Origin of the sequence: Flavobacterium rivuli WB 3.3-2 = DSM 21788, from assembly GCF_000378485.1 — a bacterium.
Taxonomy (GTDB): domain Bacteria; phylum Bacteroidota; class Bacteroidia; order Flavobacteriales; family Flavobacteriaceae; genus Flavobacterium; species Flavobacterium rivuli.
Map to the genome: position 1 here is coordinate 1 of NZ_KB899968.1, position 57,671 is coordinate 57,671.

Sequence of the window (57,671 nt, forward strand, 5' to 3'; positions counted from 1 at the left end):
CGAAAAAGGGTTACAAAAAAGAAAACAGCGCTCTGCCGATGTAGAACCTGTGTTCGCACATCTCAAACACAATAACAATTTTAAGAGGTTTACTTTAAAAGGACTTGAAAAAGTAGAATTAGAGTTCGGATTAATGGCCTTAGCACACAATCTGAGAAAGAAAATAGCGGCGTAAGCCACTTGAAAAATATCCTGACCTGAAAAATATAATAGCCTAATATAATAATGCTAAAAATGAAAAAACCGCCTCAATTGAATATTGAGACGGCTTCGTGTAGTATATTTAGTTGTATGCTATTGTTAGTTAATATCCAAAGTTCTGGGTAAACGTTCTGTTTACATCCATTACCCTTTGCGGGATAGGGAATACCCTCATGAAGGGCTGAGATGCCGGTTTAGCCGATGTAGGCCTTGCAGCATCAAACTTGCCAAAGCGTACCATTTGTGGCCTTCTCCACATTTCCCAGTACATTTCAAAACCTATTTCGCGGAAAAGGATATCCATATCTATAGATGTTATTGCAGTACCCGGTACATTGCCATAAAGCGATTCACGTGTTCTCGCTGTACGCAGCAGGTTAATATCTGCAAGGGCGGCACCGTTGTTACCTTTACGAAGGTAAGCTTCTGCCCTCATTGTATAAATACCACCTAAGCGGTAAAGTGGGATGTCTACATTACTTGCGCCATTACCTGCCTGAGGGTCAAATTCAAACTTAAAGCAACGTGTACCACGGTTAATCTGGTTTTGTGCAAATACAGCCTGTGTAGGATTGTCAAAGTTTAGTTCTGGTGTAAAGTCCATAGGTGTAGTGGCGCTTTTTTCGCATACAAGAGAAGATACTTTTACCCTTCCATCAGATGTCAATTCAAATGCACCTGTAGAGGTTAACTTAGGCCCGTATTGCTGCCCTGCCTGTATACCGCGGTTAAAATGGAACCAGGGCTGGTTAACTCCAGATATAGAGCCTGTTACAAAAGGTACGCTAACATCGGTACCATCGTTCATAAACCAGGTACCATCTGCATACTGGTATTTGCGGCTAAAACGCGGGTCGTTATGATGGCCTTCCCAGCTTGCATAAAACTCCGGCGTAAGGCAAGATGCATTAGTACCCCTGTTAGTAGGCGAACATCTTTGATTACGCTCCATAGAGTTGTAAGCAAGGTCGTTACTACCGTTATGCAGGTTGTCTATTTTTTGCGTGATAGCAAAAATAAGTTCTGTTGCACCATTGTTGTTTATAGAAAAATTATCAAAATAATTGCTTGCAAGTGTAAACCTGCCAGAATCTATAAGAAGGCTTGTGTAATAAATTACCCTGTCCATATCGCTACCGCCGCCGCTTACTGCTGCTTCGCTAAAGTTAAAGCTCGATGTAGCATTATAACGGTCTTTAAACACGGCGCGGTTAAGGTACATTGTAGAAAGTAATGCATAAGCAGCCTCTTTTGTAAACCTGCCATTGTGGGTACGTTCCAGTCCCATGTTAGCAAGGTTTGGTAAAACAGTTTCTACATCTGTAATAAGTTTGTCTATTCCGTCGGCAGACTGCAGTATCTGTATCGGAGCCCCGGTTACAAGAGGGTCGCGGTAAGGCGCCTGTCCGTAAAGATCAATTGTATGGTAGGTATAAAAAGCAAGCATACCTTTTGCCTCGGCAAGCAACAATTCTTTTTGCTCGTCGTTACCATCGGTTATCGTTTTAATAGCTACTAAAGAGCGGGTAATACCATTGGTAATACGGCTATAGTTATCTGTAATAACAGCATTATCCGGTGCCCATGTAAACTCGTGCATAGCGCGCCATTTACCACCGTCACCCCAGTCAGATCCGCGTGTAGGCAGTATACTTACATCACTTGTGTGTTCCTGCATGGCAAGCATACCACCGGCATTAGTAAAGGTATCCTCGCCTAAACGATCGTATACAGCTGCCAGTGCATTGATAGAGCTTGATGGCTGCCCTACTAAAACTTCATCAAGTACATCCTCATTAAGGGTAGTACATCCTGCTAAGACTACAGTAAGGCAGGCAGTAATTATAATTTTACTGTTAAATATTGTTTTTAATTTCATAGCGTTATATTTTAAATGTTGCACCAATTATAAAAGTTCTTGCTGTTGGGTAGCTTCCATAATCAATACCAAGAGACTGGTTACCGTTAGTAGCCTTGTTGCTGTTAATTAACGGATCGAAACCTGAATAATTAGTAATTGTAAAAAGGTTTTGTCCTGTAATGTATAGGTTTAAACTTTGCATCCAGGCAAGGCTCGGGTGTTTAAAAGTATATCCTATACGGGCACTGTTAAGCCTTATAAAATCTGATTTTTCAAGATATAATGATGAAAGCTGAGGCGCGTTCGATTGATTTGCGCCCGAGTCATAATAATCAGAAAGTGTATTCCTGTCAGAAGCAAGGTTGTTAATGTTAAGGGCATTAAGGCCTGTATTGTTTAATAAGTAACCACCAGTCTGGCCAATGATAGAGAATGAAAAATCAAAATCCTTATAGCGCATGTTGCTGTTTAGGCCATACGTAAACTTAGGTATAGCACCTTCAAATATTTTACGGTCGCTATCGTTAATCACGCCATCATTATTCTGGTCCTTGAATATTTCTTTACCATCAGCATCAAAACCTATATGTTCTTTTAGGTAAAAAGATCCTGCTGCATAACCACTTTTGTAAATATTACCTGTTACACCAGACTGTCCCGGTCCAGATATAGTACCCGATAAAATTTGCGATACAGGAAGGCCTTTAATTTCATTTTTAAGAGTAGCTCCGTTTACATCTAAATCCCAAGTAAAGTCTTCGGTATTTACAATTTTAGAGCCTAACATAAACTCAAGGCCGCTGTTAACAATTTTACCGTCCATATTTGTCCAAACATTATCTGTAGAGCTTAATACCGGAGCGGGGATGAAAAGAATAGCATCGGTAGTAGTTTTATTAAAATAATCAACACTACCATACAGTTTATCAGCCCACAGGTTAAAATCAACCCCCACATTGTATTGCGATACTACTTCCCATTTAAGGTCGGGATTAGCAGTTCGCGAGTATGTTACACCATTTACCAAACCTAATTCATCATACAGGTAATAACCGTCTGCGGCAGTTAAGGAGTAGCTCGTCTGCGTAACTTTATTTTGTACTTCCTGGTTACCAGTCTGGCCCCAGCTTGCACGAAGTTTAAGGTTATTAACGACATTTGACCCTTTAAGGAAACTCTCTTCAGAAATATTCCATCCTGCAGCTGCCGACGGGAAGTAACCGTATTTATTATTTTCGCCAAAACGTGTAGAACCGTCTGCCCTTAGCGATGCCGTTAAAAGATATTTGCCATCAAAAGCATAATTAACCCTGCCAAAGTAAGACTGCAGCTCGTTGATTTGAGCAAAGCCCGTTACACCCATTTGTACACCTTTATAGCCGGGGTTAATAGATGGTTTAATGCCTTCGCCCTTTACACCTATCTGGTCTACAATAAAGCTTGTACCGCCTGTTTCAAATTTTTGGTAAGAAAAACCTCCTAAAGCATCAAGCTTGTGTTTGCCTGTCAGGAAGTCGTACGTTAAGTAATGCTCTATTAAAGTATTTTTAGAGTCTGTATTGCCCTGTACATAACGGCCGGTCGTACTACGGTCGGTAAGGTTACGGTAAATTGTTGTATTCCTCTCTGCAACAGACCTGTCTATACCTAAATTTAATTTATATTCAAGCCCTTTCAGTATCCTGAAAGATGTTTCCATGTTGCCCAATATACGTGTTGTACGGGTTACATCTTCATAAATGCTTAACAGGTATGCCGGGTTGTAATGGGCATTCATGTTAAAGTTAGTATAGTTTCCATCTGCATCAAATACAGATCGGGTAGGGTTTGCCATAAGTGTATGGATGATCAACTGTCCGTCAGACCCACCATCATCACTTGTTGGTACACCGTCATCTTTGGTTTCACTGGCAGTAAGGTTAACTTTAACCTTTAAACGCTTATCATCTAAAAACGATTCGGATGCGTTTATCCTTCCTGTAGTACGCCTAAAATTACTGTTGTTAACAATACCCTCCTGGTCCATTTGCGCTACAGATACGTAGTAGTTACCACTATCTGTACCTTTCGAGTACGAGAATGAGTTGTTTTTTGTTACGGCATTTCTAAAAATTACATCCTGCCAGTCGGTATTGCCACCGTGGTCAAAAGCAGGATCTGATATAGCTTTACGGTACTCATCTGCGCTAAGCACATCAAGCTTGTTCATTATTTTAGAAAAGCCTAAATAAGAATCTACCGTAAAGCTCGCTTTGCCCTTAGCACCTCTTTTAGTTGTAACAATTACAACACCATTAGAGCCCCTTGCACCATATATGGCTGCCGCCGAAGCATCTTTTAATACCGATATCGACTCGATATCGCTGGTATTTAAAAAGTTTAACGGGTTTTTTGCTGCAGAGCTACCGAAGCCTACGTTTGCACCTGTAGGGCTTACACCGTCGTTAGTTAATGGCACACCATCTACCACAAATAAAGGTGTACTGCCACTACGTATAGAGCCTACCCCACGAATGTTTACATTTATACCTGCTCCGGGCTCACCACTGGTAGGCGTAACACGTACACCGGCAATTTTACCTTGCAATAATTGATCTGTAGAGATGTTTACACCCTGCCTAAACTGGCTCTCGCTAATCTGGCTAACAGCTCCTGTAACGTCTTTTTTAGCCTGTTTACCATAGCCCACTACAAGTACCTCATTAAGTTCAGAGGCATCGGGTACCATTTTTACATTTATATCGGCACCTGTAACGGTTACAACCTGTGTTTTGTAACCTATATATACAATATTAAGGGTAGCTCCGTTTGCTGCTGCAATTTCAAAGTTACCATCTATATCTGTGGCAGCGGTAATACTTGTACCGGCTACCATAACAGTTGCCCCCGGTAACGGCAGGCCGGCTTCGTCAGTAATTTTACCTTTTACGGTTTGTTGTATGGCAGTAGCTAATAAAGTTTCACGATTAATGTTTACTTTTAGCTCTCCGGGCATTATATTGCTGTATCCTGCTGTAAAAGACAGTACAGCGGGCACTATAAAACAAGCGCTTTTAAAATTTATAAAGGTATTTTTAAAATACATTGAGATTAAGTTATTGGTTAACGATGCTTAATTTGTAGCCGTAGTTGTTAGTAGCAACTGCGGTTTTTTTGTTTGTGTGTTTTAGTTTTTTGTAGTTAAGGTTTTACCATAGACATTAGTTTATTTTGATTTAGTTATGTGGTTTTGGTGTATACTTAATCTTATTGTTGGTACTGAATTTTGAGGTCTTAAAAAACAGTTAATTATTGTCTGCGAAATAAAGAAATGAAATACCAATACGGTTTTCCTCAAGGTTATCTTTAAATTAAGCGAAAGGCATAAAAAAGTAGCAAAATAGCGGTTTGTGTTACTTTAGTTTTAAAATAAGGTAACACTATAACGTTTACAAATGGCTAAAAACAGAGTGTGGTTTACATAGAATTGATACTGTAGCAATGTTTTGTTTTTTTACGGCTAACATAGCCGTAACATAATGAAGGTACTTTTGTGCTTATACTTAAAATGTTACCTATTTATACTTATGAAACCAATTGTTACAGCACTTACCCTTTTAATTTCGGGGGTATCTTTTTTTAATGCCCATGCTCAGGACGACAATCTTAAACTAAACCAGATACAGGTTATAGGGTCGCACAACAGTTATAAAAAGGCTATAGAGCCGGCTTTGTATAAAGCAATATCTGCTAAAGACACTGCTAACCAGCTTAGCGGGTTACAGTATGAGCATATTGATATTATCAAACAGCTTGATATGGGGCTTCGCAATCTTGAAATTGACATTAATGCCGATAGTAAAGGTGGTAAATATGCCCACCCTAAGGGACTTGACTTGGCTAAACCGGAGCAGCCTTATGACCCCGATGGGGTAATGAACAAACCGGGCTTTAAGGTTTTTCATGTTACCGATATTGACTTCAGGACATCAAGCTATACTTTTGAAGACCTGCTTCAAAAATTAAAAACATGGAGCGATGCACACCCCGGCCATATTCCTGTATTTATAACACTGGAGCCTAAAGATGGCGATGCAAACCGCTTTGGCACCGTGCCGGAAATGTTTACGCCTAAATTATTTGATGAGGTTGATGCTGTAATACGTAAAAACCTTGGAGCTAATAAACTTATTACGCCCGATATGGTACGTGGTAACTATAAAACCCTTGAAGAAGCTGTTTTAAAAGGAAACTGGCCTACACTTAAAGAGGCAAAAGGCAAATTCTTTTTTATACTTGATAACAGCGACAAAAAGCGCGACCTGTACATGCAGGGGCATCCGTCGTTAAAAGGGCGCGTGGTTTTTGTAAATGCAAAGCCGGGAACTCCGGAGGCAGCAGCAATGTTTCGTAATAACTCTGAAGATGCCACAATACCTGATCTTGTTAAGAAAGGATATATAATACGTACCCGTGCCGACTCTGATACTAAAGAGGCCCGTGCCAATGATTACACCCACTTTGAAGCAGCAAAAAAATCAGGAGCACAGATTATTACAACAGATTATTATATGCCCAGTAAATTTTTTAACTCGCCATACCACATCAAATTTGATGAAGGGGGCTATGTTAGGGTTAACCCCCTTATAGGCGTAGTTAAGAAAAAGTAGTTTTGTTTTTCTGGGTTATATAGTGCTGCGGTATCATGCGAATGGTGCCGCAGTTTTTTTTACAAATTTCGAAAAATAAAGTAACGCCGCATGATAGAAAACCTACTTCCCTAAATCCTTTACCTTTCCTGTTTTAAGGTCTACACTAAAATGATCAGCCGGATCACCATTTAAAAACTTATGCAGTATAGTAAAGAACAAGCCAAGATTTTTTTGCGTAATATTCTCAGGATTTACACTATGCTGTGCTGCAAAACTTTTAGCTAAAAACTCACATTGCTTAATACGTTCTTTGCTAATATCTGCAAGAGCTAATTGGTCGGCACTGCGAATGCGGTAAAAATCGGTAACCAGGTCAAGGCCGGTCCATTTTTTAAAATCGTTTGGCTTTAAGTTGCTTTTAGATAATTGCTTATTGATAGCTTTTTTATTTCCGCCTGCTAAAATCAATAAATCTTCACCCGAAGCGTTCAACATAAAATCTTTAAATGCTACAGGCCAGTCATCCGGCAGAAAGCGCAGGCGCACCAGCTCCTTTAAATGAAAATCAGTAAACTCATGGTAGCTTTTGGTATTCAATATCTCTTTGTTCCAAATGTCTTTTGCATTCTGGCTTTTTAAAAAATCATATTCCATTTCATAAAGAGGAAACAGCGCATCAAAGTTCGGTACATTATCAATGGTCACGGTTTCAACTTCCAGTACGTTATCAGGTTTAATAGTAAGCAGTTTATATGCCGGAATGTAGGCTGCTAATGATGGTGTTTGTACGTTTACCAGCGTGTTACCTATAGTGCTGGTTCGGGTACCGGTGTCGTTAATGTGCATATGCCCGCCAAAATGTATTTGTATACCGGCATCGGCAAAGGTTTGGGCAACAGCTTCAACAGGCACGCGATCCAGCTGCCACTTACCTTTTCCCATTAGGCTTTCAATTTCGGGCGAAGCATCATCGTTAAACTCTACCATAGGGTAGTGGCTAAAAGCAACGAGTGTTTTACCAAGCCTTTTAGCATCGGCGGCAACTTTTTGCACCCACGCAATAAGATGTTTTTTATTGGTAATAACATTGTTATAACCCAAATCGGCACCACGGTAGTTTTTTGGATCGGCAGCATTGCCATTGTTTTTTGGCAAGTATACATTTCCGTCTATAGCCAATAGCCAAAGCCCCTCTACAGGTTCGGTAACATAACTCACATCTGGTACAGTATACCCTGGTGCAACATCGTAAATGCGATGCTCCAGTCCTGATTGATCCACGGCTTTTTTAAAACTATAATCGTCAGGTGTGTAAGTGCTAAAAGGTGTTGCCCAGTATTTATTTTCCTTTTTTGGGAAGAACCCAAAATCATGCAGGTATTCTGTAATACCCGTGTATCCCATTTTTGCAATATCTGGCGTAACTATAACTGGCAGTTCTTTAGAAGCGTCAGGGTTATACATCCCTTCCTTACTAAAGATGGGTCGGCGTTTACCACCTTCGCCTAAAAAATCGTCCTTACCGGCTTCCTGTGCAAATGGCCCCACCGGGTCATGGTTACCGGTGGTTATAAAAAATTGTATGTTATATTTTGTGCTGTACTCGTTAAGTATGCGCTGTAAGCCGCGTAGGTGCACAGGCTGGCCATCATCGCTGTAATCGCCGGGAAGGGCTACGTAATGTATACCACGTTTTGCAATATCATCTAAGGCTGCTATAAAAGCAAAGTAGTTTTCGTTAAATATCCGGGTGCTGTGCAACTGTGCATCCATGCTGCGTAGCAGGGTGGGTTTACCATCTTTTGGGTTTATTACACCCTTGTAATCAGTGCCAGATAAAGTGCCGTATAAGTCCTGTAAATGCACATCGGCAAGAAAGGCTACCTGTATATTTTCTTTTTTAACCTGTGCCTGTAAGGTTGCAGTTATGCTTAGAACAGCAAAAAAAAATGCCCTAAAAATCATGATAAATTTTTAGGGCAAAAATCGGTAATATTATATTAACGTAATGTTACCATAGCCAAATAATATAACAATATGCTACCAGTCCAGTTTTACCAGTGCTACTGCCTGGCGTTTTAGCTGTAGCGGCACAGTTGTTTTACCACCTGCTATTTTTATTTTTTTTGTAGAAATACATTTTAGCTTACCGGCTTTCTCCATAGTGTCTATTTGCTGCTGGGTAGGTTTTTGTGGCGAACCCATTTTTTTCCATACTTCATACGAGTTGCTGTTATCCTGATCTATAAGGTAAATATTTAGTGTAACCTCTTTAATCGGAATGTTTTCAAGCATTACATTTACGGTTTCGGCCGCGCCCTGCCTGTCTTCGTCATGGTAATTCCAAACCATGACGGCTGCCGATTTAGTATCCTTGCTTGCCAGTGCCCCAATATCCGACTTTTCGCCACGCACGCTCGATTTTAAAACCGTTTCCAGCGGGTACATCCTGTCGCTTACCACAGCTACCCTTTTGCCGCCCATCATGCCAAACATCCTGAAAACGTTAAGCACCGGTTTATCTACACCATTTGTAGCAAGGTCGCGAAAGCCGTAAAACCACGGCTGGTCTTCAAACTCAAAAGACCACGACACGGCTCCTAAAAAGTTTACTTTAGTTTCATCTTCAAGTTGGTATTTACGTGCAAAGCTTGCTGCAGTATAGCTTGAATATAATGTACCATTCCTGTAAGCATTTTCAGGATTGGTGGCCATACCACAGGCTGCACAGCCCTCCGGGTCAGATTCGCCAATTATAATGGGCAAATTTTTCGTTTCGGGGTAGGAAGCCGTTATTTTAAAACCTGTCTGTATATCATTAAGTTGCGGTGCCATATCCATAAATACAGTACCGTCTTTAAGCTTAGGCCAGCCCTTGGCATGAAACAGTATGGCTTCCAGCGGAGAGCCTTTTTTACCGGTGGCATAATTAGTGCCGCTTATGCAGTGTTTTATAAAATTATTAGTCCAGTCCTGTGCTTCTTTGCCACGGGTGCCGGCAATATTAAGCCCGCCTATTTTTGCAGTAGGCAACGCCTTTTTAAGCCCGTCGGCGGCATAATCGTATAGTTTAAAGAAATCTTCCTGAGTACCTTTCCAGTAGTGCCCGTTAGGTTCGTTCCATACTTCCCAGTACCAGCTTTCCACTTCCTTTTTACCATAGCGGGCTACACAGTGCTTAACCCATTCGTATACCAGGTCGCGCCATTTGTTGTAATCTTTAGGCGGATAGGCCCATCCGGTAATAATATCGGTATACGGGTCACCGGGTTTCCAGTAGTGGCGGTACGGCTGTGGGTGCGACGATAAAGCCTCGGGCATAAACCCTATTTGTGCAAGGGGTTTCATCCCCCTGGATACATAAGTGTCAAAAATGCTGTCTACAATTTTCCAGTTATAAACAGGTTTTCCGGCAGCATCTTCGGTATACATATTGGTCGATCCCCATTTTAGGGCAGCAACACCGTCTCCGGTAACCATAAGGCTGTGGGTACGCACAAATACAGGGACTTTGCTCAATTCGGCAATTTCGGTAAGCAGTTTTTTACCGTCTTTCATATAAGTATAGTTGGGCTCGTCATAGCCAAACCATGCCCAAACGGGTTTCATGGGTGCAATTTCTTTACTAAGGTCTACCGTTATGGCAGCGTTGTTTTGAGCATTTACAGTTACTAATTGCAATAATAGCGCAATGAGTATGGCAATGTTTTTTAAAGGCTTGTGCATAGTTGTTATTGTTGGTATTAACAAAGTTGCTAAAAATAATTGTGATTATTACACTTATTTTCAGAAAATAATATTTATCTAAAAATAATAAGCTATATTTTTTGCCTATATACAAATAGGGATATTTTTATTAGCTTCAGGCTTCTGATAAATTTTTCATATATTCGTTTCATCTTACAAATAAGGGGGCATGCTAAAGAAATTTATAGATAAGGAGTCGGGCAAAAAGGTTGAAAGCACAGTAATGAACGCTATAACTATAGACTGTGTGATATTTGGGTTTGACCAGGGTAGCCTTGAAGTGTTGCTTGTGCAGCATGGTGAGGGTATACGTAAAGGCGAGTGGGGATTACCCGGTGGCTGGATAAAAGAAACAGAGAGTATAGACAATGCCGCCCACAGGCTTTTAGGCGAATTAACCGGGCTTGACGATATTTACCTGGAACAGCTTAAAGCTTTTGGCGACCCGGAACGTTTCCCATTAGGGCGCGTTATAACGATAGGTTATTATGCGCTTGTAAAAAGAGAAGATTACAATATTAAGGCAGGATCTACCGCAGCTGATGCTAAGTGGTATAAAATAGCAGATATACCTAACCTTATTTATGACCATAACGAAATATTACAATACAGCCTTGCCAACCTGCGCACGCGTATAAAAGTTACCCCTATAGGCTTTAACCTGTTGCCCGAAAAATTCACGCTTTTTGAACTGATGAAACTTTATGAAGAAATTCTTGGGGTAGAGATGGATAAATCTAATTTCAGGCGTAAAATATTACACATGAAATTGTTGCAGCAGCTTGATGAAAAACAAAAAGATGTGTCGCACCGTGCGGCAAAACTATACATTTTTGATCAGGCCATTTACGAAAAACTGACTAAAAAAGGCTTTAATTTCGAATTTTAAAGTGTTGCAAAGCATCTTATATAATGAAAAAACACCATTACTTATTTTTTCTTGCCGCCTGCATTGCAGCTTCGTGCAGCTCTAAAAAAGATGCCGGATTTACTGCTAAAATAGACAACACGCTAAAGGCATCTGCAAACCAGTATGAATATTTAGGCACCAGAAATCCTGATGGGCGTTTTCCTAAAAGCTACCATGTAAAAAATGATTCTCTCGAAACCAGCGACTCTGGCTGGTGGTGCAGTGGTTTTTATCCCGGTACCTTACTGTATCTTAATGAGGCGAATGCCAACCAGGCACTTAAAAAATTAGCAGATAAATCATTAGCCGATTTAAAAAAAGAACAGTTTAATAAAACTACGCACGATCTTGGCTTTATGATGTATTGCAGCTATGGCAATGCCGAGCGTTTGCGGCCTAATGCAGATTATAAATTAGTGCTCATGAATAGTGCAAAGTCGTTAGCTACGCGATATAACGCTGTTGCCAAATGCATACAGTCCTGGGATAGTGCGCCGTGGAACCATGCCACTAAAGACGAAATGCCTGTTATTATAGATAACATGATGAATCTTGAATTGCTTTTTTGGGCATCTAAACACAGCGGTGATAAAACATTTTACGATATAGCGGTAAACCATGCCAATACTACCATGAAAAACCATTTCAGGCCAGATTATAGTTCGTATCACGAGGTGGTCTATGATAAAAATACCGGTGCTGTTGTAAGGCAGATAACCAACCAGGGAGCAGCAGATGCATCTGCATGGGCGAGGGGACAGGCATGGGGGCTATACGGCTATGTGGTTATGTACCGAGAAACAAAAGACAGGAAATATTTAGAGCAAGCACAAAACATAGCCGGTTTTATATTAAACCATCCTAACCTTCCGGCAGATAAAATACCCTACTGGGATTTTAATGCGCCGGGCATCCCCAATGCTTTGAGGGATTCTTCGGCGGCAGCCATAATGGCCTCGGCGCTGATAGAGTTAGGATCGTATTCTGATAAGGAGCTTTCAAAAAAATATTATGCAGATGCCAATACCATGCTTACAAGCCTGATGGCTCCGGAATATTTTGCTGCGCCCAATACTAATGGTGGTTTTTTATTAAAGCACGGAGTGGGCAATATGCCTAACAAAACAGAGGTTGATACCCCGCTTAGTTATGGCGATTATTATTTTATTGAAGCCTTAATGCGTTACAAACAAGCAGGGTTGTAACTAATGTAATTTCTTCAATATTGTCGAAATAATAGATACAGCTTTGTGTACTTTCAACTTTAGTTGGCTTTCATGGTCTCCTTTGCGATTTATTTGCAACTAATGGCTTAGTGTTCTTTGTGGTAAAAATATTTGATTTACAGAAAGTTACTAAGAACACGAGGCTGTAAACAACAACGATAACTATAATTTAATCCTATATAAAAAAACGGACAGTACTTTTAAAAGTAACTGTCCGTTTTCAGGATATATAAACAAAAAATTATTCTAATACCAGTTCGGCTAACGCTTCTTTGCTAAAGCCTTTTAGTTTATCGGTTTCGCCTTTTCTTATTTTAGAAACCCAGTTAGGGTCGCTTAGTAATGGCCTGCCTACACCCACAAGGTCGAAATCGCCCCGGTCGAAACGGCGGTTAAGTTCTTCTAACGATGTTGGCTGAGAAGTTTCTCCTGCAAAAGCGCCAAAGAAATCGCCGCTAAGCCCTACAGAACCTACAGTTATAGTTGCAGCACCCGTTATTTTCTTGGCCCATCCTGCAAAGTTAAGGTCAGAGCCTTCAAACTCCGGCTCCCAAAAACGGCGTTGCGAACAATGTAAAATATCGGCACCGGCATCTACAAGCGGGTTAAGCCATGCTTCCATTTCCTGCGGATTTACGGCCAGCTTATAATCATAAGCCGATGGTTTAAATTGCGACAGCCTAATGATGATCGCGAAATCTTCGCCTACCTGCCTGCGCACTTCTTTAATTACATCTGTGCCAAAACGTGTACGTTCTGCAAGGGTTTTACCACCGTAAACATCAGTACGTTCGTTTGTGCCTTCCCAAAAAAACTGGTCAATAAGGTAGCCGTGCGCCCCGTGAATTTCCACGGTGTCAAAGCCTGCTTTTTTTGCATCTGCGGCAGCTTTGCCGTAAGCTAAAATGGCATCTTCAATATCTTTAGTGGTCATTGTGCTGCCATTAGTATTCCCCGGGCGGTTTAATCCTGACGGGCCTTCGAAAGGTACAGGTGGCACCCAACCGGAATGGTGGTTATCCATAATACCCATGTGCCATATTTGCGGACCCATTTGCCCACCGGCAGCATGAACGCCATCAATAACTTTTTTCCACCCTGCCAATGCTTTTTCACCATAAAAATGAGGAACATTACCATCATTAGAAGACGATGGGCGGTCTATAACTGTACCTTCAGATAATATTAATCCCACCTCGCCTTCGGCTCTTTTTTCATAATAAGCAGCTACTTCATCAGTAGGGATGCCGTTTGGCGAAAAAGAGCGCGTCATTGGCGCCATTACAATACGGTTTTTTATATCTAATGATTTCAGCTTAAAGGGCTGAAACAAACTATCTGTGCTCATTCTTTACTCTATTAAAATTATATATTCGATTTAATTATTTTACTAAGTTTGGCAAAAGCCTCTTCATTGCGTTTATAATACGTCCATTGTCCCACACGTGTAGATTGTACAAAACCCGCACGTTGCAGTATAGACAGATATTCGGACACTGTAGATTGTGTAAGTGCAGCCTTAGCCTGTATCTGTCCTACGCAAACACCGTTTTCATACCCGGCATGTTCCTGGTCAGGAAAGTTTTGCGCAGGTTCTTTTAACCACTCTAATATTTGCAGCCTGGTTTTGTTAGATAACGCCTTAAAAATATCAACCTGTTCCATAATGCAAAGATATATCGGGTTTTCCCGATATTTAGATATTTAACAATGTTTTTTTTAATCAATTTAAAATATTGAATCTCTATGATATAAAAAAGCCTTACAAAGCAACATTGCTTTGTAAGGCTTTACATGTTTAATGATTGTAATTTATTGAACGGGGACAAGCCTGTATACTGCCGATGCAGGTTTCTCTACCGCTACATAAATGTAACCGTCCGGCCCCACACGCACATCGCGCAGGCGGCCTATGTTTTTAAGAAGTTTTTCCTGGCTTACAATTTTATTTCCGTCGAGGTAACACAGGTTTAAATATTTAAAGCGTAATGAGCCTACAAGCAGGGCACCTTTCCACGGTTTATAAACATCGCCCGTAATAAATGCCATACCCGATGGTGCAATAGATGGTACCCAATACAGCTCCGGTGCCTGTATGCCCGGCGCAGTAGCTTTATCTGTAATAGGCTTACCATCATAATTAATGCCGTAGCTGGTTAGCGGCCAGCCATAGTTAGTGCCGGGAGTAATAATGTTTATCTCGTCGCCACCTCGGGGTCCATGCTCGTTTTCCCAAAGCGCACCGCTAAGCGGGTTAATGGCAAGCCCTTGTGGGTTTCGGTTGCCATAACAATATAGCGACGTAGCTTTACCGGCCTTGTCTTTAAAAGGATTATCTGCCGGGATAGTCCCGTCATCTTTAATGCGGTGCACCTTGCCCAGCTGGTTTTCTTCAAGGCTTTGCGGATTTTGTTTTTCATTACCACGCTCGCCTACAGATATGTATAAGTATCCTTTATCAAATACCATCCGGCCGCCATAGTGATGTCGGGTAGTGGCATAGGGCAGTGCTTCAAAAATTATCGATTGGTCTGTTAATGTATTGCCGTTAAGTTTAGCGCGCATAATAGCTGTGGTTGCCAATAGTTTTCCATTAACTTTTTTAGGTTTGGAATAGGTAAAATAAATAAGGCTGTTCTTGGCAAAGTCAGGATGTAACAAAACATCAAACAATCCGCCCTGGCCTTCGGCTAAAACCTCCGGCACTCCGCTAATTAGCTGCTTCTTTTTGTCTTTAACGCGGTATAATTCGCCATGCCTGTTGGTTATAAGCATTGCGCCATCAGGTAAAAAAGCCATTCCCCACGGCACTTCAATCCCTGTGGCAATAGTATCGAGCTTTATGGTAAGCTTATCGCTTTTAAATATGTTGCTTACAGGAGCATCGTCAAAATTATAAGCTTCTACATTTTTTATGCCTTTAAGAATATATTCAGATAATTCTTTTATTTCTTTATCGCTAAAGGTTTTGGCAAAGGCAGGCATTCCCTCATCGGCATAACCGTTTTTAATAGCCTTCATAAGGTCGGTTAATTTGTTACCGTGTTTCCACTGCCTGTCTGTAAAGGCATCCATTTTTTCGCCGTGGCATCCGCTGCAATAAGTAGCATAATTTTCGGCAGGTGTGGCAATAACATTATGCTTTATCGCTGTAACAGCAGTGTAATTTGGTCGGTTTTTAAAGGCCATAGTAGTGGCTATAGTGCCAAATAGCAATAAGGCAATACGTAGATATTTTTGCATAATAGCGGAGGTTATAGCTATCAAATCTACTTAAATTTTATGATTTATAAAATTAAGTCCCATTATTATTACAGATACTTTTTATTAAGGTGCTGCTTGGCTATTTTTATCTATATTTGGCAGCATTATTGTATAATTTACACCTACTATTTAGATATTTAAATTAATGAAATCAATTTTTACAACTTTATTGCTTGTTGTTTCTTTAGCACTTAGCGCACAACAGGACGAGTGCAAAAGTACCGTTATTACAAAAGAAGATGGTGTTGAGGTAAAATCAACCCGGGAATATCTTATGTATGAAAAGGTATTTGCGGGGACATCTCAATTTATGTTCTTTTCGTTAACTAATAGTGATGGCGTACCTATGCTTAATTTTCAGTTCCTGGCAAAAGGGAAAGATTTTCCTAAGGTATATTGCATCGATAAAGCCTCTAAAATATACCTGCAGCTGGCCAACGGAAAAATTGTAACACTTATAAGCGCAAGCGAAGACCAGTGCAGCGGACTGGTATATGATAGTAACGAACAAAACAACATAAGGATACTTACGGCAACATTTCTGTTTGCCAAAGGAACTATTGAAGATCTTGAAAAATCGCCAATATCTTTTATAAGGGTTAAATATTCTACAGAAACTGTAGATTACAATATGAAAAAGGAATTGGATAGTGAAAGTATGAAGCAAAAGTACTATCCGGAGAATTATTTCATCAATACGCTAAAATGTATAAAATAATTAGCAATGCATGAGCCTGACAGTTAATTACTTTGGTGTAAAGGTTGAAAAAAAAGAAAAAAACCTTTAAAAATACTTGCAAAGAATTAAATAAATATGCTACATTTGCAACCGCAAAAAGGGGTAACTCTTTTAGCAAAAGCAGGAGAGGTGCCGGAGTGGTAACGGAGCAGATTGCTAATCTGTCGACGTGCAAACGTCGCCAGGGTTCGAGTCCCTGTCTCTCCGCTTGTTTTCGGGGTGTAGCGTAGCCCGGTCATCGCGCCTGGTTTGGGACCAGGAGGTCGCAGGTTCGAATCCTGCCACCCCGACTAAAGAGCCTTTCAAAGGCAGCCAAAACCCCTTAAATCACATGATTTAAGGGGTTTTTCTATTTTATTCAACTCCAAAATATTCAAGTTATATCAAAGAAAATGGGACCTATTCGGCTACCCTTTTTCTTTTTTTATCTTTAGGTCCCACAAATCATTTTAATCACTTAATTATCAGTCAATCGTACTCAAATTTTAACATTTGATGCTTCCTGAAAAGTGTGCGTTTTCATCTTAAAAGCGAGCACTACTGAGACCCATTTAATGTGCAAATGATCTGAAACATTAAATTTTTGAGATATGAAAACAGCTACTATAACATTCGGAGTACTCTTTTACTTAAAGAAACAAAAAACCTCGACACAGGGCAAAGCACCTATCTGTGCCAGGGTAACTGTAAATGGTAAGCGTACTGAGATTTCAATTAAGCGTTCGATTAACGCAAATGAATGGGATGAAAGAAAAGGCATGGCTAAGGGTAGCCGTAAAGAAACTATTGAACTCAACATGTTCCTTAACCAGTTCAAGGCAAAGATCATAAATACGTATCAGCAGATGGTTCTGACTGATGTACCAATAGATGGGCCTGCAATCCGTGATAAGATTTTGGGTACGAACCACTTGGCTCCAACATTAATATCACTGATGGAATATCATAATGAGCAGCAACTACATAAACTTGCTCCAGGAACCATGAAGAACTACCATACTACCCAGCGATATGTAAAAAAATTTCTCATGGAGAAACTCTACAGAAATGATGTTGTCCTTTCACAGCTTACTTACAAGTTTATTTTGGACTTTGAAAGTTACCTTTTTAATTATGTCCCTAAAGACCATCAAAAGCCGCTGAATAATAACGGCATTATGAAGCATATTGAAAGACTGCGCAAAATGATAAATATGGCTGTCAAGTTAGATTGGCTAACCAAAGATCCTTTCGCCAGCTTTAAAAAGCATTTTGATAAAGTAGAACGGGAATCATTGAATAATCAAGAGCTTGTAGCACTGACAAACAAAGAGTTTCCTATTGAACGTCTGAGGAATGTTCGGGATATGTTCCTCTTTAGCTGCTATACTGGTCTTGCTTATATTGAACTCGCTGAACTAACCCCAAACAAGATTGTTACAGGAATAGACGGCGGGCTGTGGATATCCACAAGCAGGGCAAAAACCGATACGGGTGTGCGTGTACCGCTTCTGCCTCAAGCAATCGAATTAATAGATATATATAGAGATGATCCGAGGGTTCTGAATAACAGTACAGTTTTTCCCGTAATTTCAAACCAGCGAATGAATGGATACTTAAAGGAGATTGCTGACCTTTGCGGTATTACAAAAACACTGACCTTTCATATCGCACGACATACCTTTGCAACGACCGTTACTCTAAGTAATGGCGTACCAATTGAGAGTGTTTCAAAGATGCTGGGTCATACCAGCATTCGTACTACACAAATCTATGCTAAGGTTGTTGAGAGTAAACTGAGTGAAGATATGGGCAGGCTTTGCGCTCGATTGGGTAATGATTTATAATTAAAAATGTGTCCAATTCTCCAATTGCCCTCTGTAAAGGATAGTCGAAAGATTATTCCTCTTTTTTTGATATATTAAGGCATCCCTTTTTTCCATTTTACTAACATTATGAGAAAAAAGATCCGGCATTGTAGGTGGTCGATGAAGGATGCATCATAACTACAATATCCTAACAGCCGTAAAGTGCGCTGGCGGGCAGCCCTGAGGCTACCAATTTTTTTCTGTTCTTAATTATCGAAAAAGATTCCGATTATTTCTGAACTTGGAATAAATTTAAAATAAAACCACTTGTACCAATACAAAAAAAGGGCATCAGCCTCTTCAATTAAAAACCATTCCTAAAAAATTGTCCCAGGACAATAGTAAGTTGTGTTTTGAGCTACCTGAAATACTTTCCGCAGCTTAAAACCTCTTGCCCTTGCAGGGGTATCAAAAAACTCCAAAGTCGTTTTTTAATTAATTACTATTTACCATTCAGGATTTTTTCAATGTCCGAATATTTGTAATACATAAGACCACCAATTTTAGTAAAAGCGAGCGTGCCATTGATCCGTAAATTTTGCAAAGTACCAGCAGAAATATTCAGCAATTTTCTAACCTCATAAGATTTTATCCACTTTTTTTCCTGTAGGGATTGAGGTTGAATGAGTTGTTTTAAATCATTTAAAAGAAGATTTCTGAATTCGTTTAAATCTTCACGAGTGATAAGATCGATTACCATAATAATATAATTTTCATATTGTTATAGTGTAAAATTATATAGTTTGGAGCATTATATTCATAATGGGAGTGTGTTGGAAACGATGCCGAAAATATAAAAACAAACAGTTATGTTTTATATCGTTTATGTGAGTTTTAATCTCACATATTGCATATATAAAGTAATTTTCACAAAAAACAAAAACATATTATTATATTTTGTATCATTGTAGTGAGTTCAATTCTCTCATATTGACTATGAAACATAAAAATACTTCAACACAATCTAATGAAATTCTTTCCTATTTTAATAGCAGGAATGAAGTTTGTTTTGAATATAAAGAAGCGACAAAAGTGTTGCCTAGCTCTAAGGAAAATACGGTTAGGCGATTACTAAGCGACATGACTTCAAGAGGTTTGCTCATGCGAATAAAAGATGGCGTTTACTATATTATTCCTTATGAAGAAAATCCTGAAACCTTTATGCCTGATTGGCACCTAATAGTAAAATATTTAGTAAAAGAGGCCAAACACTATATCGGGTATTATTCTGCTTTACAAATCCACAACCTAATAACGCAACCATCATTAAAAGAACAAATCGTGGTGGCCAAACAAATCAGACCTTCAGAGATTAAAGTTAAAGACATAACATTTCAATTTATCTACCATAATGAAAGTCATTTTTTTGGTGAAAAGAAAACATGGATTGATAATTTTAATAAGGTAAGCTGTTCTGATATTGAAAAGACAATAATTGACTGTCTTTTCAAACCGGATTATGCCGGAGGCATTGTAGAGGTGGCAAGAGCAATATACAGCACAAAAGAGAAATTAAATTATAAGAAACTTTTGGAATACACCATAAAGTTCGAATCTCAGGCGGTTGTAAAAAGACTAGGATATATTTTAGAACTTTTTGAAATAAAGACAGAAATTATTCAAGAATTACAAAAAATAAAGACCGCATCTTATGTAGTCTTAGATACTGAATTACCAAAGATCGGAAAAAGAAACAGCCGTTGGAGTATTCAACAAAATTTAGATATAGAAACCATTAAATCAGCCATGTTCACATGATCAAACCGGGCGAAATACAAAAGAAAGCAAACCAAGTTGGGGTTCGTGACCAGCAAATCGAAAAAGATTACATCTTATCATGGATTCTTTGGGGTGTGGCAAATCACGAACAGCTTTCAAAAATACTAGTATTCAAAGGAGGAACGTTATTAAAGAAAGTATATTTTGAAGACTATCGTTTCTCTGAAGACTTAGACTTTACCTTATTGGATAACGAAATTTCAAACAAACAAATTTTCGAATGGTTCAAAGAAAGTTTTGAGGAAATAAAAGAAGAAGCGAATATTCCATTAGAAATAATTGATGATAACGAACACGAAGATGGTGGTACTAACTTCTACATAAGTTATGTGGGTCCACTTGGTGGAACTGGTAATAATAAAAAAGTAAAAGTAGACATTTCTAGAAGTGAAAAATTAGAATTTGAACCAACACAAAAAGAGGCAATTATAGATTATTCGGATTTAGAAGAATATACTTTATTATGTTATTCTTTAGAAGAATTATTAGTTGAAAAATTGCGTTGTACTATGCAGCGTATGCAACCAAGAGATTATTATGATATTTGGTATTTAGTAGAAGTTGAAGGAATGGATGTTGAATATTTTACGAATGAATTCCGTAATAAATGCATCAGCAAAGAACAAAATCCGGAAGACTTTCATAAAAAACTAGAACAGAAATTACCGCAATACAAAGCGCGTTGGAAAAACTCTATGAATGACCAAATCAAAGATTTACCTGATTTTGAGCAAGTGGAAAGAGAAGTGAACAGGAAGATTAAAAATTTTATGACCTAGTAAAGGATTAAACTAAAAATAACCTAAGAGCTTTTTACTATCGGTACAAAAGTTTTAATTAAACATATAAATGAAAAATTTCAAAGATAAAGCAGATTTAATCTGGAAAGTAGCTGACTTATTACGTGGCGATTATAAACAATCCGATTACGGAAAAGTAATATTACCGCTAACTGTAATAAGAAGATTAGATTGCGTTTTAGAACCAACCAAAGATAAAGTCCTAGCTTATTTGCCAAAAGTCGATTCGCTTAAAGAAAGTGCAAAAGATATTGCCTTAAATAAAGTTGCTGGATTTAATTTTCACAACAAAAGTCAATTCAATTTTGATAAGCTAATTGCCGATTCAAATAACGTTGCGGTCAATTTAAGAAACTACATCAGTGGGTTTTCAACTAGTGCACGAGAAATAATTGAGTATTTCACTTTTGATGACCAAATTGACAGAATGGATGACCCTAAAGCAGACATTTTATTTCGTGTGCTAAAGAAATTCCAAGAAATAGATTTATCCGATATGGACTCTATGGAAATGGGATATGTCTTTGAAGAACTAATCCGAAAATTTGCGGAGCAATCCAACGAAACTGCTGGAGAACACTTTACACCTCGTGAGGTTATTAAATTAATGGTAAACCTTTTATTTAATGAAGATAAAAGCATATTAACACAAGAAGGAATTGTAAAAACATTATATGATCCTGCGTGTGGAACTGGCGGAATGCTCTCAATTGCAGAAACCTATCTGAATGATTTAAACCCAAAAGCTGAACTCAAAGTTTTCGGTCAAGAAATCAACCCGGAATCGTATGCAATTTGCAAATCGGATATGTTGATTAAAGGTCAAAATCCTTCCAATATCAAATTCGGAAATACTTTTACTGTTGATGGCTTAGAATTCGACAAGTTCGATTACATGCTATCCAATCCGCCATTTGGTGTCGATTGGAAAAAAGCCGAAAAAATCATTAAAAGCGAGGCAGATAAAAAGGGAATGTCTGGTCGTTTTGGTGCAGGTTTACCGCGTATCAATGATGGTTCATTATTGTTCTTGCAACACATGATGTCTAAAATGAAACCCGATGGAACAAGAATAGCAGTTGTCTTTAATGGTTCTCCACTATTTACTGGTGCTGCCGAAAGCGGAGAAAGTAACATTCGCCGATGGATAATAGAAAACGATTGGTTAGAAGCTGTAATTGCTATGCCAGACCAATTATTCTATAACACTGGAATCTCAACTTACATTTGGATTGTAACCAATCATAAAAGTAAAGTCAGAAAGGGTAAAATTCAACTAATTAATGCTACTGGAGTAAAAGACGAAGAATTTTTAAAAGAAGGCAAATTAGAATTCAATCGCTTTTGGAATAAAAAAGATAGAAGTCTAGGTAATAAACGTAAGGAAATACCAGAAAACGGAACAACCAAAGGAATTGGTTTCATAACCCAATTGTATGGCAATTTTGAAGAAAACGAATTCAGCAAAATCTATCCAAATGAGTTCTTTGGATATTGGAGAATAACCGTAGAACAACCATTACTGGAAAATGGAAAAGTAGTAACGGATCGCTCTGGTAATCCAAAGCCCGATTCAACTATAAGAGATTACGAAAACATTCCTTTCTTGAAAAAGAATAGCGAAGGCAAATTAACGCCACAAGCAATAAAAGAATATTTTAAATCCGAAGTAAAACCACATCTTCCGAAGGCGTGGATTGACGAAAGTAAAACCAAAACAGGTTATGAAATCAACTTCACAAAGTATTTCTATGAATTCAAACCATTACGCCCATTAGCAGAAATCAAAGCCAATATTATGGCGTTGGAAGAAAAAACTGTTGTGGCAGAAAAAACAATATTAGAATGAGTTTTGACACAAGAATGAGAATTTTTCTTTTACTTGATTATAATGAATATTATGGTCACGATAAGTCTTTTGAAGATGCTGAGGAATTAATCAAAGACATTCCTTCTGGAGCACTTTTGAATTATATAGCTGGATTTAACGTTAATTTATATCTAAATGAAAACAACGACGATAGCGGTAAAATTCAATTTCTGCTAGTTAGTAATTTACTTGATAAATGTGCTAAAGAGAGTCGCGATAAATGGGTTGAAGTTGTAAAAAAACAACACGATAATGGTCACGCACCAATTATGTTTTGGAACTATTCCAATCTTCTTTTTTATAATTTGATTTTCAAAAAATGCAACATACTACAAACTAGAGATATTACAAGTGAAGAAGCTCAAAAGATATTTGATGCTTATTTAATAATTAACAGTATTGCAAATAATAAGATTAATGTAGAAAATTTTGAAGTTAAAATAGCTTCTGATGATAATAAAATGGAGGAAATTACAATACCTCATTTCATGTATCAAAAAGATTATTCGTCATCATTAGATTTTGCAAATCAAATCACAAGAGGCGTGATGCTTTTTGAATTTTTAGAAAGCACTCCAAAGTATACTGATTTAGTCAAAGAATATTACACCTCAAAAAAAATATCAGGATATTTAAAAATGTTCAAAAACATCTTGATTTTATTTCAAGAAATTAGAGTTGAAGAATTACAACGTTTTCAACTTATAAACCTTCAAAAGTATGTCACAAATAATGAAATCGATTTAGATTATATTCAAACACTATGTATAAATAATAGCATAGCAAATTATGCTGAAGACGAAAGTTTCGGTACGTTACGAACTAAATTTTTATATCAGTATAATAAATACGAATATCTGATATTAGATGTCAATTTTTTGATTGATCAACTATACAAAGCGCAGGTATTCTCATTCAATACTTTTTTAAAGTCTAAAGGTTCAAAAATTGAATTCCTTTCGGAAAAAGCAAAATACTTTATGGAAGAAATTTACCTTCCAAAGGTTATTAAAAATTGCTTTCCGCATTATACAAACTATTTTGGCAACCAATGTATCGACTCAAATAAAGAAGAGCTTTGTGATGTTTACATTAGAGAAGATAACAAAGTTGGACTGTTTGAATTTAAAGATGTTTTACTAAACGCAACGGTAAAAAATAGTGGCAAAAAGCAAACGGTTTTTGATGAATTTGACAAAAAATTCATCAAGAATGAAAAGTCGAAGCCAAAAGGAATAACACAATTACTAAATGCTATTGAAGATATTGAAGCAAACTCAATCCTTTTTGATAAAGATTTACCTCAACAAAAACTTATTATTTATCCTGTACTTCTTTATACTGACCAATCTTTTGGAGTTGAAGGAAATAATAAAATATACAGAGAGAAATTTTCTTTAGAACTTCAAAAATTAAATTTAAAAAATATTGAAGTAAAAGAAATAACATTCATCAATCTTAATTTCTTTGAATTACGAGAAAGTTATTTTGCTCAAAAAGTAATGAACTTTTTTGATATTTTAGACAGTTACCATTTGCACTGTACTCATGCTGAATCTGAACTTACTCCTTTCGAAGTATTTTCAAGATTTTATATGAATGAACATGTGTCTCAAGATTTAAAATTTTCTTCACTTGATGACGAAATATTAAAAAAAATTATTGCAACTAAATGAAAAAATACTCAAAATACAAACCCTCTAACATAGAATGGATTGGAGATATTCCAGAGCATTGGGAAATTAAAGTTTTAAAAAGACTTGCCAAAATCTGCAATGGTCAAGACCATAAAAAGGTATGGGATGCAAATGGTCAATTTCCCATTATTGGAACTGGCGGAACGTTTGGTTATACTGATAGTTATCTTCACGAAGGACCTTCAGTAATTCTCGGAAGAAAAGGAACTATTGATAAACCGCAATATATGGAAGCACCATTTTGGTCAGTTGATACGGCTTATTATACAGAGATTTTTCCTTCAACCAATCCAAGATATTTTTATTATTTATGTACCACAATAAATTTTGAATTATATAAATATGGTTCCGCTGTTCCAAGCATGTCCCAAGAAGTATTAAATCAAATACCTTTTTCGGTAACAAATGCTCTCGAAGAACAAATGGAAATCGCTAATTATCTCGATAGAAAAACACAAGAAATTGACCAGCTTATTGAAGCTAAAAAGCAATTAATACAATTGTTTGAAGAAGAAAAGACAACTATAATAAGTCAATTAATTACTAAAGGATTAGATTCCAATATTGAAATGGTTGATTCAGGTGTAGAATGGATTGGTAAAATACCTAAACATTGGAGTACTACTAGTCTTAAATGGGTTTCAAAAATTTATTCAGGGGGAACACCCTCAAAAAGCAACCCTTCTTTTTGGAATAATGGTACAATTCCATGGCTAAATTCGGGTACGGTCAATCAATTTTTTATTAAAGAGGCCTCAGAGTATATCACTGAGGAAGGGTTTAAAGGGTCAAGTGCAAAGTGGATTCCAGCTGAATCAATAGTAATTGCTCTCGCAGGTCAAGGAAAGACTAAAGGTATGGTGGCTCAAGTGACTTTTGATTGTACGTGTAATCAATCATTAGGTATAATATTACCTAACGAGAAGATTGACAATAAATTTTTGTTGTATTATCTTAAGATTAACTACCAAAATATTAGGAATCTTGGTGGAGGAGATAAGAGGGATGGTATTAATTTAGAAATGGTTGGAAGTATTAAAATTCCATTATTACAACTAGAAGAACAAATAAACATTGTTTCTTTTATTGAAAAACACTCGAAGTTAATTGATTCGAAAATTAAAAGAACAAAAAAATTAATCAATTTACTAACTGAATACCGCTCTGCATTAATAAGCGAAGTTGTAACTGGTAAAGTAAAAGTAATAGACTAAAATATATGACACTTTGTACTGCATGGATACGTCAAGCCAACGATAGTGAGGAATTGGTTTTTGCTACAGATAGTTGCCTTTCTGGTGGCGAACGTTGGCATTCGGGTGTAAAGTTATTTGAATTGCCACGTAAGGATTGTTTATTATGCTTTGCAGGCGATACTAATAGAACCTATACCTTAATACTGAATTTAATATCTTCAATTAAATTTGACACTCATCTTTCCAATCCACATACTGATATTGTAGATGTACTAGAATATTTGAATGATTTATTTACTACGCTTTCAAATTCAATATCTGGTTATGAACCTATTACTTTTAAAGATGCTTTAGGCGATTTTCAATTCATGTTTGGGGGTTGGTCATGGAAAAAAAGTAAATTCCGTGTATGGAAATTAGAATACAACCATGAAATAAAAGCATTTATCTACAATGAGTTTAACGAAGAAAACATGTTTTTTGGCTTCATCGGAGACGAACTAGAAAAAGCCGAAGAATTTTTAACGGAGGAGTTATCAAAAAACAAAAAGATACTTTCTCGTAATTTTGATATGGAACCATTAAAGGTTTTATTGAAAATGATAAGAGAAAAAGAATTTGATTCTATTGATGGTGCCATTCAAATGGCAAAAATATATCCACCAGGAATGACCGAATTTTTTGGAGTAATGTGGCCCAATTATTTAGGCCGAAAAACATTTTTAGGAAAGGATGTCAATTTTGAACATAAGCCATCTGTAAAATATATCGATCCTGATACTTGTGAAATAATGGGCGACGAAATTCCAGATAAAATTAACGAGCCTGAGCAAGAAATTTACGGTGTGAATTATGATTTTGTTTTAGAATGTTATTCGGAAGAAGGATATCAACTAAAAAAGAATATTACCGAAAGACAAAAAATGACTTTAAAAATAATTTTCAAAGAAGTTGCCTATCGTGAATTTGTAAAGCTACAAAACGAAGAAGTTACAGAGGAAGAAACAATTGAAGAATAAGAGTATGAGCATCACATCCGAAAACACATTTGAAACTGCAATAGTACAATCACTAATAGAAAAAGGAGGATATACATTAGGCAATGCTAGTGAGTACATAGCAGATTTGGGTTTCTTTAGAAGAGATATAATCGATTTTTTACAAAGCTCGCAACCAAATAAATGGGAGAAAATCACAGCCATTCATGAAAAAGATGTTGAAAACAGAGTATTGCATAGACTCTACAAAGAACTCGATTTAAGAGGTAGTTTAGATGTTTTAAGAAATGGTTTTACCGATTATGGTGTTCGTTTTCAAATGGCATTTTTCAAACCTGTATCTGGTTTAAATCCAGATGCTTTAGCATTATATGCGAAAAACGAATTAAAAATTCATCGCCAAGTTTATTTCAGTAAACAAAATACCAATTCTGTTGATTTAGTAATTTCTTTAAATGGAATTCCGGTTGCTACTTTAGAATTGAAAAATCAATTCACAGGTCAAAACGTAACCAATGCCTTAAAGCAATACAGCACAACTAGAGACAATAGAGAACTATTATTTGCTTTCAAAAAAAGAACATTGGTTCACTTTGCCGTTGACCAAGATGAGGTTTTTATGACTTCAAAATTGGATGGTATTAAAACCTATTGGTTGCCTTTCAATAAAGGATTTAACAGCGGTAAAGGTAATCCTCCAAACAAAGAAGGATATAAAACAGAATATTTGTGGGAAGACATTTTAGCTAAAGATAGTTGGTTAGAAATTATCCAAAGTTTTGTGCATCTTCAAACCGAAGAAATTGAAATGGAAGGGAAAATATTCAAGAAGGAAAAGCTTATTTTTCCTCGTTTCCACCAATTAGATGCAGTTAGAAAAATTGGAGCCGATGCAATAATAAACGGAGCAGGTAAAAATTATCTAATTCAACATTCAGCAGGTTCAGGTAAAAGTAATTCAATAGCATGGTTAGCGTATCGATTGTCCAGTTTGCATAACGAAACCGACGAAAGAATATTTGATAGTGTTATTGTAGTAACCGATAGAAAAGTGTTAGACCAACAATTACAAAATACCATTTACCAATTTGAGCATAAAACAGGAGTGGTACAAAAAATTGACAAAGACAGTTCCCAGCTGGCAAGTGCAATTGGTTATGGCACAAATATCATTATTACAACATTGCAAAAATTTCCATATATAATCGATAAGGTAAATGAGTTGCCTGACAGAAAATATGCGGTAATTATTGACGAAGCACATAGCTCACAAGGTGGCGAAGCCAGTAAAAAATTAAAAGAAGTATTAGCATTAAAGTCATTTGAAGATGCCGAAAAAGAAGAGGAAGATGACTATACAGCAGATGACTACATTAGAGAACAAGTAGAAAAATCGGCTTTATCAAGAGGTAAACAAACTAACATTTCATTTTTTGCCTTTACAGCAACGCCTAAATACAAAACGCTTCAAGTGTTTGGTTATAAAGATTCAGACGGCAAACCGCATCCATTCCATTTGTATGCAATGCGTCAAGCCATTGAAGAAGGATTTATTTTAGATGTACTAAACAATTACACAACATATGAATTATATTTCAAATTAACCAAAGCAATAGAAGAAGATCCAAAACTTAATCGCAAAAAAGCATCTAAAGCTATTGGTAAATATGTTTCATTACATCCATATAATTTGGCTCAAAAAACCGAAGTAATAATTGAGCATTTCCGACAAGTAGTAGCAAAGAAAATAGGAGGAAAAGCAAAAGCAATGTTAGTATGTGGTTCAAGATTACACGCTAAAAGATACTTTGAAGAATTCGACAATTACATCAAAGAAAAAGGGTATGAAAACGAAATTAAAGTATTAGTAGCGTTCTCGGGAAAAGTCATAGATACTAATTTTCCAGACGGTGTTTCAGAACCAGAATTAACTGGTTATGGAGAAAGAGAGTTGCCGGAAGTTTTTGATAAAGATGATTACAAAATACTTATCGTGGCGGATAAATACCAAACTGGTTTTGACCAACCATTACTACATACTATGTATGTAGATAAAAAGCTATCTGGAGTAAAAGCAGTACAAACATTATCAAGACTAAACAGAACCTGTCCTGGTAAAGAAGATACATTTGTATTAGATTTTGCTAATGAAAGACAAACAATTTTAGATTCGTTCCAGCCTTACTATGAAATAACATCGGTTACAGAGAAAACAGATGTAAACCATTTATATGATTTAAAAACGAGATTAGATCAATTTTTAGTGTATTGGGAAAATGAAGTAAACGCATTTGCTAATGTTTATTTCAATCCTACAACAAAAATAAATAATGCCAAAGAGCAAAAATATTTATACAGTTTTACCGATCCAGCAATAGAAAGATTTAAAGAAATAAAAGAAGACAAGAAGGATGAGTTTAAAAAAGGCTTGCGCTCATGGACAAATCTGTATGCTTTTCTATCTCAAATAATGCCATTTACAGACCAAGATTTTGAGAAGTTTTATGCTTATGCGAAGCTATTACAAATCCGATTACCTAAAAGAGATTTGACTGAAAGTTTGGAGTTAGGAGATGAAATTGCTTTAGAGTATTATAGACTTCAAAAAATAAAAGATGGTTCAATTGATTTAATCAAAGGCGAAGAGGGAGAGCTAAGCGGAACCACTGAAGCAGGTTTAAAAAGAGAAAAAGAAGAGGAAGCTTTACTATCGGAAATAATAACAATTTTAAATGAGCGTTTTGGAACTGAATTTGAAGAAGCTGATAAATTATTTTTCGACCAAATAGAAGCAGAATTATTATTAGATGAGACCTTACAGGTTCAAGCAAGAGTTAACAAGATAGATACTTTTAAATATGCTTTTGAAGACTTGTTCATAACTAAACTTATTGAGCGTATGGATCAAAATCAAGAAATTTTTGAAAAAATACTCGAAGACAAATCTTTTGGTGATTTAGTAAAAGAGATGATGATGAAAAAAGTATATAGTAAAATGAATGAGTAAAGAGTTGACACTATCCTAAAAGTTGTCTAAATAAACACAAATTTTAATCAATTATCTGTACAAAAATTGCTCCTAGTCCAAGTATTCCTAACAATAAATTATTTGTTTGCTTTATTTCGCTAATTATTTCCTCTACATTAATGAATGCCCATGATTTGTATGATAACTTGCACTTTAGGAGCTTATATTCTTGATTTGACAATAGAAAAACCATTTATGAAAATAAGAGACAAAACGGAAAAAGTTACAACTTTTACGAAGTAAACTATTGTAATAACGAAAAATATCCAGATTTCTCTGAAGCCAGAGACATGACTTGAACCAATTTTAGTATAATCCATGAAGTCTATGGAAGGATAAACAAGACTAATTATGAATATTACTTTATATTAACAATCCAGGTAGCTTTGAAATTGTTTGGAGAACCACTGCTTACGAGAGCGGTTTAATATATCCTCCTGAATTTACCAATTATTCATTTTAAATTTTCTAAAAACGTCAAAATTAGGATTAAGTGTTCAATTGCTATCCCTGAAAGTCCACAAACTTTCAAAAAATCTAAAGTACCCGATCTTCCGATATTTATTCTTACCAAAATAAGAAACGATCTTTCTGTATTTATCAGAAAGCTACCAATTACAGAAATGTCAAGAATTGCTTTTTTTTGCGCTAGCTTAACCAAGGGCAGTTTGGAGATAGCCCCCCTTGCAAATTGTAATGAACATTCTAGGGCTGATCGTATTTCCATTTATTGCACAGCCAATTATTTAGGAAGCATGCTTATTGACGAAATGTGATTCAACCTTATGATGTAGGAGCGCAAGATCCTTATTCCTGTTTGGGTAAAAATGTTGTTGCAATAATTGAGAGATTAGTAGCAGACGACGCTAATGTGATGTAAAAGCAAGCAATACGGAAGATACGTTCGGTATCCGCAAGCACCACAATCCTTTGCTATTAATTTGTATTACGCCAAATCCTGCCTTCCAGAGCCAAACCCTGCCACCCCGACAATAAAGCCTTCAATGGCAGTCAAAACCCCTTAGATCTTATGATTTAAGGGGTTTTTCTATTTATTCCCTTATGTTATTCAAAGTTATATCGTATCGATACCAAAACCTGCGGGATTAATATCTCTGTATATAAATTTGTAAGCCTCAATATGCCTGTGTAATAAATTCTTTAAATTATCTAACTTACATTTAGCATAACTTTAGCAGATATGTAAAGCCCTGTTGCCTAACTTTGAAATATAACCTAAACATGCAACTTATGAAAACTTTTTGTATAGCCCTTGCTGCTATGGCAACTTTTGCTGCCACAGCTGCTCCTTTAACTATTAAAGATAGTACAGAGAAAAACATTTCTCAGGAAAAACAATATACTAAGATAGATGTATCTAAAGTATCTAAAGAGGCGCTGGAAAAAATTAAAAAAGGATATGGTAACTACACCATTAAAGAAGCATGGGTTGCTGCTGATGGCGAGTATAAACTGATTCTTACTAAAGATGGTACAGATCTTACCGCGACTTTTACATCTGGCGGCGACCTTATAAAAATATTGTAAGCAAAAAAGAGAGAAGCATTACACTTCTCTCTTTTATTTTTATAGACATTATAGGCAACTATTTTTTAGTCTGCTCCTGGTAGAACTCGCAATGTTTGTTCATAATGCACTCGCTGTGCTTAGGATTGCTTGGGCGGCAGGTGTCACGGCCAAGAAACGAAATTGCCATGCCTACTTCGCCCCACATATCTTGTGGTAATACAGCCATCATTTCTTTTTCTATTTTTGTTGCGTCTTTACCTTTTGCTATTCCCAGTCGGGGCGCAACGCGAACAACGTGCAGGTCAACTAAAATACCTTCTGCTTTTTTGCCGGCTTCGCGCATTATTACATTTGCCGATTTTCTGCCCACTCCTTTCAGCGCCACCAGCTCTTTCATAGTGGTTGGGATATTCTTATCTTCCTTAATGGTATCTGCAATATCCTGAAGCCAGGCAATTTTATTGCCATGAAAACGCACTTTGGCAAGGTACTCCATAAGCCCGGCAGTATTAGCCTTTGCCAAAGCGCTCATGTCAGGATATTTTTTAAAGAAGGCAGGCGCTATTTTATTAATATGCGCATCGCTGTCCTGTGCCGATAGCACAACCATTACCAATAGTTGGTAAATGTTCTCGTAGTGCAGCGGGTGGCGTTCACCCTTATACTTTTCAATTAGCGGACTCAGGGCTTTAGGCCAGTCGGTACCTTCCATAAATAAATCCATATAGAGTTGTTTTTGCTTTAAGCCGCGAACATACTGCGGTATATTAAATTTACGAAAAAGCTTTTATAAGAGGATATATTTAACCCGATACTAACACACATATAGTTAATGTTCAAAAATTGTAAAACAAAACCCTGTCGTTTCAAACAGGGTTTACAATTTACTTTTCAAAATCTACCGATAGCGAATTAACGCAGTAGCGCTGTCCGGTTTCGGTAGGGCCATCATCAAACACGTGGCCTAGGTGGCTGCCGCAGTTAGAGCACAATATCTCTGTGCGAAGCATGCCAAAGGTAGTATCTTTAATATATTCTACGCTGCCGGGAATAGATTCGTCAAACGACGGCCAGCCGCAGCCGCTCTCAAATTTAGAATCGCTCTTGAACAATGGCTGCCCACAGGCGCCGCAGCAATAGGTGCCCTTATCAAAAGTAAGGTTGTATTTGCCGGAATGTGGAAACTCGGTTCCTTTACCTCTTAATATCTTATAACGTTCAGGGCCTAATTCGGCTTTCCATTCGGCTTCTGATTTTTGTAAGGGATAATTATGTGTACTCATAGGTGTGTAATTTAATGTATAATCAAAGACACGAATGTTACTATTTTCACCAATTTATCAGTGTACTTAGTGATATTCGTGTTAAGTCTGCTTATTTAGCAGGGATAAACTTTATAGATGTAGAGTTAGTGCAAAAACGTTCTCCGGTAGTGGCTTTAGGGCCATCATCAAACACGTGGCCTAAGTGCCCACCGCATTTGGCACACATAACTTCGGTACGTTCCATACCAAAACTGTTATCGGTTTTATAAATCACAGAACCTTTTATAGCCTGGTCAAAAGACGGCCATCCGCAGTGCGAGTCAAATTTAGTGTCGCTTGTAAATAGCGGGTTGCCACAAGCGGCACATACATACATTCCTTTCTCAAAAAAGTTATCGTACTGCCCGGTGTACGGCCTGTCTGTATCCTTGTTGCGCAATACATTATACTGTTGTTGTGTAAGCTGCGTTTTCCATTCGGCATCTGTTTTAGTCACGGCAAATTTTCCTTTGGCGGGAGCTTCTGTCTTAGCTGTGTTTTTGTTGTCTTTTTTCTTTTCCTGTCCCTGGCAGGCGGTTAGCGAAAGCAGGACAAGTAGTAACATTATTTTTTTCATGATAGTAAAAAATCGGTTATTTGTTTAATTACGGCCTTATCGCCAAGAATTTTTCGGTGTCCCAGCCCTTGTGTAATTACAAGCCGGGCATCACTAAGATTTTTAAAAATATGATGGGCGGCACTAACGGGTACATCGGTATCGTTCTCGTCATGAAATACCAGTACAGGAATATGCACATCCTTTGCTGCTATATACGTCGAATAGTTGTTGATGGTTTCGCCAAACTTCTTTTCAAACATCTTAATCATTAACTCTCCTATGGCAATATTCATGCCTAATTTTTGGGTAAAATCTACCATAATATCCCTAATAATATCGCCACTCCCAATAATTACCGCACGCTTAACCTTTAACCCCTGTTTAACTGCATTTAATACAGCCATTGCACCAAGCGAGTGCCCTATGGCAAACTCAAAAGGGCCATACTGTCTTTCCAGTTCTAATATAGATGTTATAAACTCGGTCATGTCGCTGGTTTTACCGGTCGATTTTCCGTGGGCCGGCGCATCAAAGCTAATAGTGCTGTAGCCACATTTAACCAGTTTCTCGGCTACAGACACCAGTTGGGTACCGCGGCCACTCCAGCCATGCACCAGCAATATTTTTTTAGGGCTATCGCCAAGATGGTACACATTGATGGATTTTTTAAGCGATGGAATGAGCACCTGTTCCTGATGGCTTTTACGGTCCATCTCTTCTTCGCGTTTAGGCAACTTAAATTTTATGGGAGTAGTAAATACTTTCATGGCAAACCGTGCCGCCAGCTTAGGCGATGTTGCCTGTAGTATCCTGGCTGTTATAATAAATGGCTTAGGTATTTTCAGGGTTTGGCGGTGAGCGGTATTTTCTGACATAATAAGTAACTTTATAAAATAATACTGCAAAGAGTATTTATAACTACTATAAAAGTAAAGTAAATATGCTAATAATGAAATATTTGAAAAACGTATTGGCAAGCCCTTGTTTAAATTCACAATAGTTTAACTATAATGGGCTTATTTTCGGAATTGTATATTACAGAAATTTACTAAATTTGAATAAAATTTAAAAATTTTAGATATGAGAAAAAGTGCGATAACCCTTTCGGCAATACTGTTCATGGTGGTTGCTGCCTGCAGTACTAACCCGTTTACCGGTAAAAAAGAATACACTCTTGTATCTAATGCAGAGATATTTCCCAGTGCATTTGCACAATACGACCAGTTTTTAAAAGAAAACAAAGTAGTAACCGGTACCGCACAGGCTGCCATGGTTACAAGCGTGGGGCAAAAAATTAAGGCTGCCGCCGAAAAATACCTTAAAAGCGTAGGCCAGAGTGGTTATCTTGATGGTTACGCATGGGAGTATAAACTGGTAGACTCTAAAGATGTTAATGCCTGGTGTATGCCCGGCGGTAAAATTGTAGTTTATACAGGTATATTGCCCATAACTAAAGACGAAGCCGGGCTTGCCACCGTTTTAGGCCATGAAGTATCGCACGCGTTGCTTAATCATGGCGCAAAACGAATGACTACAGATGCCCTTGCACAATATGGTGCAGCCGGTGTTGCAGCGGCAACGTCCGGGCAGAGTGCTACATCACAACAGTTGTTTCAGCAGGCTTATGGTTTAGGTGCACAATATGGCGCTATATTACCTTTTAGCCGTGGACATGAAAATGAAGCCGACGAATTAGGCCTTACCCTTATGGCTATTGCCGGTTATAATCCTGATAAGGCATTAGAATTCTGGAAAAGGATGGATGCTAACTCAGGAAGTGCTGCACCGCCGGAATTTTTAAGCACGCACCCGTCTGGTACCACAAGGATATCTAAAATTACCAGCGAGATACCTAATGCAAAAGCACAGGCTGCTAAATTTGGGGTTAAGTTCTAACGAATTAAGATTTCAGAATTTAGATTGCCACTCAAATGGTAATTTAAAACTTAATAGAAAGCAAAGCTGTTCCTCGCGGAGCAGCTTTTTTTATGCTTAGGTTTAAATCAAACAAAAAAGCAGCCATACAGGCTGCTAAAAATTTAAGGCATTATAAACACTACAGTGCTTTTGCGCCTGCTTTGGCCACTTTTTCGTCGTCATCTACGGTACTGCCCGAAACGCCTATGGCACCTATAACATCGCCATTATCATCTTTAATAACCACACCTCCCGGAAAAGTAATCAGGCCATCGTTAGAGTGTTCAATATTAAAGAGTGGCTTGCCCGGTTGTACTAAGGGGCTCAGGTCGGCGGTGTCCATCTGGAAGTAAACAGCAGTCTTCGCCTTTTTTATGGCAATATCTACAGATCCTAACCAGGCACCGTCGTTGCGCACAAATGCCACGAGGTTGGCTCCGGAGTCTACAACACAAATGTTCATTTTGGTTTTAATGTCATTCGCTTTTTCTTTAGCTGCTGCTATTGCAGTTTCAGCCTGTGCTAATGTAATGTTCATATATTGCTGGTTTATTTGTTGCGTTATTTGTGTATTTAAAATTGCTAAATGCTACATTGAAAGATAGTTATAGTGTTTGATAAAGATTCTTAAGGAATATCTAAAGTTTAAATAATAAATTTATGGTGTTTTAGGTTAAATTTCATACAGCCATAATTGCCTATTGCTTTATAGTATAAAAAAATAGTTTAGTTTTGAGGGTACAAACCTAACTATATGGCACAATTAGAAAAAGGCAGTAAAAAGCTGCTAAATGCCTGGGCATTTTACGACTGGGCAAACTCTGTATACAGCCTTGTTATTGCATCGGCAATATTCCCTATTTTTTATGATTTAATATTTGAGCAAAAAGGCTCAAAGCATATCAATGTATTTGGTACAAGTATGAAGAGTACCGCGCTTATAAGCTTTGTTACTGCTTTTGCCTTTCTTGTGGTAGCGTTTATATCGCCGCTGCTATCTGGTATTGCAGATTATGCCGGTAATAAAAAAAGTTTCCTTAAGCTGTTTTGTTACATTGGCAGTATATCATGTATAGGCCTTTACTGGTTTAGCCTCGACAATATTTACTGGAGCCTTGTATGTTACTTTTTTGGGTTAATAGGCTTTTGGGGCAGCCTGGTGTTCTATAACTCTTACCTGCCGGATGTTGCTTACCCTGACCAGCAGGATGCTGTAAGCGCCCGTGGCTATTCTATGGGATACATAGGCAGCGTTATACTTCTTATTATAAACCTTGCTATGGTAATGCTTGTAGAAGATTCGCAAAAAGAGCAAATGATGCGGTACTCATTTGTATCTGTGGGTGTGTGGTGGATACTTTTTAGTCAATACTCCTATTACTATTTGCCTAATGACAGCAAAAAGAATAAAATTACGGGCGATGTAATTTTTAACGGCTTTCGCGAATTGCGAAAAGTGTGGAAAGAGCTAAGTGCAAATATTACTCTTAAACGCTATCTGGGTGCTTTTTTTGTATATAGTATGGCGGTACAAACCGTTATGCTTGTAGCTACTTACTTTGGTGCCGAAGAGATAGAATGGGGTAGTGGTGGTGCCAAGACTATGGGCTTAATAGTTAGTATTTTACTCATACAGCTTGTGGCCGTGGCCGGTGCTTTAATAACATCTAAACTTTCGGCAAAATATGGTAATATAAAAACACTTGTAGGTATAAACTGTATATGGGCTGTAATATGTATATGTGCTTATTTTGTTACTTTACCGCTCCATTTTTATGTAACAGCAGGTTTTGTAGGGCTTGTAATGGGGGGCATACAGTCACTTTCGCGAAGCACCTATTCTAAATTCCTGCCTGAAACTACAGATACCGCCTCTTATTTTAGTTTTTATGATGTTACAGAGAAGATAGGCATTGTAATAGGAATGCTTATGTATGGTGCTATAGACCAGGCTTTTGGCAGTATGCGTTATTCGGTAGTTTTTCTTACGGTATTTTTTATTGTGGGCATATTTTTATTAACCCGTGTATTAAAAAAACATTAGGATTTTAATTTTATTGCTTTATATTTGGAACTTTAAAAAATTCAATAAATTAATGTTATGAAAAGACTAAGAATACTATCGATTTTCATGGTATTGTTTGCAGTATTGGGTGGAATAGTAGCTTCTTGTGAGACTGAGCCGGTAGACCCTTTATTATTGACAGATGATAACGGCGGTACAGACACTATTGCAGACCCTGGAATTTTCACGGTAAAAATAGGCGGTACTCTTTTTGTTGCCGATAGTACTATAGCTACACTGGGCAATGGCCAGATTGTAATAAAAGGATATAAAGGTACTGAGGGCGAAAATGTAACTATTACAGTTCAGGCTACTACTACAGGTACGTATACAGCCCTTATGGTTTACGATCCTGGTACATCAGATAATTTTTACAGTAATATAAGTCCTGCTTCAGGCCCATCGGGTTCGGCTACCATAACAACTATAAATACGGCTGCACGCGTTATAAGCGGTAGCTTCAGCTTTACAGGATATTATTCTGATACTGCCCAAAACCTGCCAAACGTTGCGTTTACAGAGGGTATCTTTACAAATATATCTTATGGAGGAGGTACACCACCTACAAATCCATCTGGACCGGGAGTATTTACTGCAAGTGTAGATGGTGCTCCGTTTACAGCGGCGGTAACCAACGCTGTTCTGGGTAGCGGATTGTTTTCTATTCAGGGTGTAGATGCTACAGGTAAAGCTATTTCTATAGCTGTTGAAGAAACTACTCCGGGTACTTATACGGGTTCTCAGGTTTTACTTGCATACTACGAGAATGCAACATCTGAAGATTCTTACAGCAATCTTTTAAATGATACAGGAACGCTTACTATAACATCTATAGATACAGTAAACCATACAATTACAGGTACTTTTAGCTTTACAGGAGATTATTCTGATATTGATAACCCCCGTACTGCAAAAGTAATTACAAGTGGTGTATTTACAAATGTGCCTTATGTGGGTAGTATAGATAATACAGATATATTTACTGCTACTGTAAATGGAACAGCAATTACTTATGGCGGATCTGACCTTGTAATAGGATTTATTGATGTAAATGAATTCTCTGCTGTAACACTTAGAGGAACAAATGCAACTCATGTAATAGAACTGCAAATAAACGAAGATACACCTGTAGGTACATACCCTTTTACAGATGCTACGAATGCATTGCCAAAAGCTACCTTTACAGATACATCTGCTCCGGATGACATCACTTACAATATTACAAGGGGTAGCCTTGTAATAACGGCTAATGATGGTGTAAGGATAAAAGGTACTTTTAGTTTTGAGGTTAGAAACCCTGCTAATCCTAATGGTGCTCCACTTCACACAGTTACCGGCGGGACATTCGATATTGAATTTTAATTTACCTCTGGATAGAAATTATAAATAGAATCCGCCTAACCGGCGGATTTTTTTATGGCACAATCATTGTCATACACCCGTATTGCCGCTAATGTTAATACTTATTATACATTGGCACACAGCATATACAGAGCTATAGCCTTACTATAAACTCTTTGTGCCCATCAAGTTTTAATGACAAAATGACTTTTACAAGATATGTCTAAGCAAAGAATTTTAAATATTGACAATTTGTCACTTCAGGAGTTGGATACCGATGCGGAACTTATACCGCTAATGACATCTGAAGATGAAGAGGAAATGAATAACGAAGAGCTGCCTGCCAGCCTGCCTATATTGCCTTTGCGCAATATGGTTTTGTTTCCGGGGGTAGTTATACCTATTACGGCAGGCAGGGATAAGTCTATAAAGCTTATAAATGATGCCAACACAGGCGATAAGATTATAGGTGTGGTAGCGCAAAAAGATGAAAGCGTAGAAGACCCTACGGCGGCAGATATTAATACTGTGGGCACTGTGGCGCGCATATTGCGTGTACTTAAAATGCCGGACGGTAATACTACCATTATACTGCAGGGTAAAAAACGCTTTGAGATTGATACAGTTACCGATGAGGAACCGTACCTTAAAGCTACCGTTAAAGAATTTGAGGAAAAAAGGCCAGAGAAGAAAGATGCCGAATTTTCTACCATTATAGAATCGGTTAAAGACCTGGCAATTCAAATAATAAAAGAGAGTCCAAATATTCCTACAGAGGCTACTTTTGCTATTAAGAATATAGAGAGCGACTCGTTCCTTGTAAACTTTGTATCGAGCAACATGAACCTTTCGGTTAAAGAAAAGCAGGACCTTCTTGCCATAAGCAACCTTAAGGAGCGCGCGCTGGAAACCTTGCGTTTCATGAACCTTGAACTGCAAAAACTGGAGCTTAAAAACGACATACAAAGCAAAGTGCGTTTTGACCTTGACCAACAGCAGCGCGAGTACTTTTTGCACCAGCAAATGAAAACCATCCAGGAAGAACTGGGGGGCGTATCTCACGATCAGGAAATAGACGATATACGTGCCAAAGCCCGACTTAAAAAGTGGGACGATAAAACAAAGCAGCAGTTTGACAAGGAATTGTCTAAGCTGCAGCGCATGAACCCGCAGGCGCCGGATTATGGTACCCAGCGCAATTACCTTGAGCTGCTTATAGACCTGCCGTGGAACGAATTTAGCAAAGATAACTTCGACCTTAAGCGCGCAGACAAGATACTTAACCGCGACCATTACGGTCTTGAAGATGTTAAGAAACGTATTATAGAGCACCTTGCGGTGCTTAAGCTTCGTAATGATATGAAATCGCCTATATTGTGTTTATACGGGCCTCCGGGTGTGGGTAAAACATCTATAGGTAAATCTGTTGCCGAGGCACTGGGCAGGGAATACATTCGTATTTCTCTTGGCGGCCTTCGCGATGAAGCAGAGATAAGGGGCCACAGGAAAACCTATATTGGCGCTATGCCGGGCAGGATTATCCAGAGCCTTAAAAAAGCAGGTACGGCTAACCCTGTATTTGTATTAGATGAAATAGATAAATTAAGTGTGAGTAATACGGGCGACCCGTCGTCTGCGCTATTGGAAGTATTAGACCCTGAGCAAAACTCGGCGTTTTATGACAATTTCCTTGAGCTTGGTTTCGACCTTAGTAAGGTTATGTTTATTGCCACGTCTAACAACCTGGCAACCATTCAGCCTGCATTGCGCGACAGGATGGAGATCATTAACATGACCGGTTATACTATTGAGGAAAAAGTTGAAATTGCCAAAAAGCACCTCGTACCTAAACAGGTTAAAGAGCACGGGCTGACTAACAAAGATGTTGTTCTTGGTAAAAAACAAATAGAAAAAATTGTTACCGGTTATACCCGCGAAAGTGGTGTGCGTGGCCTTGAAAAGCAAATTGCCAAAGTAATAAGAAACTGTGCTAAATCTATCGCGATGGAGGAGGAGTACAATGTTAAAGTAACTGATGAAGATATCATTAAAATACTTGGTGCTCCTAAAATGGAACGTGATAAGTACGAAAATAATGATGTTGCGGGCGTAGTAACCGGCCTTGCATGGACAAGCGTAGGTGGCGATATATTGTTTATAGAGTCTATTTTATCTAAAGGTAAGGGCAACCTTACTATGACAGGTAACCTGGGCACGGTAATGAAAGAATCGGCTACTATTGCATTAGAGTACATAAAATCTAATGCCGAGATGTTGGGCATAAGTCCGGAAGTGATATCTAATTACAACGTGCACATACACGTGCCGGAGGGGGCTACTCCTAAAGATGGCCCAAGTGCCGGTGTGGCAATGCTTACCTCATTAGTGTCTACCTTTACCCAAAAGAAGATTAAAAAACACCTTGCCATGACAGGCGAAATTACACTGCGTGGCCGCGTATTGCCTGTGGGTGGTATTAAAGAAAAAATACTGGCTGCAAAAAGGGCTAATATTAAAGAGATTATTCTTTGTATTGAGAACAAGCGTGATATCGATGAAATTAAACCGGAATATCTTGAAGGGGTAACGTTTCATTATGTGCGCGAAATGAGCGAAGTGCTTAAATTTGCGATTACGAACGAAACTGCAAAAAATGCAAAAACGCTTTAACCGGACATTAAATAAATTGTATGAGGAAACGGCTAAGAAATTAGCCGTTTTTTTTGATTATTTTTTCCACGAATTACACAAATTTTCACAAATGATTATTGGGGTATAACCTAAGAGCATATCTTTAAGAAGCGGAGCTTCAAACTATGAGCAGCTTAGTAACCTTTTGTAGCATTTTTGCTATGAATCTATGTGGTAATTTTTTTAAAAAATGTGTCCACACAATAGCTTTTTAAAAGGTTTACGGGTGTATTGGGTTTTTGGTGTAAGAATATCAGTATAATATATTGATGTTTTAATCCATTAAAACGCATTAATTTTCTTAGCTGTTAATTTATTTAAAAATAATATCTTCGCATTCGCGTTATACTATGCAAAACGCCCTAATAGTAGCATGTTTAAAAAAATGTACCTCGCCTTATTATTGTTTGTCACTACCATATCTTTTGGGCAGATAGGCGGTAAGTACACGTATCAGTTTTTAAACCTTGTTACATCGCCACGCCAGGCAGCCCTTGGTGGTAAAATTGTTACTCTTTATGATTATGATGTAAACCAGGGTATATATAACCCCGCTACCATTAATGATGATATGGATAAACAACTGTCTGTAAACTATGGTAGTTATTACGGCGAAGTTACTTATGGTACCGCAGCTTATGCTTATAAGTACGACAGGTATACACCCACTTTTCAGATGGGGGTTAATTATGTAGACTATGGCACTTTTGAAGGCCGTGACGAAGCCGGGCTTCTTACAGGTAATTTTACCGGTAGCGAAATAGCCCTTTCTTTTGGTACATCGTATAATATTCCTTACACCGATTTGCACATTGGCGCAAGCGCAAAATTAATATCGTCTACACTCGAAAGCTATAACTCTTTTGGTGCCGCTGTAGACCTTGGTGCTATATATATAGATGAAGATAATGATATTAATTACGGACTATCTATACGTAACATAGGTTCGCAGATTACTACTTATGCAGGTCAGTATGAGCCCCTGCCTATGGAAATTATTGCGGGTATATCTCAGGAAGTTGAGAATGTGCCCATCCGCTGGCATTTAACGCTGGAAAACCTGCAGCAGTGGAATATTGCTTTCTCTAACCCTAACCGTGCCGAACAAAGTATAGAGGGTGGCAGTACAAAGGAGAAAGTATCGTTCTTTAATAATGCGCTGCGCCACGTTATATTGGGCGGCGAATTGTTTCCCGGCAGGGCATTTAACCTGCGTATGGGGTATAACTTTAGAAGGGGAGAAGAACTGCGCGTGGTAGACAAACGAAATTTCTCGGGAATTTCTTTTGGTATGTCGCTGCGCTTTAATAAAATACGATTTGATTATTCGTATTCCCGCTATACCCTTGCGGCAAATACCAGCCTTTTTGGGCTGATGATCAACCTTCAATAGTTCATTCTTTAAGGATTATTCCCTTAAATTGTTATGGTTAGATATAACGTTGTAATCTTTTAACTTTAACGGGCTTAATTGTTTTATTTCATTTTTTATTAATAGTTTTACCGCCGTTAATAAAATGTTAATTAAGCTATAACAGCCTTTTATATATGGGAATCAAGAACCGCCTTATTTTAATGAGTTTCCTTCAGTTTTTTGTTTGGGGAGCATGGCTTATTACAATTGCTAACTACTGGTTTGGCACAAAACATTGGGAAGGAACACAATTTGGGCTTGTTTTTGGTACTATGGGTTTAGCTTCTGTTTTTATGCCAACACTTACAGGTATTATTGCAGACCGCTGGATAAACGCAGAAAGGCTGTATGGTATATTGCATGTACTTTATGCAGGAGCATTGTTTGCATTAACAAAGGTTGAAGACCCTACTACATTTATATATGTAATGTTTGTGGCTATGTGTTTTTATATGCCCACAATTGCATTGCATAACTCTATAGCTTACACCGCTTTAAAAAACAGCCCTGATAGTGATGTGGTTAAAGATTTTCCGCCTATTCGTGTATTTGGTACAGTAGGTTTTATTGTAGCCATGTGGATAACAAACCTTACTAACAGTAAAGCTACCGAATATCAGTTCTATATTGCAGGTATTGCAGCCATTGTTTTAGGTATTTATGCTTTTACGCTGCCTAAGTGCGAACCCCAAAATACTACAGAAAATGCATCAGCCTCTGAAGCTCTGGGCCTTGAGGCTTTTAAGCTTTTTGGTACTTATAAAATGGCATTGTTCTTTATCTTTTCTATGTTTTTAGGTGGGGCATTGCAGTTAACTAATGCTTATGGGGATGTGTTTTTAAGCGAATTCCGGTATTTCCCTAAATATGCCAACTCGTTTGTGGTAGAGCGTTCAACTATAATCATGTCAATCTCCCAGTTTTCAGAAACGGCGTTTATCCTTGCTATTCCGTTTTTTCTAAAGCGTTTTGGAATCAAGCAGGTAATGCTTATAAGTATGTTTGCATGGGTGTTGCGATTTGGCCTATTTGCCTATGGCGACCCGGTGGCTAATTTATGGATGATCATACTATCATGTATCGTATATGGTATGGCGTTTGATTTCTTTAATATATCAGGCTCTTTATTTGTAGAGACTAACACCAACCCAAAAATACGTTCATCGGCACAGGGATTGTTTATGATGATGACCAATGGTTTCGGGGCTATATTTGGTAGTATAACGTCGGGTTGGGCAATAGACAGGTTCTTTACAAAATCGTTTACCAATAGTACAGATCTTGCGGGCTTTTTACAAACCGAACCTACAAATGAGGTGATGGCCGGCTTTATAAAAAATCAGGGGATTACCGTTGCAGACGGTGTTTTTAACAGTCCGGTGTTAATGAAGGACTGGCAAAACATTTGGCTTTCTTTTGCTGCTTATGCACTTATTATAGCAGTTGCCTTTGCAATATTGTTTAAGCATAAGCACGACCCTAAGGCGGTTGAGGTTATAAAGCACTAAACACAATTAGCAATAGGCAATTGACAAATTAACAATAAGCAATGATTAATAGGCAATAAGCATTGTTTAGATATCAGGACTTACATACAAAAATAACCGAATTAACGAATTACAGTGTATCGTAATATCGTCATCCTTATAAAATTAGGTGTGCAAAGTACTTGTTTATTTAAAAAATAATAGTACCTTTGCACACCTTTTCGGCATAGTGGGTTTAGGAAAGGATTTTAAACAAAATTTTATGTAAAACGCTTCTGCTGTTTTATTTGCATAAAAACCCCGTAAAGCGCAGGATACAAATTTTAAATCAGAATGTCTGAGCAAAAAACAAACGAACAATTTCTACAGGAGTTTAACTGGCATAACTTTGAAGAAGGTATTGATCCGGTAGATGAACAAAACCTTAGAGAGTTTGAAAACTTAGTTGAAAAAACTTTTATTTCAACTGACAGCGACGAAGTTGTAGAAGGAACAGTAGTAAGAATAACTGACAGGGATGCTATCGTTGATATCAACGCTAAATCTGAAGGTGTTATTTCTCTTAACGAATTCCGTTACAACCCTAACTTAAAAGTAGGCGATAAAGTAGAAGTACTTATTGATGTACGCGAAGATAAATCAGGCCAGTTAGTTCTTTCTCACAAGAAAGCACGTACTATCAAGGCTTGGGACAGGGTTATCAGTGCTAATGAAACTGGCGAGATCGTTAACGGTTTCGTTAAATGCAGAACTAAAGGTGGTATGATCGTAGATGTTTTTGGCATCGAAGCTTTCCTTCCTGGTTCTCAGATAGACGTAAAACCAATCAGGGATTACGACCAGTATGTTAACAAAACGATGGAGTTTAAAGTTGTGAAAATTAACCACGAATTTAAAAACGTAGTTGTATCTCACAAAGCGCTTATCGAAGCTGATATCGAAGTTCAGAAAAAAGAAATCATTGGGCAGCTTGAAAAAGGCCAGGTACTTGAAGGTGTTGTTAAAAACATTACTTCATACGGTGTATTCATCGACCTTGGAGGTGTTGACGGACTTATCCACATTACCGACCTTTCTTGGAGCCGTATTAACCACCCAAGTGAAGTTCTTGAGCTTGACCAGAAACTAAACGTTGTTATCCTTGACTTTGATGACGAGAAAACACGTATACAACTTGGTCTTAAACAATTAAACGCTCACCCTTGGGATGCACTTGATGCTAACCTTAAAGTAGGTGACAAAGTTAAAGGTAAAGTAGTGGTTATTGCTGACTACGGTGCGTTTATCGAAGTTGCTGAAGGTGTAGAAGGCCTTATCCACGTTTCTGAAATGTCTTGGTCTACGCACTTGCGTTCGGCTCAGGATTTCGTAAAAGTGGGTGATGAGATCGATGCAGTTATCCTTACTTTAGACAGGGAAGACCGCAAAATGTCTCTTGGTATCAAACAACTTACACAAGACCCTTGGACAGACATTACGTCTAAATACCCGGTTGGCTCACGCCACACAGGTATCGTTCGTAACTTTACAAACTTTGGTATATTCGTAGAACTTGAAGAAGGTATCGATGGATTAATTTACATCTCTGACCTTTCTTGGACTAAGAAAATTAAACACCCAAGTGAGTTTGTTAACGTAGGCGATAAACTTGATGTTGTAGTTCTTGAACTTGACGTTGATGGCCGTAAACTATCTCTTGGACACAAGCAGACTACTGCTAACCCATGGGATAAATATGAAGATTCTTTCGCTGTAGGTACTGTACACTCTGGCGAAATATCTGAAATCGTTGACAAAGGCGCTACTGTAGAATTTGGTGACGATATCGTTGCTTTCATTCCTGCAAGGCACCTTGAAAAAGAAGACGGTAAAAAACTTAAAAAAGGCGAAGCTGCTGAATTTAAAGTTATCGAATTCAACAAAGAATTTAAAAGGGTAGTGGCATCGCACACTGCTACTTTTAAAGATGAAGAAGAGAAAAATGTTAGAAACAATGAGTCTAACAACAATAACTCTAACTCAGGTTCTTCAAACAATGCAGAAAAGAGCACTCTTGGTGACCTTGATGTATTAGCTCAGCTAAAAGAAAGAATGGAAAACGGAGAGAACAACAAGTAATCTCTTTTCAATCTTAATTTATATGGAAACCTCCGCAGCAATGCGGAGGTTTTTTGTGTTTTAAAAACAATGAATTATTTAAACCATAGCCCCACAGATAATGTTAAGCCGTGGCATGAAGCGTTTGTAAACGCCCGTGAGTGGATTGAGAAAAGATAATTAGATTACTGATCTTAGATTTTTAGATATAAGATAATAGATGATAGACGCCTCCAGAAACGGGGGCGTTTTTGTTAAAAATTGATTTACTTTTAATATATTTACTTACAAATATTAGTATAATGAATACAGTTCAAGTCCCGTTAGATAAATTATTTTTAGATCCAAATAATTATAGATTAAGAAGTAAACAACAATATACTGAAATTCAAGACTTGACTGATGATAAGCTAATAGGATTGGCGTTACAGCAGAGGACCTTCAATATAGTAACAGGTAAAAATAACATTGAAGTAAAAGACCTTATAGACAGTTTTAAATCAAATGGTTTTCTTAAAGTCGATAATATTCTTGTAAGAGAGTTAGGAAATAAAAAAGGTTATGTCGTTATCGAAGGAAATAGAAGAGTAGCTGCTCTTAAAATTTTGCAAAAATCCTTTAATGAAGGGTTTAATATCGGCATCCTAAACGAATCAATTTTTCAAGCTGTAGAGGCTGTAAAATACAGCTATAATAATCCTGAGGAATATTTGATCTTAATGGGATTAAGACACGTTAGTGGAAATAAAAAATGGGACCGCTATAACCAAGCAAAACTTATTTCTGAATTGAGCAGCAATGGGCTCTCGGTAAATGAAATTGCTAATAAACTTGGTGTTGCTAACAAAAATGCTATACAACAACAATTGGAATCTTTTTACGCAATTGATGCCTTTATAAATGATGAAGCTGCATACGATTCCATAAGTGGTTTCAACCCATATGAAAAATTCATGATTTTCGTAGAAGTACTATTAAAAAGGAACGTCAAAAATTGGCTTAAATGGGATCCAACTAAAAAAGAATTTCTGAATAAAGAAAATTTACAAAGATTTTATACATGGATAACTCCAGCATACAATATATCTAATAATGAAGATGATGACGATGATGAATTTGACTATAATAATAGTGAAATTCTGGAACCTATTATAGTCAATCATAAAGTTATAAGAGACTTAAACGATATTATAGATGATGAAGAATCCTTATTACGATTAGAAGAAAGCAGAAATATTGCAGAAGCTATCGAACAAAACGAAGGATTTACAAAAAAGAAATTCTCAAAGGAAATAGCTAATGCAGAGAAGATTTTAAAAAATATAAAATTTGGGCCATCGCTACAACTTGAAGACGGGGATAAATCTTCGCTTCTTAATATCCAGAAAATTGTTAAAAGGATAATAGGCGATGAAAATTAATAGAGCAACTAAAATTCGTTTATTACTTATCAAAATTTTAATTTCAAATAGTAGGATTGTTGATTTGTATGCATTGGAGGATATTGACGAGGAGGATATTGAATCAATAAAAATTGAATTGGAGGGATATATTGCCAAATATAAAAAATGTGGTTTAAAAATAGATTATGATACATCAGAAATATATAAAACTAAAAATGTTATTAAAATTTCCTCATATATTAATAATTTAAGTGCAACTCGTTTTGAAAAATATGCGGCCTTACTAATAAAAATCTTTGGATATGAGATTTCATATGCAACAAAAATTTCTCATGATCAAGGAATAGACTTTATAGGAGTAAAAAGATTTCAACTTTTTGATTCTAAAAGAAATAATTATTTAATCGGTCAAGCAAAAAAATACAATGATTTAGTTAATGTAAATGAAGTAAGGAACTTTGCTGGATCAGTAATATTACTTAGAAGTAAAGAATTTAGTCAAGCTAAAGTATACGAAAGTATTTTAATGAAATCATTCACACCGATTGAGGGAGTATTTGTAACATCATATTTTTTTTCTCCTCCTGCTGTAAAACTATGTGAAAGTGCTGATATAATTTCTCTCGATTTTATAGATCTAATTCTTCTTACAGAGAAAGCGATATTAGAAAAGACTTTGGATATTGAAACCAATAATTTATTTATAAATAAAAAAGTGGATATAGCACTTAATAAAATTGACATTCTAAAATAATCTATACTTACCTAATATCCAATTCCTTAATTCATAAGCCTCATATATCTATAAAAGGCCAAAGAATAACTATGCTGACAATTTTAAACCTAAACAAAAAACCCTCTTACTCACGTAAAAGGGTTTACTGTTTTATGATCCAAAGCTAACTTAGATACCAGCTACAATAGCAAGGAAATCATCTGCCTTAAGAGCCGCACCGCCTATAAGGCCGCCGTCTACATCGGGTTTAGAGAAAATTTCGCGGGCATTGTCCGGTTTCACGCTGCCCCCGTAAAGGATAGACGTTTCTTCGGCAATTTTGCTGCCTATGTTAGTATGTAGTAACGAACGTATAAAGGCATGCATTTCCTGCGCCTGCTCTGGAGAAGCCGTTTCGCCTGTACCTATAGCCCAAACAGGCTCGTAAGCCAGTACAACGCTTGCCCAGTCGCTTTCGCTAATGTGGAACAAACCTTCCCTTAACTGAGATTCTACCAGGTTAAAGTGGTTGCCAGATTGCCTGTCGGCAAGCTCTTCGCCAAAACAAAAAATAACCGTTAAGTTATGTGCTAAAGCGGTAGTTACTTTTTGAGCCAGTAATGCATTATTTTCATGAAAATATGCCCTGCGCTCTGAATGGCCTAAAATAACCGTGTTTACCTTAATGCTTTTAAGCATGTTTACAGAGATCTCTCCCGTATAAGCACCGCTTTCGGCCTGGTGCATGTTTTGTGCAGCCACAATAATATTGCTGCCCGCAGTTTGCTTAACAGCCGCCTGAAGGTTTACAAATGTAGGTGCCACAACTATTTTAGCAATAGTGTTTTCGGGCTTTTTAGAAAGCAGTTCCTCAAGCAATGTTTCGGTTTGCTGGCTGTCGTTGTTCATCTTCCAGTTTCCTGCAACGATTTTTTTTCTCATTATTTTAGGTTTTTTAATGTCTCTATTAGTTTGGCATCATCTGCCTCTATGGCTTTAAACAGTGCTATTTTTCCGGTTTTGTCTATTACCATATAGCGCGGAATCCAGTCCAGGTGTACCGATTTTGCAAATTCGCCCTGTTTCATATTTGTACCCACGTGGTAGTTATCGCCCTTGGTTCCAAAAGTTTCAATGCCCTTCAGCCATTTTGCTTCTTCCCTGTCGTAAGATAAAAACAAGTAAGACACGTTAGGAAACTGCTTTTGCAGCTCATGTACTTTAGGCATTCCTTTTTTACAATCCGGACACCATGAAGCCCACACATCTATTACAACCGTTTTGCCTTTATATTTGGCAAGGATATCTTTAAAAGCGATCTCCTTACCATCGGTAGATTTCATTGTAGCGTTAAGTGCTTCGGTAGTGAAAGTAGTAGGTTCCTGTGCCTGTGTGCAAGATATCATGGCGAAAAATAATATGGGTAATAAAAGTAATTTTTTCATTTTATGGTAATTATAGAGTAACAAATTTACAATAACAACGCAAACTAACAGGCAGTTAAATGCCTTTTTTTTGCTATTGGCAAAATTATAATAGAGGGTAAAACACACTATTTCGATATAGTATCGTGTGATTGTTTAGCAAATGGAAGAGTTACTCTAACCTAATTCTCGGGTCGAGCCACGCGTAAATTATATCGACCAGTATATTAATTACTACAAAAGTAGCGGCAATAACCAGTACAGATCCCATAATAACAGGCAGGTCGAGCGTATTAAGCGCTTCTACCACTTCTTTGCCAAGGCCGTTCCACCCAAAAATATATTCTACAAACACCGCACCGGCAAGCATACTGGCAAACCAGCCCGATATGGCCGTAACAACAGGATTCAGTGCATTTTTAAGTGCATGCCTGCTTATGATATTCAGTTCGCTTAAACCCTTGGCACGGGCGGTACGAATATAATCTTGTCCCATAACCTCAAGCAGCGAGTTACGCATTAATTGTATTACTACCCCAAGCGGACGGATGCCCAAAACTACCGCCGGCAGTATGATATTTTTCCATTTTATGTAGGAGCCTTCGCCAAAATCGTCTACCTCATACAGGCTACCCGTCATGTCCAGGTGCGTGTACTTATGCAGCAAAAAGCCAAACACCCAAGCAAACAATATGGCGGCAAAAAAGGAAGGAAGGCTCATGCCCAGCGTACTCACAAGGGCAATAACCCTGTCTATCCACGTATCTTTATATAGTGCCGACACTATGCCTAATGCAATACCAATTACTATAGCTATAACAATAGCGAAGCAGGCCAACACTACCGTATTGGGCAATGTATCGCCTATTACCTGTGTTACTTTCTTGCCGCTTTTTTGGAAGCTTTCGCGCAGGTACGGTGCTTTAAGTACCGTTGTTGTACTGCCAATAGTGAAGAGTTTCGCAGCAGTATATTTGCCTTCGGCTAAAAAGGTATAATCATTAGGACTGGTACTGTGAAAAGATATGGGCAACAGGTCGTTTATATAATAAAGGTACTGTGTGCTAACGGGCTTATCAAACCCGTACTTTTTTTTGATGATGGCAAGCTGCTCACTATTTTCATTTTGGTCGAGCATCATACGGGCGGGGTCGCCGGGCAGTACCGTAAACAAAAAGAAGATTACCGTTACCACCCCAAAGAGTGTTAGCAGTGCATATCCTGTTTTGTGTAGTAAGTACTTTAGCACGTTTGTTGTTTATTTTACTGGTGTTATTTCATTTCGAGAACAGGACAATCCGTAATATTTGAGATTCTTCAACTCCGCTGCGCTCCGCTCAGAATGACAAATCGCTCGCTTATATTTATATGAAGGAGAAATCATTATTTTTTAATTTGAGATTCTTCGGCTCCGCTGCGCTGCGCTCAGAATGACAAACAATCTTATTTTTTATAGGGTTTATTGACAGCCTTAAGTAAATCGGCAGCCACAAATTTATCGTTGGCAATGCCATTCCATTCGGCAATTTTATTACCATTCCACAGGTAGAAAACACCCGGTGTATCTTTGCTGTTGCCCAATGTTTTCCAGAAGGTACCCACATCAAGCACTTTATAAGGATATTGCTTACCGGCAAACTTAAAAAAGTCCGGAATCAGGTCAGCTTCTTCATCCATAAAAGCAATAAACACATCAGGGAAATTTTTATCCTTAGCTTTCATCTCCGTAAGCTGTTTGGCAGTTTCACGGCAATGCTCGCAGCCCGGTGCAAAAAAGGCAACTATTTTTTTGCCTTTATCTGCCGCAGGGAAAAGCTGTGCATAACCAGATGCTGCCTGTGCTGGTTCGTTATTGATTGGTGCAGTTGCAGGTGCTTCGGGAGTTGGGGTTTCGGTTTTTGCGGGCTCTATTAAAGTATTAGGCAACTCTGATGCTGGGATGCTGTCAAAAGGCATAACTGCGGCATCAATAGTTGCTTCCGGTGTAAAAATTGTTTCGCTGGTGGTTTTCCTTGCAATAGGCGCTATCATATAAATAGCTAATATACAGGCAAATATTACGGTTGTAAGCACCCAGATATTTTTAGCATCCGGTGTATTTTTAAGTACTGCCAACAGCCAAAACAGCAAGGCTATGGCAACAACATTTTTTATAATTGCTTCTATCGGTGTCATGGGCAGCAATTCGCCAAAACAGCCACAGTTACCTGCATTGCCTTTAGTAGCAATTTCGTAGCTAAGCTGCGCTATAAATATGGCTAATAGCGCAATGGTTGTAGGTATTACAAGCTTTTTAAGGTAGTGAGGCTGCAAGAGTAGAAACCCAAGGGCAAACTCAAAACCTATAAGGGTACGCGAAAAATATACTGCCAATCCTTCAGAAAAGCCCAAAGGTATCAGCTGCTTCATTTCAAACGTAGTGATGGCAAAGTAAGGCGAATCGTATAATTTGGCAGTAGCCGACAGTAAAAATAAAAAGGCGAGTATGCCCCTTAAGGTATAAGGCAGGTATTTTTTTATATCTTCCATGAAATTACGTTTTCCCAAAAATAAAGTTAAAGCCGGGTTGTTGTTGTTAATGAGTTGTTATTTAGCAAAGCCCATTAAAATAAGGGCAAAAACCGCATAATTTAGCATATCCTGATAGTTGGCATCTATCCCCTCAGATACTAACGTTTTACCTTTATTATCCTCAATTTGCTTTACGCGAAGCAGCTTTTGCAAAATCAAATCGGTTAAAGAGCTTACCCTCATTTCGCGCCATGCCTCGCCATAATCATGGTTCTTAGCCTCCATAAGTGTTTTGGTAAGCAGTACTTTCTCGTCATACAGCAGGGTTGCCTGATCTACACCAAGGTCGGGTTGCGTTGCCACTCCTCTTTCAAGCTGTATCAATGCCATGATAGAATAGTTAATGATAGCAATGAATTCTCCTGTCTCGTCCTCATTAACCATGCGCACCTCATTTTCCTGCAGGCTGCGTATGCGTTGCGCTTTTATAAAGATCTGATCAGTCAAGGATGGCAGGCGCAGTATACGCCAGGCACTGCCATAATCGGTCATTTTGTTTATATATAACTGTCGGCAAATGGCAATAACACGGTCGTATTCGCTTGATGTAGTACTCATTTAAGTAGTATCTTTGTATTGATTTTTTTTCAAATGTACTAAAAAACGCCCCTATACCAAAGGCATTTTTAAAAAACCAAAGCTTATGTTGATTAACTGCAAAGGCAGGCTTACAGATATTTCGTCTCCTAAAGTAATGGGGATACTAAACTGCACACCCGACTCTTTTTTTGATGGAGGAAAATACCGTAACGAAACCCAACTACTGCAACAGGCAGAAAAGATGCTTACCGATGGTGCCACATTTATAGACCTTGGTGCATACTCCAGTAAGCCTAATGCAGAGTTTGTAAGCGAAGACCAGGAACTGCAGCGTATTGTACCTGTTGTGGAACTGCTTGTAAAGCATTTTCCTGATGTTTTACTTTCTATTGACACGTTTCGTGCTAAAGTTGCCGAAGCCTGTATACTAAGCGGCGCTGCCATTATTAACGATATTGCTGCCGGCCATCTTGATGATGCCATGCTGCCTACTGTAGGTAAACTAAAAGTGCCTTACATCATGATGCACATGCGTGGCAATCCGCAAACTATGGTAAAGCTTACCCAGTATAACGACATTATTAAAGAGATGCTGTTTTATTTTTCTGATAGGATACATGCTGCCCGCACCCACGGTATTGATGATATTATTATAGACCCCGGTTTTGGCTTTGCCAAAACACTGGCGCAAAACTATGAGGTACTTAACAAAATGGAACTTTTTGATATTACAGGCCTTCCCTTGCTTGCCGGAGTTTCCCGCAAATCGATGATCTATAAATTGCTTGGCACTACACCAAAGGAAGCCCTTAACGGTACATCAGTACTAAATACTATAGCACTGACAAAAGGCGCTAAAATTTTGCGTGTCCACGATGTTAAAGAAGCAGTTGAAACTGTAAAGATTTTTGAACAACTAAAGGCTTAAAATACAATTTTGCAATTTACTTTTTTAATATCCCATCAAAAAAAATAAAACACACCCCCAACCCCTCTCGAAGAGGGGAGCCAGCTTCACTCGAATGCTACTTAAAATTGTAAATTTCAGAAATATAATTTGCTCATATTTTAGATGTAAACAAAAATAACAAGCTATTAAAGTTTATTAAACATTGCTTAGGAGTATTTAACGTACAAGCGTAGTTAGTTCCCCTCTTCGAGAAAAGTTAGGGGTGTGTATTCAATATATTCTATGGAGAATAGAACAATGATTGCAATTCTACTATGTTCCCGTTCAAAATAAACAAAAAAAATCCTGCCCAGGACAGGCAGGATTAATCTTCCGCAAGCGGAAGCAAAAATTAAACACGAAACTATTATTATTTGATAATAAGTTTTTTAACAATGCCTTCAGATGTTTTTACGATGTAAATTCCCGAAGCCATACTTGATGTATCTATAGTAAGTGCCTGTTTGGCCGACTGTAATAGTTTACCGCTGTAGTCGTATACTTCGATATCGGCTACACGGTTAAAGTAAACCACACCATCTACAGATGGGTTAGGGAACACAACAAATGTTTTAGGCTCAAGGCTTGGGTTAGTAACACCAAGCACATCTGTATTAACTTCGAATACTGTAAGCGTTCCTGAAATTTCGTTAGCTACGATTACATAAGGAGTTTCGTTCGGGCTATCAACATTATTAATGTAAAGAATACCTTCAGGGCCATTATCACCACCGTAAGCAGAAACGTTTCTTGTATTGGCATAATCCACAAACTGCACATTAGAAGGGTTTGTTACGTCATAAACCATTACACCGCCCACTCTTTCAAGACCTACAAAAGCAAATACTTTATCGGCAATGTGCGCAATAGTTACACCTTCAGGTTCAGGGCCTTTTGCACGGCTGCGGTTTTTAGCTGTATTGCTTTCGCTGTCTGCATTAAATATTCCGCTGAAAGCCGGTGCTGTTGAAGTATACATTTCGAAATCATCACCACTATCGTATACTCTTGCTTTAGTATCCGCATTAAATATAGAGAATGAACGTGTACCTACAGCATAAATTTGCTCGTAAGCAGTACCATCTGCATTAAGGCCATCAAGGTTAGTTACCCTCATCCTGCCTGCATTGTAGCTTTTTTTAAGCATCGCAGCCTGAGGATATTCGGTAGCATCAAGGTTATAATTGTTAGCGCCAATTGTAGTACGCTCTTCAAAACCTTCATATTCTTTTTCGTCACCTTCGTTAGCAGTAACTATATAGTTAGTACCGTTAGCACTGTAGTTAGCAACACCATCCGGAATAAAGTAAGCCTGTATAGGCCAGTTGGCTATAAGTACTTCCTGATTATTATCTGATATATCAAAACCATTACCCGGCAAACTCATATCTTTAGTGCCTAAGCCCCAAACATCTGAAATTGTATTGGTCACAAGATTGATTTCTGCTACAGCATTGTTTTCCTGTAATGTAACCCACGCTTTTTGAGAATCGGCGCTTGTAGTAATATACTCAGGTTCAAAATCCTGAGACATAGTGCTTGTTAGTTTCAGTTTACGTATTCCTGATGCACTAAGCAAAGCTTCGGCTTCCGGTGTATTGTAAGCCGTAAATAACAGGGTAGTAACATCATCGTTAGTAAGTGCAGCTACACCACCTGTAATATCAATTATGCTTACAGACCCTTCAGGATCTATGCTGTAATCAGCATTCGGCTGACCTTCATTTGCAGTAAGTACTTTTGTACCATCCGGCGTGAAAGAGATATTATCCGGCAGGGCACCTACAGTTACCTGGCTGATAAAAACACCCTCTGTAGTAAAGAATACTACTGAACCATTAAGTGCCTCATTCGTATTAGGCGAAGCTACGGCCACAATTCCATTTTTAACTGCTACACTGGTAACACCACCATAAGGAGTCATATTTATAGAGTTTAGCGTTACCGGAGCTTCAGGATTTGTAAAATCTACAATATCAAGACGGCCTTCAATAGCGCTGGTAGCAAATAATTTTTTGCTTATAGAATCGTAAGCAACAATCTCGCAAGTACTGTCATTAGCACCAGACGGGTCGAAACTTGTAACATAATCTAAAGCAATGCTACGCGTAGGAGCCGGGGCCTGTACATCATTATCTTTAATATAAACCGTAGCAAGTGTTTCGCCGGATATGGTTACACCTACAGGGTTTTCAAGGCTTAGCACAAAATATTCTGCCTGTTGCTCTTCCAGGGTATCGTCTATAATAGGAATAGTTATAGTTTGTGTAGTGCTGCTTGCATCTGTAAGCGTTATGGTTTGTGTAGTATATGTAAAGTCGTTACTGTCTGCAGTGCTAAAAGGTGCTCCTTTTAGTACAAGATCTACAGTTCCTGCAGATGGGTTAGCCACATTTACCACAAAACTTAGTGTACCTGCATCTTCATTAACCACGATAAAATCATCGGCTAATGAAACTGTTGCAGGAGTTGGCTCAGGGTCTACTGTGCCTTCCAGAGGTGTACCGGTAACCGTTAGATTATCAAAACGGTTGTTACCGCTTTCACCTGCTGCTGCAGTTCCGCCAAAGTTAATCCTTACTACTATATTTGCAGCATCATCTACTCCCGGAACGTTTGAGAAATCAAGTGTTACCAGCTCATAAGCTGTTGCAGAGGGGCTGTATGTTGTTACAGGTAAATCGGTAGTTATAAACGTAATGCCACCATCAAGGCTGTATGCATAATTTTGTTCCGTAGCACCTGCAGATGTTCTCGTAGTGGCAAATTTTACCATCACATTTTCATAACCTGTAGTTGGGAACGAAACAAGTAAACTACGCGTATCGCTTGGGTTACGTGGGCGAAGGCCCAAGCCTGCCGGAGCGGCATTTTGTGCGTTTAAAACGTCACCATCTACATTATCAAGATATCCGGCGCCTGTTCCGGTATACAAAATAGATGTTGTAGCTCCTGTAATGTTTGTTAAATCTGCAGCAATGGGACTCTCTATATGCCCATTTGGCAGCGAATTAAAACTCCAGTAATGTACTAATGATTGTGCCTGGGCAACCTGTGCCAGTGAACCACAAAGCAAAAGCATAAAAACTTTTTTGTAATTTTGAAACATAATTTTGTGTGTTGTTAATTGTAGCTGCAAAAATGGACGTTGTAGTTTAACTTACCTTTACGCAAAAATGAATGCTACATTATTATCATGTTATCAAAGTTTTGTAACTGTAAAGCGAAAACGATTTTATAAGCCACCACTTAATAATTACATAACCCCATACTACAAAAAAAGCCTACCAAAAATTTGGCAGGCTTAAGCAATTTAAAAAAAGGGTTAGTTAACTTTTAGGCATTAAAACCGTATCAATTACATGTATAACGCCATTACTTTGGTCAACATCAGCAATTGTAATTTTGGCTTTACCACCTTTTTCATCCATTATCCACACGTCCTTACCGTTCATCATAAAGGTAAGCGTACCGCCCTGAACTGTTTTAGCAGTGTATTTACCATTACCTTTTTTAATGCCGGCCATAACATCTGCCGCACTCCATTTACCTGCTACCACATGGTAAGTAAGTATAGTCGTAAGCATTTTTTTGTTCTCAGGTTTTAGTAAAGTTTCTACAGTTCCTTTTGGCAATTTATTAAATGCCGCATTTGTAGGTGCAAAAACAGTAAACGGCCCTTTACCTTCAAGAGTTTCTACAAGGCCGGCAGCCTTAACGGCAGCAACAAGCGTAGTATGGTCTTTAGAGTTTACCGCATTTTCTATAATGTTTTTGTTAGGATACATTGCTGCACCACCCACCATTTTAGTTTTTTGTGCAAAAGTTGCCGATCCTGTTAGCATAGTAAAAGCTACAAGAGCTACTGAT

The 57,671-nt window shown here is 37.9% G+C and carries 44 protein-coding genes and 2 tRNA genes (1 of these 46 running past the window's edge); 26 read left to right on the top strand and 20 right to left on the bottom strand.

The genetic code is table 11. The annotated features are described in order from the left end of the window. The coding region (locus tag F565_RS22635) for a transposase (RefSeq protein ID WP_020212430.1) at positions 1-175 on the top strand (175 nt) is incomplete at its 5' end. Positions 176-304: 129 nt separating this feature from the next. On the opposite strand, the gene F565_RS0106680 is transcribed toward F565_RS22635, so the two are convergent. Further along, the gene (locus F565_RS0106680; protein ID WP_020212431.1) at positions 305-2,080 is read right to left on the bottom strand and encodes a RagB/SusD family nutrient uptake outer membrane protein; all 1,776 of its coding nucleotides are present in this window, start codon (positions 2,078-2,080) and stop codon (positions 305-307) included. A gap of 4 nt (positions 2,081-2,084) precedes the next feature. Then, complete coding sequence (locus tag F565_RS0106685; protein WP_026299924.1) at positions 2,085-5,147, bottom strand: SusC/RagA family TonB-linked outer membrane protein; 3,063 nt, start codon at positions 5,145-5,147, stop codon at positions 2,085-2,087. Between the two features lie 481 nt (positions 5,148-5,628). Here F565_RS0106685 and F565_RS0106690 point away from each other — a divergent pair, with 481 nt between their 5' ends. Continuing rightward, positions 5,629-6,711, top strand: a complete 1,083-nt coding sequence (locus tag F565_RS0106690; RefSeq protein ID WP_020212434.1) for a phosphatidylinositol-specific phospholipase C1-like protein — start codon at positions 5,629-5,631, stop codon at positions 6,709-6,711. A 102-nt stretch (positions 6,712-6,813) separates the two neighbouring features. Here the strand turns inward: F565_RS0106690 and F565_RS0106695 are convergent, their stop codons facing one another. Continuing rightward, positions 6,814-8,658 (bottom strand): metallophosphoesterase family protein, encoded by a 1,845-nt coding sequence (locus F565_RS0106695; protein ID WP_020212435.1) that lies wholly within the window; start codon positions 8,656-8,658, stop codon positions 6,814-6,816. A gap of 75 nt (positions 8,659-8,733) precedes the next feature. Next, positions 8,734-10,419, bottom strand: coding sequence for a GH39 family glycosyl hydrolase (locus F565_RS0106700; protein ID WP_020212436.1), 1,686 nt, complete (start codon positions 10,417-10,419; stop codon positions 8,734-8,736). A 190-nt stretch (positions 10,420-10,609) separates the two neighbouring features. Here F565_RS0106700 and F565_RS0106705 point away from each other — a divergent pair, with 190 nt between their 5' ends. Both F565_RS0106705 and F565_RS0106710 read left to right on the top strand, forming a co-directional pair. After that, positions 10,610-11,329: an NUDIX hydrolase gene (locus F565_RS0106705; protein WP_020212437.1), complete on the top strand. Its 720-nt coding sequence runs from the start codon at positions 10,610-10,612 to the stop codon at positions 11,327-11,329. Between the two features lie 23 nt (positions 11,330-11,352). Continuing rightward, positions 11,353-12,555: a glycoside hydrolase family 88 protein gene (locus F565_RS0106710; RefSeq protein WP_020212438.1), complete on the top strand. Its 1,203-nt coding sequence runs from the start codon at positions 11,353-11,355 to the stop codon at positions 12,553-12,555. Positions 12,556-12,817: 262 nt separating this feature from the next. Here the strand turns inward: F565_RS0106710 and F565_RS0106715 are convergent, their stop codons facing one another. The 3 genes from F565_RS0106715 to F565_RS0106725 form a co-directional block, all read right to left on the bottom strand. Then, positions 12,818-13,924: an NADH:flavin oxidoreductase gene (locus tag F565_RS0106715; RefSeq protein ID WP_020212439.1), complete on the bottom strand. Its 1,107-nt coding sequence runs from the start codon at positions 13,922-13,924 to the stop codon at positions 12,818-12,820. A 17-nt stretch (positions 13,925-13,941) separates the two neighbouring features. Then, the gene (locus tag F565_RS0106720; protein WP_020212440.1) at positions 13,942-14,241 is read right to left on the bottom strand and encodes an ArsR/SmtB family transcription factor; all 300 of its coding nucleotides are present in this window, start codon (positions 14,239-14,241) and stop codon (positions 13,942-13,944) included. Between the two features lie 147 nt (positions 14,242-14,388). Next, on the bottom strand, positions 14,389-15,819 hold the full coding sequence (locus tag F565_RS0106725) for a PQQ-dependent sugar dehydrogenase (protein WP_020212441.1): 1,431 nt from the start codon (positions 15,817-15,819) through the stop codon (positions 14,389-14,391). Positions 15,820-15,985: 166 nt separating this feature from the next. On the opposite strand from F565_RS0106725, the gene F565_RS0106730 reads away from it, so the two are divergent. From F565_RS0106730 to F565_RS0106745, 4 genes are all read left to right on the top strand, one after another. After that, complete coding sequence (locus F565_RS0106730) at positions 15,986-16,558, top strand: hypothetical protein (protein ID WP_020212442.1); 573 nt, start codon at positions 15,986-15,988, stop codon at positions 16,556-16,558. Between the two features lie 144 nt (positions 16,559-16,702). Beyond that, positions 16,703-16,786, top strand: a tRNA-Ser gene (locus F565_RS0106735). An 8-nt stretch (positions 16,787-16,794) separates the two neighbouring features. Further along, a tRNA-Pro gene (locus tag F565_RS0106740) sits at positions 16,795-16,869 on the top strand. A gap of 300 nt (positions 16,870-17,169) precedes the next feature. Beyond that, positions 17,170-18,405 (top strand): site-specific integrase, encoded by a 1,236-nt coding sequence (locus F565_RS0106745; RefSeq protein ID WP_020212443.1) that lies wholly within the window; start codon positions 17,170-17,172, stop codon positions 18,403-18,405. A 463-nt stretch (positions 18,406-18,868) separates the two neighbouring features. Here the strand turns inward: F565_RS0106745 and F565_RS0106750 are convergent, their stop codons facing one another. Next, positions 18,869-19,126: a helix-turn-helix domain-containing protein gene (locus F565_RS0106750; RefSeq protein WP_020212444.1), complete on the bottom strand. Its 258-nt coding sequence runs from the start codon at positions 19,124-19,126 to the stop codon at positions 18,869-18,871. A 236-nt stretch (positions 19,127-19,362) separates the two neighbouring features. Between F565_RS0106750 and F565_RS0106755 the strand changes: the two genes are divergently transcribed. The 8 genes from F565_RS0106755 (at position 19,363) to F565_RS0106800 (ending at position 31,342) form a co-directional block, all read left to right on the top strand. Continuing rightward, positions 19,363-20,184 (top strand): type IV toxin-antitoxin system AbiEi family antitoxin domain-containing protein, encoded by an 822-nt coding sequence (locus tag F565_RS0106755; RefSeq protein ID WP_020212445.1) that lies wholly within the window; start codon positions 19,363-19,365, stop codon positions 20,182-20,184. After that, positions 20,181-20,984, top strand: coding sequence for a nucleotidyl transferase AbiEii/AbiGii toxin family protein (locus F565_RS0106760; RefSeq protein ID WP_020212446.1), 804 nt, complete (start codon positions 20,181-20,183; stop codon positions 20,982-20,984). The genes F565_RS0106755 and F565_RS0106760 overlap by 4 nt, the downstream gene beginning before the upstream one ends. Before the next feature lie 70 nt (positions 20,985-21,054). Next, positions 21,055-22,854, top strand: coding sequence for a type I restriction-modification system subunit M (locus F565_RS0106765; RefSeq protein ID WP_020212447.1), 1,800 nt, complete (start codon positions 21,055-21,057; stop codon positions 22,852-22,854). Further along, positions 22,851-24,551, top strand: a complete 1,701-nt coding sequence (locus tag F565_RS0106770) for a hypothetical protein (RefSeq protein WP_020212448.1) — start codon at positions 22,851-22,853, stop codon at positions 24,549-24,551. The genes F565_RS0106765 and F565_RS0106770 overlap by 4 nt, the downstream gene beginning before the upstream one ends. Beyond that, positions 24,548-25,786, top strand: coding sequence for a restriction endonuclease subunit S (locus tag F565_RS22305; RefSeq protein WP_020212449.1), 1,239 nt, complete (start codon positions 24,548-24,550; stop codon positions 25,784-25,786). The genes F565_RS0106770 and F565_RS22305 overlap by 4 nt, the downstream gene beginning before the upstream one ends. Before the next feature lie 5 nt (positions 25,787-25,791). After that, the gene (locus F565_RS0106780) at positions 25,792-26,787 is read left to right on the top strand and encodes a hypothetical protein (RefSeq protein ID WP_020212450.1); all 996 of its coding nucleotides are present in this window, start codon (positions 25,792-25,794) and stop codon (positions 26,785-26,787) included. Positions 26,788-26,791: 4 nt separating this feature from the next. Continuing rightward, on the top strand, positions 26,792-29,773 hold the full coding sequence (locus F565_RS0106785; protein ID WP_020212451.1) for a type I restriction endonuclease subunit R: 2,982 nt from the start codon (positions 26,792-26,794) through the stop codon (positions 29,771-29,773). A 1,272-nt stretch (positions 29,774-31,045) separates the two neighbouring features. After that, positions 31,046-31,342 (top strand): hypothetical protein, encoded by a 297-nt coding sequence (locus F565_RS0106800; RefSeq protein WP_020212454.1) that lies wholly within the window; start codon positions 31,046-31,048, stop codon positions 31,340-31,342. Positions 31,343-31,400: 58 nt separating this feature from the next. On the opposite strand, the gene F565_RS0106805 is transcribed toward F565_RS0106800, so the two are convergent. The 4 genes from F565_RS0106805 to F565_RS0106820 form a co-directional block, all read right to left on the bottom strand. Next, entirely contained in the window at positions 31,401-32,048 is a 648-nt protein-coding gene (locus F565_RS0106805; RefSeq protein WP_020212455.1) for an endonuclease III domain-containing protein, read from the bottom strand. Between the two features lie 160 nt (positions 32,049-32,208). Beyond that, the gene (msrB, locus tag F565_RS0106810) at positions 32,209-32,607 is read right to left on the bottom strand and encodes a peptide-methionine (R)-S-oxide reductase MsrB (RefSeq protein ID WP_020212456.1); all 399 of its coding nucleotides are present in this window, start codon (positions 32,605-32,607) and stop codon (positions 32,209-32,211) included. A 91-nt stretch (positions 32,608-32,698) separates the two neighbouring features. Then, positions 32,699-33,205 carry a peptide-methionine (R)-S-oxide reductase MsrB gene (gene msrB, locus F565_RS0106815; protein ID WP_020212457.1) on the bottom strand — a complete coding sequence of 169 codons (507 nt, stop codon included), beginning with the start codon at positions 33,203-33,205 and terminating at the stop codon, positions 32,699-32,701. Then, a complete protein-coding gene (locus F565_RS0106820; protein ID WP_020212458.1) occupies positions 33,202-34,062 on the bottom strand; it encodes an alpha/beta hydrolase in 861 nt (286 codons plus the stop codon). The genes msrB (F565_RS0106815) and F565_RS0106820 overlap by 4 nt, the downstream gene beginning before the upstream one ends. Before the next feature lie 205 nt (positions 34,063-34,267). Here F565_RS0106820 and F565_RS0106825 point away from each other — a divergent pair, with 205 nt between their 5' ends. Then, complete coding sequence (locus F565_RS0106825; RefSeq protein ID WP_020212459.1) at positions 34,268-35,083, top strand: M48 family metallopeptidase; 816 nt, start codon at positions 34,268-34,270, stop codon at positions 35,081-35,083. A gap of 160 nt (positions 35,084-35,243) precedes the next feature. Here F565_RS0106825 and F565_RS0106830 read toward each other — a convergent pair whose 3' ends face one another. Next, positions 35,244-35,642 carry a GlcG/HbpS family heme-binding protein gene (locus tag F565_RS0106830; protein WP_020212460.1) on the bottom strand — a complete coding sequence of 133 codons (399 nt, stop codon included), beginning with the start codon at positions 35,640-35,642 and terminating at the stop codon, positions 35,244-35,246. 216 nt (positions 35,643-35,858) lie between these two features. Here F565_RS0106830 and F565_RS0106835 point away from each other — a divergent pair, with 216 nt between their 5' ends. From F565_RS0106835 to F565_RS0106880, 8 genes are all read left to right on the top strand, one after another. Continuing rightward, the gene (locus F565_RS0106835) at positions 35,859-37,148 is read left to right on the top strand and encodes an MFS transporter (protein WP_020212461.1); all 1,290 of its coding nucleotides are present in this window, start codon (positions 35,859-35,861) and stop codon (positions 37,146-37,148) included. Between the two features lie 57 nt (positions 37,149-37,205). Next, positions 37,206-38,531, top strand: coding sequence for a DUF6252 domain-containing protein (locus F565_RS0106840; protein WP_154652554.1), 1,326 nt, complete (start codon positions 37,206-37,208; stop codon positions 38,529-38,531). A 198-nt stretch (positions 38,532-38,729) separates the two neighbouring features. Next, the gene (lon, locus tag F565_RS0106845; RefSeq protein ID WP_020212463.1) at positions 38,730-41,180 is read left to right on the top strand and encodes an endopeptidase La; all 2,451 of its coding nucleotides are present in this window, start codon (positions 38,730-38,732) and stop codon (positions 41,178-41,180) included. Positions 41,181-41,574: 394 nt separating this feature from the next. Further along, the gene (gene porQ / locus F565_RS0106860) at positions 41,575-42,594 is read left to right on the top strand and encodes a type IX secretion system protein PorQ (protein ID WP_020212466.1); all 1,020 of its coding nucleotides are present in this window, start codon (positions 41,575-41,577) and stop codon (positions 42,592-42,594) included. Between the two features lie 155 nt (positions 42,595-42,749). After that, positions 42,750-44,123: a nucleoside permease gene (locus F565_RS0106865; RefSeq protein ID WP_026299927.1), complete on the top strand. Its 1,374-nt coding sequence runs from the start codon at positions 42,750-42,752 to the stop codon at positions 44,121-44,123. A 312-nt stretch (positions 44,124-44,435) separates the two neighbouring features. Next, on the top strand, positions 44,436-46,220 hold the full coding sequence (gene rpsA, locus F565_RS0106870) for a 30S ribosomal protein S1 (protein ID WP_020212468.1): 1,785 nt from the start codon (positions 44,436-44,438) through the stop codon (positions 46,218-46,220). Positions 46,221-46,501: 281 nt separating this feature from the next. Further along, positions 46,502-47,620, top strand: coding sequence for a ParB/RepB/Spo0J family partition protein (locus tag F565_RS0106875; RefSeq protein ID WP_020212469.1), 1,119 nt, complete (start codon positions 46,502-46,504; stop codon positions 47,618-47,620). After that, the gene (locus F565_RS0106880; protein ID WP_020212470.1) at positions 47,610-48,356 is read left to right on the top strand and encodes a restriction endonuclease; all 747 of its coding nucleotides are present in this window, start codon (positions 47,610-47,612) and stop codon (positions 48,354-48,356) included. The genes F565_RS0106875 and F565_RS0106880 overlap by 11 nt, the downstream gene beginning before the upstream one ends. A gap of 150 nt (positions 48,357-48,506) precedes the next feature. Here F565_RS0106880 and tpiA read toward each other — a convergent pair whose 3' ends face one another. The 5 genes from tpiA to F565_RS0106905 form a co-directional block, all read right to left on the bottom strand. After that, entirely contained in the window at positions 48,507-49,259 is a 753-nt protein-coding gene (gene tpiA, locus F565_RS0106885) for a triose-phosphate isomerase (RefSeq protein ID WP_020212471.1), read from the bottom strand. Beyond that, complete coding sequence (locus F565_RS0106890) at positions 49,259-49,762, bottom strand: TlpA family protein disulfide reductase (RefSeq protein WP_026299928.1); 504 nt, start codon at positions 49,760-49,762, stop codon at positions 49,259-49,261. Before F565_RS0106890 ends, tpiA begins: the two co-directional genes overlap by 1 nt. A gap of 151 nt (positions 49,763-49,913) precedes the next feature. Continuing rightward, on the bottom strand, positions 49,914-50,990 hold the full coding sequence (locus F565_RS0106895) for an ABC transporter permease (RefSeq protein WP_026299929.1): 1,077 nt from the start codon (positions 50,988-50,990) through the stop codon (positions 49,914-49,916). A 194-nt stretch (positions 50,991-51,184) separates the two neighbouring features. Next, positions 51,185-52,270, bottom strand: a complete 1,086-nt coding sequence (locus F565_RS0106900; protein WP_020212474.1) for a TlpA family protein disulfide reductase — start codon at positions 52,268-52,270, stop codon at positions 51,185-51,187. A gap of 57 nt (positions 52,271-52,327) precedes the next feature. Further along, positions 52,328-52,870: a DUF1599 domain-containing protein gene (locus F565_RS0106905; RefSeq protein WP_020212475.1), complete on the bottom strand. Its 543-nt coding sequence runs from the start codon at positions 52,868-52,870 to the stop codon at positions 52,328-52,330. 85 nt (positions 52,871-52,955) lie between these two features. Between F565_RS0106905 and folP the strand changes: the two genes are divergently transcribed. After that, on the top strand, positions 52,956-53,780 hold the full coding sequence (folP, locus tag F565_RS0106910) for a dihydropteroate synthase (RefSeq protein ID WP_020212476.1): 825 nt from the start codon (positions 52,956-52,958) through the stop codon (positions 53,778-53,780). Positions 53,781-54,171: 391 nt separating this feature from the next. Here the strand turns inward: folP and F565_RS22310 are convergent, their stop codons facing one another. Both F565_RS22310 and F565_RS0106920 read right to left on the bottom strand, forming a co-directional pair. After that, positions 54,172-56,910, bottom strand: a complete 2,739-nt coding sequence (locus F565_RS22310) for a choice-of-anchor I family protein (RefSeq protein ID WP_020212477.1) — start codon at positions 56,908-56,910, stop codon at positions 54,172-54,174. Positions 56,911-57,130: 220 nt separating this feature from the next. Further along, positions 57,131-57,671, bottom strand: partial view of a fasciclin domain-containing protein gene (locus F565_RS0106920; RefSeq protein ID WP_020212478.1) — the 3' portion only. 20 nt of this gene lie beyond the right edge of the window; 541 of the gene's 561 nt are visible here — the last part of the coding sequence; its start codon lies beyond the right edge, outside the window; its stop codon occupies positions 57,131-57,133.

Excerpts from the sequence above, each read along its gene's own strand:
- F565_RS0106840 (WP_154652554.1), top strand. The coding sequence starts at position 37,206 with ATGAAAAGACTAAGAATACTATCGATTTTCATGGTATTGTTTGCAGTA.
- F565_RS0106805 (WP_020212455.1), bottom strand. The coding sequence starts at position 32,048 with ATGGATTTATTTATGGAAGGTACCGACTGGCCTAAAGCCCTGAGTCCG.
- F565_RS0106760 (WP_020212446.1), top strand. The coding sequence starts at position 20,181 with ATGATCAAACCGGGCGAAATACAAAAGAAAGCAAACCAAGTTGGGGTT.
- F565_RS0106680 (WP_020212431.1), bottom strand. The coding sequence starts at position 2,080 with ATGAAATTAAAAACAATATTTAACAGTAAAATTATAATTACTGCCTGC.
- F565_RS0106780 (WP_020212450.1), top strand. The coding sequence starts at position 25,792 with ATGACACTTTGTACTGCATGGATACGTCAAGCCAACGATAGTGAGGAA.
- F565_RS0106835 (WP_020212461.1), top strand. The coding sequence starts at position 35,859 with ATGGCACAATTAGAAAAAGGCAGTAAAAAGCTGCTAAATGCCTGGGCA.
- msrB (WP_020212457.1), bottom strand. The coding sequence starts at position 33,205 with ATGAAAAAAATAATGTTACTACTTGTCCTGCTTTCGCTAACCGCCTGC.
- folP (WP_020212476.1), top strand. The coding sequence starts at position 52,956 with ATGTTGATTAACTGCAAAGGCAGGCTTACAGATATTTCGTCTCCTAAA.
- F565_RS0106750 (WP_020212444.1), bottom strand. The coding sequence starts at position 19,126 with ATGGTAATCGATCTTATCACTCGTGAAGATTTAAACGAATTCAGAAAT.
- F565_RS0106770 (WP_020212448.1), top strand. The coding sequence starts at position 22,851 with ATGAGTTTTGACACAAGAATGAGAATTTTTCTTTTACTTGATTATAAT.
- F565_RS0106800 (WP_020212454.1), top strand. The coding sequence starts at position 31,046 with ATGAAAACTTTTTGTATAGCCCTTGCTGCTATGGCAACTTTTGCTGCC.
- msrB (WP_020212456.1), bottom strand. The coding sequence starts at position 32,607 with ATGAGTACACATAATTATCCCTTACAAAAATCAGAAGCCGAATGGAAA.
- F565_RS0106725 (WP_020212441.1), bottom strand. The coding sequence starts at position 15,819 with ATGCAAAAATATCTACGTATTGCCTTATTGCTATTTGGCACTATAGCC.
- F565_RS0106705 (WP_020212437.1), top strand. The coding sequence starts at position 10,610 with ATGCTAAAGAAATTTATAGATAAGGAGTCGGGCAAAAAGGTTGAAAGC.
- F565_RS0106825 (WP_020212459.1), top strand. The coding sequence starts at position 34,268 with ATGAGAAAAAGTGCGATAACCCTTTCGGCAATACTGTTCATGGTGGTT.
- rpsA (WP_020212468.1), top strand. The coding sequence starts at position 44,436 with ATGTCTGAGCAAAAAACAAACGAACAATTTCTACAGGAGTTTAACTGG.
- F565_RS0106820 (WP_020212458.1), bottom strand. The coding sequence starts at position 34,062 with ATGTCAGAAAATACCGCTCACCGCCAAACCCTGAAAATACCTAAGCCA.
- F565_RS22310 (WP_020212477.1), bottom strand. The coding sequence starts at position 56,910 with ATGTTTCAAAATTACAAAAAAGTTTTTATGCTTTTGCTTTGTGGTTCA.
- F565_RS0106710 (WP_020212438.1), top strand. The coding sequence starts at position 11,353 with ATGAAAAAACACCATTACTTATTTTTTCTTGCCGCCTGCATTGCAGCT.
- F565_RS0106700 (WP_020212436.1), bottom strand. The coding sequence starts at position 10,419 with ATGCACAAGCCTTTAAAAAACATTGCCATACTCATTGCGCTATTATTG.
- F565_RS0106890 (WP_026299928.1), bottom strand. The coding sequence starts at position 49,762 with ATGAAAAAATTACTTTTATTACCCATATTATTTTTCGCCATGATATCT.
- tpiA (WP_020212471.1), bottom strand. The coding sequence starts at position 49,259 with ATGAGAAAAAAAATCGTTGCAGGAAACTGGAAGATGAACAACGACAGC.
- F565_RS0106715 (WP_020212439.1), bottom strand. The coding sequence starts at position 13,924 with ATGAGCACAGATAGTTTGTTTCAGCCCTTTAAGCTGAAATCATTAGAT.
- F565_RS0106900 (WP_020212474.1), bottom strand. The coding sequence starts at position 52,270 with ATGGAAGATATAAAAAAATACCTGCCTTATACCTTAAGGGGCATACTC.
- F565_RS22305 (WP_020212449.1), top strand. The coding sequence starts at position 24,548 with ATGAAAAAATACTCAAAATACAAACCCTCTAACATAGAATGGATTGGA.
- F565_RS0106785 (WP_020212451.1), top strand. The coding sequence starts at position 26,792 with ATGAGCATCACATCCGAAAACACATTTGAAACTGCAATAGTACAATCA.
- F565_RS0106745 (WP_020212443.1), top strand. The coding sequence starts at position 17,170 with ATGAAAACAGCTACTATAACATTCGGAGTACTCTTTTACTTAAAGAAA.
- F565_RS0106880 (WP_020212470.1), top strand. The coding sequence starts at position 47,610 with ATGAAAATTAATAGAGCAACTAAAATTCGTTTATTACTTATCAAAATT.
- F565_RS0106695 (WP_020212435.1), bottom strand. The coding sequence starts at position 8,658 with ATGATTTTTAGGGCATTTTTTTTTGCTGTTCTAAGCATAACTGCAACC.
- F565_RS0106865 (WP_026299927.1), top strand. The coding sequence starts at position 42,750 with ATGGGAATCAAGAACCGCCTTATTTTAATGAGTTTCCTTCAGTTTTTT.
- F565_RS0106875 (WP_020212469.1), top strand. The coding sequence starts at position 46,502 with ATGAATACAGTTCAAGTCCCGTTAGATAAATTATTTTTAGATCCAAAT.
- F565_RS0106730 (WP_020212442.1), top strand. The coding sequence starts at position 15,986 with ATGAAATCAATTTTTACAACTTTATTGCTTGTTGTTTCTTTAGCACTT.
- F565_RS0106720 (WP_020212440.1), bottom strand. The coding sequence starts at position 14,241 with ATGGAACAGGTTGATATTTTTAAGGCGTTATCTAACAAAACCAGGCTG.
- porQ (WP_020212466.1), top strand. The coding sequence starts at position 41,575 with ATGTTTAAAAAAATGTACCTCGCCTTATTATTGTTTGTCACTACCATA.
- lon (WP_020212463.1), top strand. The coding sequence starts at position 38,730 with ATGTCTAAGCAAAGAATTTTAAATATTGACAATTTGTCACTTCAGGAG.
- F565_RS0106830 (WP_020212460.1), bottom strand. The coding sequence starts at position 35,642 with ATGAACATTACATTAGCACAGGCTGAAACTGCAATAGCAGCAGCTAAA.
- F565_RS0106755 (WP_020212445.1), top strand. The coding sequence starts at position 19,363 with ATGAAACATAAAAATACTTCAACACAATCTAATGAAATTCTTTCCTAT.
- F565_RS0106765 (WP_020212447.1), top strand. The coding sequence starts at position 21,055 with ATGAAAAATTTCAAAGATAAAGCAGATTTAATCTGGAAAGTAGCTGAC.
- F565_RS0106690 (WP_020212434.1), top strand. The coding sequence starts at position 5,629 with ATGAAACCAATTGTTACAGCACTTACCCTTTTAATTTCGGGGGTATCT.
- F565_RS0106685 (WP_026299924.1), bottom strand. The coding sequence starts at position 5,147 with ATGTATTTTAAAAATACCTTTATAAATTTTAAAAGCGCTTGTTTTATA.
- F565_RS0106905 (WP_020212475.1), bottom strand. The coding sequence starts at position 52,870 with ATGAGTACTACATCAAGCGAATACGACCGTGTTATTGCCATTTGCCGA.